44 protein-coding genes and 5 pseudogenes are annotated in these 44,122 nt (G+C 55.1%); 33 read left to right on the forward strand and 16 right to left on the reverse strand.

Going from position 1 to position 44,122, the window contains the following annotated elements; genetic code table 11:
• Positions 1–421: 421 nt before the first annotated feature.
• The gene (locus RBB44_RS24385; protein ID WP_306150260.1) at positions 422–676 is read right to left on the reverse strand and encodes a type II toxin-antitoxin system CcdA family antitoxin; all 255 of its coding nucleotides are present in this window, start codon (positions 674–676) and stop codon (positions 422–424) included.
• Positions 677–1,005: 329 nt separating this feature from the next.
• Between RBB44_RS24385 and RBB44_RS25575 the strand changes: the two are divergent.
• Positions 1,006–1,083: pseudogene (locus RBB44_RS25575) on the forward strand (hypothetical protein); the annotation flags it as partial.
• 14 nt (positions 1,084–1,097) lie between these two features.
• Here the strand turns inward: RBB44_RS25575 and RBB44_RS24390 are convergent.
• The gene (locus RBB44_RS24390) at positions 1,098–1,451 is read right to left on the reverse strand and encodes a type II toxin-antitoxin system YhaV family toxin (RefSeq protein ID WP_306150259.1); all 354 of its coding nucleotides are present in this window, start codon (positions 1,449–1,451) and stop codon (positions 1,098–1,100) included.
• Between the two features lie 433 nt (positions 1,452–1,884).
• Between RBB44_RS24390 and RBB44_RS24395 the strand changes: the two genes are divergently transcribed.
• The 4 genes and pseudogenes from RBB44_RS24395 to RBB44_RS24410 form a co-directional block, all read left to right on the forward strand.
• Positions 1,885–2,220 (forward strand): helix-turn-helix domain-containing protein, encoded by a 336-nt coding sequence (locus RBB44_RS24395; RefSeq protein WP_306150258.1) that lies wholly within the window; start codon positions 1,885–1,887, stop codon positions 2,218–2,220.
• Positions 2,213–3,460, forward strand: coding sequence for a type II toxin-antitoxin system HipA family toxin (locus RBB44_RS24400; RefSeq protein WP_306150257.1), 1,248 nt, complete (start codon positions 2,213–2,215; stop codon positions 3,458–3,460). The genes RBB44_RS24395 and RBB44_RS24400 overlap by 8 nt, the downstream gene beginning before the upstream one ends.
• A 17-nt stretch (positions 3,461–3,477) precedes the next feature.
• On the forward strand, positions 3,478–3,672 hold the full coding sequence (locus RBB44_RS24405; RefSeq protein ID WP_306150256.1) for an AAA family ATPase: 195 nt from the start codon (positions 3,478–3,480) through the stop codon (positions 3,670–3,672).
• A gap of 702 nt (positions 3,673–4,374) precedes the next feature.
• Positions 4,375–4,584 (forward strand): annotated as a pseudogene (locus RBB44_RS24410) (DDE-type integrase/transposase/recombinase); the annotation flags it as partial.
• 60 nt (positions 4,585–4,644) lie between these two features.
• Here the strand turns inward: RBB44_RS24410 and RBB44_RS24415 are convergent.
• The 5 genes from RBB44_RS24415 to RBB44_RS24435 form a co-directional block, all read right to left on the reverse strand.
• A complete protein-coding gene (locus RBB44_RS24415; protein WP_306150255.1) occupies positions 4,645–5,163 on the reverse strand; it encodes a type II toxin-antitoxin system YhaV family toxin in 519 nt (172 codons plus the stop codon).
• Positions 5,160–5,486, reverse strand: a complete 327-nt coding sequence (locus RBB44_RS24420; RefSeq protein WP_306150254.1) for a type II toxin-antitoxin system PrlF family antitoxin — start codon at positions 5,484–5,486, stop codon at positions 5,160–5,162. The genes RBB44_RS24415 and RBB44_RS24420 overlap by 4 nt, the downstream gene beginning before the upstream one ends.
• Before the next feature lie 429 nt (positions 5,487–5,915).
• Entirely contained in the window at positions 5,916–6,053 is a 138-nt protein-coding gene (locus RBB44_RS24425) for a type II toxin-antitoxin system CcdA family antitoxin (RefSeq protein ID WP_306150253.1), read from the reverse strand.
• 110 nt (positions 6,054–6,163) lie between these two features.
• Positions 6,164–6,463, reverse strand: a complete 300-nt coding sequence (locus RBB44_RS24430) for a CcdB family protein (protein WP_306150252.1) — start codon at positions 6,461–6,463, stop codon at positions 6,164–6,166.
• On the reverse strand, positions 6,463–6,696 hold the full coding sequence (locus RBB44_RS24435) for a type II toxin-antitoxin system CcdA family antitoxin (protein ID WP_306150251.1): 234 nt from the start codon (positions 6,694–6,696) through the stop codon (positions 6,463–6,465). Before RBB44_RS24435 ends, RBB44_RS24430 begins: the two co-directional genes overlap by 1 nt.
• 325 nt (positions 6,697–7,021) lie before the next feature.
• On the opposite strand from RBB44_RS24435, the gene pyrC reads away from it, so the two are divergent.
• From pyrC to trbI, 13 genes are all read left to right on the forward strand, one after another.
• Positions 7,022–8,089 (forward strand): dihydroorotase, encoded by a 1,068-nt coding sequence (gene pyrC / locus RBB44_RS24440; RefSeq protein ID WP_306150250.1) that lies wholly within the window; start codon positions 7,022–7,024, stop codon positions 8,087–8,089.
• Positions 8,090–8,337: 248 nt separating this feature from the next.
• Positions 8,338–9,351: a GDP-mannose 4,6-dehydratase gene (locus tag RBB44_RS24445; protein ID WP_306150249.1), complete on the forward strand. Its 1,014-nt coding sequence runs from the start codon at positions 8,338–8,340 to the stop codon at positions 9,349–9,351.
• A gap of 7 nt (positions 9,352–9,358) precedes the next feature.
• Positions 9,359–10,642, forward strand: a complete 1,284-nt coding sequence (tviB, locus tag RBB44_RS24450; RefSeq protein WP_306150248.1) for a Vi polysaccharide biosynthesis UDP-N-acetylglucosamine C-6 dehydrogenase TviB — start codon at positions 9,359–9,361, stop codon at positions 10,640–10,642.
• 407 nt (positions 10,643–11,049) lie between these two features.
• A complete protein-coding gene (gene trbB, locus RBB44_RS24455) occupies positions 11,050–12,054 on the forward strand; it encodes a P-type conjugative transfer ATPase TrbB (RefSeq protein WP_306150247.1) in 1,005 nt (334 codons plus the stop codon).
• Positions 12,044–12,403, forward strand: coding sequence for a TrbC/VirB2 family protein (locus tag RBB44_RS24460; RefSeq protein WP_306150246.1), 360 nt, complete (start codon positions 12,044–12,046; stop codon positions 12,401–12,403). The genes trbB and RBB44_RS24460 overlap by 11 nt, the downstream gene beginning before the upstream one ends.
• Positions 12,393–12,692: a conjugal transfer protein TrbD gene (locus RBB44_RS24465; RefSeq protein WP_306150245.1), complete on the forward strand. Its 300-nt coding sequence runs from the start codon at positions 12,393–12,395 to the stop codon at positions 12,690–12,692. The genes RBB44_RS24460 and RBB44_RS24465 overlap by 11 nt, the downstream gene beginning before the upstream one ends.
• A gap of 2 nt (positions 12,693–12,694) precedes the next feature.
• Complete coding sequence (locus RBB44_RS24470) at positions 12,695–15,136, forward strand: conjugal transfer protein TrbE (RefSeq protein WP_306150244.1); 2,442 nt, start codon at positions 12,695–12,697, stop codon at positions 15,134–15,136.
• Complete coding sequence (gene trbJ / locus RBB44_RS24475) at positions 15,114–15,908, forward strand: P-type conjugative transfer protein TrbJ (protein ID WP_306150243.1); 795 nt, start codon at positions 15,114–15,116, stop codon at positions 15,906–15,908. The genes RBB44_RS24470 and trbJ overlap by 23 nt, the downstream gene beginning before the upstream one ends.
• Before the next feature lie 187 nt (positions 15,909–16,095).
• Entirely contained in the window at positions 16,096–17,253 is a 1,158-nt protein-coding gene (gene trbL / locus RBB44_RS24480; RefSeq protein ID WP_306150242.1) for a P-type conjugative transfer protein TrbL, read from the forward strand.
• Between the two features lie 15 nt (positions 17,254–17,268).
• The gene (gene trbF, locus RBB44_RS24485) at positions 17,269–17,931 is read left to right on the forward strand and encodes a conjugal transfer protein TrbF (protein ID WP_306150241.1); all 663 of its coding nucleotides are present in this window, start codon (positions 17,269–17,271) and stop codon (positions 17,929–17,931) included.
• 29 nt (positions 17,932–17,960) lie between these two features.
• Positions 17,961–18,797, forward strand: coding sequence for a P-type conjugative transfer protein TrbG (gene trbG, locus RBB44_RS24490; protein ID WP_306150240.1), 837 nt, complete (start codon positions 17,961–17,963; stop codon positions 18,795–18,797).
• Positions 18,798–18,799: 2 nt separating this feature from the next.
• Positions 18,800–19,267, forward strand: coding sequence for a conjugal transfer protein TrbH (locus RBB44_RS24495; RefSeq protein ID WP_306150239.1), 468 nt, complete (start codon positions 18,800–18,802; stop codon positions 19,265–19,267).
• Between the two features lie 13 nt (positions 19,268–19,280).
• Positions 19,281–20,630 (forward strand): IncP-type conjugal transfer protein TrbI, encoded by a 1,350-nt coding sequence (gene trbI, locus RBB44_RS24500; protein ID WP_306150238.1) that lies wholly within the window; start codon positions 19,281–19,283, stop codon positions 20,628–20,630.
• Between the two features lie 215 nt (positions 20,631–20,845).
• Here the strand turns inward: trbI and RBB44_RS24505 are convergent, their stop codons facing one another.
• Positions 20,846–21,061: a GSU2403 family nucleotidyltransferase fold protein gene (locus RBB44_RS24505; RefSeq protein ID WP_371932344.1), complete on the reverse strand. Its 216-nt coding sequence runs from the start codon at positions 21,059–21,061 to the stop codon at positions 20,846–20,848.
• A gap of 596 nt (positions 21,062–21,657) precedes the next feature.
• On the opposite strand from RBB44_RS24505, the gene RBB44_RS24510 reads away from it, so the two are divergent.
• Complete coding sequence (locus RBB44_RS24510) at positions 21,658–24,174, forward strand: mechanosensitive ion channel family protein (protein ID WP_306150237.1); 2,517 nt, start codon at positions 21,658–21,660, stop codon at positions 24,172–24,174.
• 476 nt (positions 24,175–24,650) lie between these two features.
• On the opposite strand, the gene RBB44_RS24515 is transcribed toward RBB44_RS24510, so the two are convergent.
• On the reverse strand, positions 24,651–24,914 hold the full coding sequence (locus RBB44_RS24515) for a GSU2403 family nucleotidyltransferase fold protein (protein ID WP_306150236.1): 264 nt from the start codon (positions 24,912–24,914) through the stop codon (positions 24,651–24,653).
• A 400-nt stretch (positions 24,915–25,314) separates the two neighbouring features.
• Between RBB44_RS24515 and RBB44_RS24520 the strand changes: the two genes are divergently transcribed.
• A complete protein-coding gene (locus RBB44_RS24520; RefSeq protein ID WP_306150235.1) occupies positions 25,315–26,853 on the forward strand; it encodes a Fic family protein in 1,539 nt (512 codons plus the stop codon).
• A 16-nt stretch (positions 26,854–26,869) separates the two neighbouring features.
• Positions 26,870–27,025, forward strand: coding sequence for a DUF2813 domain-containing protein (locus tag RBB44_RS24525; RefSeq protein WP_306150234.1), 156 nt, complete (start codon positions 26,870–26,872; stop codon positions 27,023–27,025).
• A gap of 103 nt (positions 27,026–27,128) precedes the next feature.
• Here the strand turns inward: RBB44_RS24525 and RBB44_RS24530 are convergent, their stop codons facing one another.
• Positions 27,129–27,875: a GSU2403 family nucleotidyltransferase fold protein gene (locus RBB44_RS24530; RefSeq protein ID WP_306150266.1), complete on the reverse strand. Its 747-nt coding sequence runs from the start codon at positions 27,873–27,875 to the stop codon at positions 27,129–27,131.
• A gap of 508 nt (positions 27,876–28,383) precedes the next feature.
• On the opposite strand from RBB44_RS24530, the gene RBB44_RS24535 reads away from it, so the two are divergent.
• Positions 28,384–29,508 (forward strand): Fic family protein, encoded by a 1,125-nt coding sequence (locus RBB44_RS24535; protein WP_306150233.1) that lies wholly within the window; start codon positions 28,384–28,386, stop codon positions 29,506–29,508.
• Positions 29,509–29,609: 101 nt separating this feature from the next.
• Here the strand turns inward: RBB44_RS24535 and RBB44_RS24540 are convergent, their stop codons facing one another.
• The 5 genes from RBB44_RS24540 to traA form a co-directional block, all read right to left on the reverse strand.
• On the reverse strand, positions 29,610–30,626 hold the full coding sequence (locus tag RBB44_RS24540; protein ID WP_371932342.1) for a conjugal transfer protein TraB: 1,017 nt from the start codon (positions 30,624–30,626) through the stop codon (positions 29,610–29,612).
• Positions 30,627–30,869: 243 nt separating this feature from the next.
• Positions 30,870–31,196, reverse strand: coding sequence for a type II toxin-antitoxin system RelE/ParE family toxin (locus tag RBB44_RS24545; RefSeq protein ID WP_306150232.1), 327 nt, complete (start codon positions 31,194–31,196; stop codon positions 30,870–30,872).
• Positions 31,193–31,483 (reverse strand): type II toxin-antitoxin system ParD family antitoxin, encoded by a 291-nt coding sequence (locus RBB44_RS24550; RefSeq protein ID WP_209181270.1) that lies wholly within the window; start codon positions 31,481–31,483, stop codon positions 31,193–31,195. The genes RBB44_RS24545 and RBB44_RS24550 overlap by 4 nt, the downstream gene beginning before the upstream one ends.
• 64 nt (positions 31,484–31,547) lie before the next feature.
• Positions 31,548–32,108, reverse strand: coding sequence for a conjugative transfer signal peptidase TraF (gene traF / locus RBB44_RS24555; RefSeq protein ID WP_306150231.1), 561 nt, complete (start codon positions 32,106–32,108; stop codon positions 31,548–31,550).
• A complete protein-coding gene (traA, locus tag RBB44_RS24560) occupies positions 32,105–35,479 on the reverse strand; it encodes a Ti-type conjugative transfer relaxase TraA (protein WP_306150230.1) in 3,375 nt (1,124 codons plus the stop codon). The genes traF and traA overlap by 4 nt, the downstream gene beginning before the upstream one ends.
• Positions 35,480–36,087: 608 nt before the next feature.
• Here traA and RBB44_RS24565 point away from each other — a divergent pair.
• The 7 genes and pseudogenes from RBB44_RS24565 to RBB44_RS24590 all read left to right on the forward strand — a co-directional run bounded on the left by RBB44_RS24565 (position 36,088) and on the right by RBB44_RS24590 (position 41,246).
• Entirely contained in the window at positions 36,088–36,339 is a 252-nt protein-coding gene (locus tag RBB44_RS24565; protein WP_306150229.1) for a TraC family protein, read from the forward strand.
• A gap of 28 nt (positions 36,340–36,367) precedes the next feature.
• A pseudogene (locus RBB44_RS24570) lies at positions 36,368–36,565 on the forward strand (conjugal transfer protein TraD); the annotation flags it as partial.
• Positions 36,558–38,483 carry a Ti-type conjugative transfer system protein TraG gene (gene traG / locus RBB44_RS24575; protein WP_371932341.1) on the forward strand — a complete coding sequence of 642 codons (1,926 nt, stop codon included), beginning with the start codon at positions 36,558–36,560 and terminating at the stop codon, positions 38,481–38,483. The pseudogene RBB44_RS24570 and the gene traG, both read left to right, overlap by 8 nt.
• 124 nt (positions 38,484–38,607) lie before the next feature.
• The gene (locus tag RBB44_RS24580) at positions 38,608–38,958 is read left to right on the forward strand and encodes a hypothetical protein (RefSeq protein WP_306150228.1); all 351 of its coding nucleotides are present in this window, start codon (positions 38,608–38,610) and stop codon (positions 38,956–38,958) included.
• Positions 38,925–39,182 carry a hypothetical protein gene (locus RBB44_RS25580; RefSeq protein WP_371932340.1) on the forward strand — a complete coding sequence of 86 codons (258 nt, stop codon included), beginning with the start codon at positions 38,925–38,927 and terminating at the stop codon, positions 39,180–39,182. The genes RBB44_RS24580 and RBB44_RS25580 overlap by 34 nt, the downstream gene beginning before the upstream one ends.
• 242 nt (positions 39,183–39,424) lie before the next feature.
• Positions 39,425–40,021, forward strand: a complete 597-nt coding sequence (locus RBB44_RS24585; protein ID WP_306150227.1) for a helix-turn-helix domain-containing protein — start codon at positions 39,425–39,427, stop codon at positions 40,019–40,021.
• The gene (locus RBB44_RS24590; protein ID WP_306150226.1) at positions 40,014–41,246 is read left to right on the forward strand and encodes a type II toxin-antitoxin system HipA family toxin; all 1,233 of its coding nucleotides are present in this window, start codon (positions 40,014–40,016) and stop codon (positions 41,244–41,246) included. The genes RBB44_RS24585 and RBB44_RS24590 overlap by 8 nt, the downstream gene beginning before the upstream one ends.
• A 148-nt stretch (positions 41,247–41,394) precedes the next feature.
• Here RBB44_RS24590 and RBB44_RS24595 read toward each other — a convergent pair whose 3' ends face one another.
• Positions 41,395–41,559, reverse strand: coding sequence for a hypothetical protein (locus RBB44_RS24595; RefSeq protein WP_306150267.1), 165 nt, complete (start codon positions 41,557–41,559; stop codon positions 41,395–41,397).
• A 436-nt stretch (positions 41,560–41,995) separates the two neighbouring features.
• Between RBB44_RS24595 and RBB44_RS24600 the strand changes: the two genes are divergently transcribed.
• The 4 genes and pseudogenes from RBB44_RS24600 to RBB44_RS24615 form a co-directional block, all read left to right on the forward strand.
• The gene (locus RBB44_RS24600) at positions 41,996–42,541 is read left to right on the forward strand and encodes a tyrosine-type recombinase/integrase (RefSeq protein WP_306150225.1); all 546 of its coding nucleotides are present in this window, start codon (positions 41,996–41,998) and stop codon (positions 42,539–42,541) included.
• A gap of 63 nt (positions 42,542–42,604) precedes the next feature.
• Positions 42,605–42,883 (forward strand): transposase, encoded by a 279-nt coding sequence (locus RBB44_RS24605; RefSeq protein ID WP_306150224.1) that lies wholly within the window; start codon positions 42,605–42,607, stop codon positions 42,881–42,883.
• A 137-nt stretch (positions 42,884–43,020) separates the two neighbouring features.
• Positions 43,021–43,116 (forward strand): annotated as a pseudogene (locus RBB44_RS24610) (hypothetical protein); the annotation flags it as partial.
• 61 nt (positions 43,117–43,177) lie between these two features.
• A pseudogene (locus RBB44_RS24615) lies at positions 43,178–43,642 on the forward strand (IS3 family transposase); the annotation flags it as partial.
• Positions 43,643–44,122: the final 480 nt, after the last annotated feature.

A 44,122-nucleotide genomic window follows, 5' to 3' on the forward strand; every position in this document is an offset into this window, starting at 1 on the left:
CCAACATCCCAAAGAACACGGGGAGCGTGACATTTTTGAATTGCGAATGTGAGACATTTTAGCCCGGCGCCTACAAGCCTTCCACCGATAATCTATCTTATGGAATATTTTTGATCTATTCGCCAAAGAACCAAGCGTCAGAGTTAGATACCGGAGATGAGAACATCGGTCGTACGCGTGATCAGTTCACTTTGATCCTTGATGTTCCCGGCTCGTCGCAAATTCGACCGTCGCACGGCTGCAATCAGGCGGGTTGCAAGAACCAATTGCTTACTTTCATGCTCCAGGACTGGATTCAGATATTTTACTGCTGGATAGTTAGACGGCAAATGAGCAACGACCACGGCCGGGTCAGGCGGAGGATGGTCGCTTTCGATAACAACCACGAACACACAATTGTATTCCGCTGCACCAAAGCGGTTCAGCTCTTCCAGGCCGCACTAACTGGACCAGCGACAATGTCAGCCAACGGGTGTCCGTTTTGCTCATGCCACTCACGTTGTGCGTCAAACGCGTCTGAATTCTCTTCTAGCCATCTCTTATGTTTCATCGCTGAGACCGCTTTTTCCAGCGCATCTTCCGCGACTTCTGTCACGTTGATCCCAAGTTCCTTTGCCTGATCAAGCGTTTCGGGATACAGCGGTAAAGATGCGCTGCGCCTAGCCGCCGCTACCATAAAAAGCTCCATATTATACTGCAGAACCGTAGCACGGGTATGTAGTGCGCGAAATGCCTATCAAGGGCGGCTTCACTTTATTGGGATTATGGAATTTTATTTTTGACCTGAAGCCATCGAGAATAGGCATACTTGGCCAAGGAGGTCCGAGTTTACACATTTGGGCGTTTTCAGGAACAAACAAAGATCATTTTCTTCTGCGTGATGAAGCCAGATGCAATGCGACGATGTCTGAGGAGAATTTATGCTTTCGCCGGTCCTAAAGGCGCTCGATATTGACCGGATGTATTCAGATTCGAGGTGCAACACCTGCTATTTGAGCAGTTGGCATGGGAAGACAGTACAGACACCTTGATTTGGAAGAGCGCTGCCGGATTTTTTCGAAAAGAGGCCTTGGTCACAGTCTTGATGACATTGCAGGTCAGCTGGGCCAGTCCAAGTCCACGCTTAGCCGGGAGCTGAAACGCTTATTTGCCGCCGCAGCTTCTCCGAGGAGCGCGTCGAAATTGTCAGTTGGGTTGCCGTCTTCCAACATTCCTTTGAACGTCGCATAGACATCCTTCTTGCTTCCGTAGGTGCGCAGGGTCTTGTCGTTGTTAACCCATACCACCACGATAACCTTCGAGCCGCTATTGAAGCGGTAGAATAACAGATATTGTTGGAAGAACTTTGCCCGGAACCAGGTCTTGCGCCGGCAGGCACCGCGACCAAAACGGTCCGGCCATCCGCCACACGCGCTATATAGTCCTGTGAAGGGATCGGCGCCGGGCTCCATGCTATGAGTTACTTAGGCGTGTAGTCCCGCGCAGCGATGGCGTGGACGCCTTCATGCATACTCCCAGTAAGATCGGGCGCATCGGTCGTCTTGCAAGATCTGATAATCAACTATGCCTTCCCATTGCAGAGAGAGAGCGATACTCCGGTTTTCGGAGAATCCTGTATCAAGCATCCCCCCCTATCCGTTTTGTTTAGCGTCGCCGACTTCGACACAGAGCATGAGTGAAACCCCACCTTGGCGCCCTCTCATGGCCACATACGTGTTGCCCATTTCTTTCTGCCGTTCGAGTATCCGACGACGACGAAAAAGCCGAAAGGTCCGAAAGTAGAACAACAAGGGACCGAGGATGGGGAACGGGCCGGCGGTAATAGACATTTTGTAGCCTTCATGCTACATAATCTGCAAATCTGTAGCGCGAAGGCTTCAAATTATGCCGACTCCACACCATCCCTCTGTTGCCGTGCGACGCACGCTCCGCAAATTGGGGTCGGACATCCGCGACGCACGACGTCGACGCAAACTGCCCATGGCAGTCGTGGCAGAACGCGCCTTCACGTCCCGCTCGACCCTTCAGAAGATCGAGGCAGGCGACTGGAATGTCGGGATCGGGATTTACGCCTCTGTCCTGCAAGCTCTCGGCCTGCTGGATGACCTTGGCAGCATCGCTGACATAAGCCGTGATAAAGTAGGTCAGTCTCTCGCAAGCGCAAACCTACCCCGACGGGTTCACCTCAAAAGCAAGTCCGGGCGATCCTCCCGTGAGTGATATAGAAGTTCATATTGATCTTCATGGACAAACCCGACCGATCGGGATCGCCCACGCCAACCTGGTTCGCGGGAACGAAACCGTTGTGTTCGAATATTTCGAGGACTGGCTCAATGACCCTGAGTGCTTCTCAATCGAGCCCGCCCTCGCATTGACACGCGGCGGGTTTGCACCACCGCAAGGCCAAGCCATTTTCGGATCACTCGGGGACTCAGCCCCGGATACCTGGGGGCGTCGCTTGATGCAGCGTGCGGAGCGACGACTCGCTGACCGCGAAGGCAGGCAGGTCCAAACACTTACGGAAACCGATTACTTGCTTGGCGTAGCTGATGAGACCCGCCTGGGTGCACTGCGCTTTCGACGCGTGGGCGAAGAAGAGTTCCAAGCTCCCATTCAGGCGGGCGTTCCAGCCGTCATCGAACTCGGCCGCTTGCTACAAGTCACCGAACGCATCCTACGAGACGAGGAGACCGATGAGGACCTGCAACTAATCTTTGCGCCAGGATCTTCACTCGGCGGAGCGCGCCCCAAAGCATCGATCATCGACCAACATGGTCATCTATCCATCGCGAAGTTTCCGAAAGAGACGGATGAATACAGCATGGAGACCTGGGAGGAGATCGCGCTTCGGCTTGCCGAACGTGCCGGGATCAACACCCCCAGTCACGAACTTGTCGAGGTCACCGGTAAGGCCGTGCTTCTTTCGAAACGTTTTGACAGGGAGGGCAACAAACGAATTCCGTTCCTTTCCGCTATGTCTATGACCGGTTCGAGAGATGGGGAACGCGGAAGTTACCCTGAGATTGTCGACGCTTTGGGAGGGCAAGGCGCGCAGGCAAAGACAGATGCCGCTGAGCTCTACAGGCGCGTTGCTTTCAATGTTCTGATCTCCAACGTGGACGACCATCTCCGTAATCATGGGTTCCTATGGGCAGGAAGGGAAGGCTGGACACTCTCGCCGGCTTACGACTTGAATCCAACGCCAGTCGACCTCAAGGCCCGCGTCCTGACGACAAATATCGACCTCGATGAAGGTACGTGTTCGGTCGAGCTGCTCGAAGGTGCTTCAGAATATTTTGGCCTCGGGATTAAAGCTGCACGCCTGATTATCAAGGAAGTAGCTGCAGCGACTTCTACTTGGCGGGAAACGGCAAAAGAACTCGGCGCGCGACCTGCCGAGATCAATCGGATGGCTAGTGCTTTTGAACATGATGATCAAAATAAGGCCCTCAAGCTCTGAGGGGGAGAAGCCAACCGATGCAGCTCGATACAATTGCCATAAAGAATTTCCATTGTTTCGGACCTGATGGCGTCTCCATTGAACTGGCAGACCCCGTCACCGCGTTGATCGGCGCTAACGGGTCCGGCAAAGCAGTGCAGGTCCATCCTGAGCTCTATTTTGCAAAGCTCGTCGCGCTCGGCGAAGGCGACACCGAACAGATCATTCTTTAAGCATCATTGATGTTTAGGTTTGAACGGCAATTCAGTCTCTGCACGCTTCAGTGTATTGATCCTGTTTATTTAGAATAGATATTGACAATAATACTTAATTCTTATTGATCGAATAGCCTTGCCTGAAGGTCAATTACAGTCCGTTGATTTTTTACTCTTGACAACCGGAAGAACATAAATTCAACTAGAGGCTGTCTTATTGGCTAAGCAAGATTTTCTCACCGGCAATAATCTCTCCGCGTAGGAGACTGGGGTTTTGTTATGCTGGTATTTTTATGTGTTGCTGTAATATTTTGGATCGGTGCGTATTGGGAGCTTTCAGTCAACAACCAGAGCGCGCTTAGAAGAGCAACTATTCCTTTTCTCAATGCTATTTTTTGGCCAATAGTTTTAGTGTTACTGATCTATGCCGCATTCGAACACTCTAAACATAGATATCCTGCGCCATGATCCGGGCCGCAAAGAGACGCGAAAAGCTAATGGGGCGGTTCAAATCCCCGCGCCAGGCGCAGCGGTTTCTTGACACCCACGCCTAGATCTATATTGCTTTCTGCGCTCGCCGCTACCGCATGTCAGCTAACGCCTACCGCCAAACCAGATCCGACGCTTTCGATATGTGGCACGGATACACCCTCGAGATGACCGCCTAACGCCACCACCTCTGGCTAACTGCGTCCAGTATCAGACAACTTGGCAAGACCGCAACAGGGTATTGAGAGCGATCATTTCAGGGTGAAGAAGAACATGCCGAAGGTTGGCCGGTTCCGATCGTTCAACTCAGCCAGAAAATCCATCGCCGGTTTCGAAGCCATGCTGTGGTTCAGAAAGGGCTTCGGATTGACCGGTCAGTGGAGCCTCCGCGAACAAAACGATCTGCTTGCGATGCTCTTCGGTATTGAAAAGTTAACGAAACCTGAAAATCGCTCCCAAAACGGGAGAAATCTGTTCGTCAGCGAAAGGTGCGACAGGCCTTTACCGCTCAGGCGCCGCTTGGAAGGATTTCTTGAGCCGCTTGTCGGCCACCGCAGCTTCTTTTAAGAGCACGTCAAAATTGTCAGGCGGATTGCCATTGTCCAGCATCCCTTTGAATGTTGCATAGGCATCCGTCTTGCTGCCGTAAGCGCGCAGGGTTTTGTCGTCGTTCACCCAAGCCAGCACGATGACCTTAGCGTCGCTGTTGAACCGGTAGAACAGCCGATACTGCTGGAAGAATTTGGCCCGGAACCAGTGCTTGCGGTGATCGCCGAGTGTGCCGCCTTGCCGGAAGGCCGCGGCACCCGGGTCTGCCGGTATGGCCTCCGTCACCAGCTTATAGATGGCGGCGAGCCGCTTCGCGCAGTTCTTCTTTTGCCAGGTTTTGGGATCGCGTGCCTTACGCGTCTCAACCTCTTCGATCAGCCCTTCGAGCTGATCTAGAAAGAGCGGATGCGCATAAATCGACCATCCGTTTGAGACGAGTGGCGCTTGAGCGGGCTCGGGCTCGCCAGTCATTCATCCTCGAGCGACAGCGGCGTATCGAGATCGACGTCAACATCTGCTACTAGCGCCGCAAGGCGGGTATGCAAAGCCCCATCGAACGCACGAATGCGATCCGGATGCGCCTTGATATCGGCCTCGACAAAATCGAGAAAAGCGCCAAGCGCGGGATCTTCTTCTTCGCTGCGCACGGGCTCGATATAGACCCTACCACTCGGCTCGGTGCAGTAGCGAATCTGGTCGCCCTTGCCCAGCTTGAGCTGCTTGCGCACACCAGCCGGCACGGTCGTCTGATACCGATCCGTGAGCTTCGATACATCTTGTGCGAGCACTGTCATGGCAGTCTCCTGAAAGGAAGGGGTCTTTACTACCTACGTTAGGTAATGCATTTGCATTGCCATGTCAAGATAAGCCGCAGGATCTGTTCTCACCGGGCAGACCGATCAACCGTCTGGCGCAGCACCTATTCTGGGCGTGTCGCAACTTTTGCTGACGGACAGATTTTCCCGGCTCGCCGCAAATTCGACCGTCGCACGGCTGCAATCAGGTGCATTGCAAGAACCAATCGCTTACTTTCATGCTCCACTACCGGGTTCAGATATCTTACCGCTGGATAATCGGACAGCAAAGGAACAACGACCACAGCGGCTCAGCTGTTCCATGCCGCACCAACTGGACCAGCGATTATGTCAGCCAACGGGTGTCCGTTTTGCTCATGCCACTTATGTTGTGCGTCAAACGCGTCTGAATTCTATTCAAGCCATATTTTACGTTTCATCGCCGAGACCGCTTTTTTCTAGCGCATCTTCCGCGACCGCTGTCACGTTGATCCCCAGTTCCTTTGCCTGATCAAGCGTTTCAGCATTCAGCCTTAAAGATGTGCTACGTCGAGCCGACGTTCCCATATAACGAGCTCCATTTTGTACCGCAGAAGTGTATCACGGATGTGTAGTGCGGAAAAATCTCGTCCAGTGCTGACTGGTTCAATTCTGAGCATGGAATTTTATTACCAAGATCAAAAACCTTGAAAGAGCATATCCAGGGCTCTCGTGATTTCAGATTGCTGTACGTCCAGGCTTCCGATGGGTTCGCTCAATTCTTGCACCTGTACAGCCGACAAAAACTGCGTCACCATCACATGAACCGCGCCATTGATCATGAAAACCGGGTTTAGAAAGTGCGCTGGAGTTGGCGCTTCAGATTCCGGCATAAGTGGTACAACAACGCGCGTGTTCAGGTCATCAAGCAGGTCCGCCTGGACGTCCAGAACCAGGCCATCGCCGGATTTAAGCCTGTAGATTTTATTGCGCGCCATTAAAACAGCCGGGACTTGGCCAGCGGCAAGCCATGTTCCTCGACGAATTCATTGGAGCTTTTGAGAGCAGACTGGTTTTCATGCCGCCACTGATCCGCCATTGATCTAGAGACAGCTAACTGTATGCCTTCTTCGGCCGCCTTAGAGATGTTAATCCCAAGCTGTTTAGCAGACTGCACCAACACAGGGTCGATTGTAAGATTTGTCGGCTTGCGCGCAGGATGCGAGGCCATTCAGCGAACTCCATGATTGCGGATAAGCAAAACAATAGGCCTGGAAATGCGCCTAACTAATGCGCACTGTAATACGTATGATCATTTAGCGCATCAAAATTTGAGCGAGCTCGAAAGATGACAGACTCGGGCTATCCAGTCCAAACAGCGTGCGGCAGTTCCCCAACTTTACCGCAATGAGGAAATTTCGAACCGGAAACCTTGTGCCAGCACGCTGTTATGGTGTTTAGAAGACACAGCACCGCACAAGAGTCGGACCTTGATGCCGCAAAGGCATAGCTCTCGGCCGGACAGACAACAATAACGACCTCACGGAGGCGCTTCAGTGACCCAAACCGAGCTGACAATCCGCCAACCTGACGACTGGCATCTTCATCTGCGCGATGGCGCCATGCTGGAAGCGGTGTTGCCGCACACAAGCGCAAATTTTGCGCGCGCCATCATCATGCCGAACCTGGTGCCACCGGTCGTGCGCACCGAGCACGCGCAGGCTTACCGAGAGCGCATCTTGAACGTGCTGCCGGCCGGTCACAGCTTCGAGCCGCTGATGACGCTGTACCTTACCGAGGCCACCGATCCGGCCGATGTGCGCAAAGGCGCAGAAAGCAGTTTGATCACGGCGCTGAAGCTTTATCCGTCCGGCGCGACAACGAACTCTGAAAACGGCGTCCGGGATTTTGAAAAGATCTATCCAGTTCTGGAAACCATGAGCGAGGTAGATGTGCCCCTGCTGGTCCACGGCGAGGTCACCGACGCTGACATCGACATCTTCGACAGGGAAGCCGTTTTCCTGGAGCGTGTGTTGTCGCCAATCCGGGAGAAGTTTCCCGAACTTCGCATCGTTTTGGAACACGCCACAACGTCCCATGCGATTGACTTCGTGAAGGCCGCAAAAGCGCGCACCGCGGCGACCATCACCACCCACCACCTGATCATTAACCGCAACGCCATTCTGGCCGGCGGGATCAAGCCGCATTATTACTGCCTGCCAGTGGCAAAGCGCGAAAAACACCGCCTGGCCTTGCGCGAAGCGGCAACGTCCGGCGACGCGCGGTTCTTCCTTGGCACCGACTCCGCCCCGCACACCGACACGGCAAAAGAAAGCGCCTGCGGCTGCGCCGGCATTTTCTCGTCAATCAATACAATCAACTGCCTGGCGCATGTGTTTGAAGAAGACGGCGCACTCGACAAGCTGGAAGGGTTTGCCTCACTAAATGGTCCGGCGTTCTACAAGCTGCCGCCAAACGAGCGCCGCATCCGCCTTTTCAAAAGCGCAGATCCGGTCAGCTTCCCGGACAAGATCCAGTTTCCGGAAGGCACAGTCACCGTCTTTGATCCCGGCTACCCGCTTCACTGGCAGCATGAACCGATCGCCGCAGCGGCTGCCGCCTAAAGCCAAGATGCCCAAACATTCGGCGGGCTTCTGCTCACCGAAAAAGGAAGGATCTGGACAGACACTCCGGGTCCTTTTTCGTGTTTGGGTCCCTATCCTTTACCGGCCAGAAGGGGCAGCAGCCGAATTTCCACCGCAAGTACCCAGGAATGATCTGGACAGGGCTGCATCCGGTGAATACCTAAGGCGGGCACCCTTCTTTCCGCCCTCGGCCCTGCCCACCGGACGCAGATCAATAAAGAGACAGCATGCTTCAAAAGAAACGCGCCTTTATCACTGGGTCTGCCGGCTTTATCGGCTTTCATCTGGCCGAACTGTTGTTGCAGGAAGGTTGGGAGGTTGCCGGCTTTGACGGCCTGACAGATTACTACGATGTGCGGCTGAAGGAACGCCGCCACGAGATCCTCCATCAGCACGGCACGTTTTCCTCCACCATTGCGCAACTGGAAGACACAACGTCTGTTTCTAAGAGCATTGCGGATTTCAAACCGGATGTGATCGTTCACCTCGCGGCCCAGGCCGGGGTGCGATACAGCCTGGAAAACCCGCGCGCCTATGTCGATGCAAATGTAGTCGGCACACTCAACGTCATGGAGGCTGCGCGCGCTGCCAATGTTCAGCATTTGCTGATGGCCTCGACCAGCTCGGTTTATGGCGCGAACACTGAAATGCCGTTCGATGAGAACCAGAAGACCGATACGCCGCTGACAATTTACGCAGCGACAAAAAAGGCGAACGAGGCGATGGGGCATGCCTGGGCGCATATTCATCAAATCCCGATCACCATGTTCCGGTTCTTCACGGTTTACGGCCCCTGGGGGCGCCCGGATATGGCGCTTTTCAAGTTCACCAAGGGGATCCTGGAAGGCACACCGATCGACATCTACAATCACGGCGAGATGTACCGTGACTTCACTTATGTGGCCGACCTGGTGCGCGGCATTCGCGGCCTGATGGATGCGGTCCCGGGAAGCGAGGGTGCCGCCTCGGATACAGACAATTTGAGCCCGGTTGCGCCCTACCGAGTGGTGAACATCGGCAACTCGGACAAGGTCCGCCTGCTCGATTTCATTGAGGCGATCGAAGATGAACTCGGCAAGAAGGCCATTCGCAACCTAATGCCGATGCAAACCGGCGATGTGCCAGCGACCTGGGCCGATGCCACGCTGCTGCAGGACCTGACCGGCTACAAGCCCGAGACACCGTTCCGCGAAGGCGTTGCCAAGTTCGTGCAGTGGTACCGCGACTATTACGAGGTCTAAAGCAGAGATGAGGAACCGGACCCCGGCACAGGCGAAGATTGCTGTCATTGGCCTTGGTTATGTCGGCCTGCCGCTGGCCGCCGAATTCGGCAAGACCCACGCGGTCATGGGGTTTGACATCAATCCGGAGCGGATTGCCCAGCTGAGTGCGGGCACCGACACGACGCTCGAAGTCTCAAAGGACGACCTGACCGCTGCGACACACCTGCGCTTTACCTCCGATCGTCAGGAGCTGGCAGAGTGCGACACCTATATCGTCACGGTGCCGACGCCGATTGATGCCTATAAGCAGCCCAATCTCGGCCCCCTCCTCCGCGCCAGCGAAACCATCGGCAAGGTTCTAAAACCCGGCGATCTGGTGATCTACGAAAGCACGGTCTATCCCGGCGCAACTGAAGAAGACTGTGTGCCGGTGCTGGAGCGGGTGTCCGGTCTCACCTTCAACGAAGATTTTTTCGCAGGATACAGCCCGGAGCGGATCAATCCGGGCGACAAGTCCCACCGGCTGCCGCAGATCTGCAAGGTCACGTCCGGCTCAACACCGGAAGCCGCCGACTTCGTCAATGAGCTCTATGCCGGGATTGTCACGGCTGGCACGCACAAGGCCCCCTCGATCCGGGTGGCGGAGGCTGCCAAGGTCATCGAGAACACGCAGCGCGACCTCAACATCGCGCTCATCAACGAACTGGCGATTATCTTCAACCGGCTGGATATCGACACTGAGGCCGTGCTGAAAGCGGCTGGAACGAAGTGGAATTTCCTGCCCTTCCGCCCAGGCCTCGTTGGCGGGCATTGCATTGGCGTTGACCCCTATTACCTGACGCACAAAGCCCAGGCGACCGGCTATCACCCGGAAATCATTCTGGCCGGACGGCGGCTTAATGATGGCATGGGCGCCTATGTGGTGTCCGAGATGGTCAAGGCCATGACCCGCAAAGCCCTCCCCGTCACCGGTTCCAGAATTCTGGTCATGGGTCTCGCGTTCAAGGAAAACTGCCCGGATCTTCGCAACACCGGCGTTGCCGGAATTCTTGAAGAACTGAAAGACTACAATGTCAGCGTGGATGTCCATGACCCCTGGGTTGATGGAGCGGCTGCGCATGACGAATACGGCATCCAGCCCGTGGAACACCCGGCGGAAGGTTCCTACGACGCCATCATCGTTGCCGTCGCCCACCAGGCCTTCAAGGACATCGGCATCGACAAGATCCGCGCCTTCGGCAAACCCGGTGCGCTGGTCTACGACCTGAAATGCATGTTCCCAGCCGAAGAAACCGACCTGCGGCTTTGAATTGGCTAGCAATTAGAGAATTCCGATAGTTGACGACTTTCGGCGCCTAAAATGCATTTGGCGCACCCGTGCAGATTTGTTGCTGAAACCAACCGGTTGCCCTGTTTCCAAAAATTGCAATCAATTTGCGCTCCACCGCTCAGTGATTTTCTGCTCTCTACCAATAGGTGTGGATAAGAATTTTCTCCCCCTTGAGATGGCACCGCCTTCCATGTTGGGTTGCGCCTCTTCGCAACGCAATCTGAACCTGATTGCTGTAGCCATATCTCATTGATCTAAAATATAAAAGGACCTCCGAATGACCAACGGAGAACCTGGGCGCCTCCCTACGCCTGGACCGTCAAACTGTGCCCTGGCACAATACAACCATTGCGTCAAAGCCTCCCCAACCAGCATGGGAGGGGACGTTGAGGAACGTTGAAAGCCGCCGCCGGCTTATCGCCGGACTGGAAGACTCGTTGGGGTCAACGATCCTCTCGGCGCTGACAGACTCGGCTGTTGTCGAAATCATGCTCAACCCGGATGGGCAGCTCTTTATCGAGCGCATCGGCGTGGGCATGGAGTTCTCCGGCGACATGACGCCCCACGACGCTCAGATCATCATTGGTAAGGTCGCACACGCGCTCGGCACGGAAATCACCTCTGGCAAGCCAATCATTTCCGGCGAGTTGCCGATAGGCGGTCATCGTTTCGAAGGCCTTTTGCCCCCTGTCGTCTCCAAGCCATCCTTTACGATCCGCAAGAAAGCTTCGCTGCTCATCGCACTCTCGAAGTACGTCGAGGACAGCGTGATTACGGAGGCCCAGGCCACCGTCATCCGGGATGCAGTTGCTAGTCGGAAAAACATTCTGGTGTCCGGCGGTACTGGCACTGGCAAAACAACGCTGGCGAACGCGATCATCGCAGAAATGGTCTCTATCGCTCCAGACCATCGCCTTGTCATTCTGGAAGACACCGCAGAAATCCAGTGTGCGGCAAGGAATGCTGTAATCCTTCACACGTCCGACACCGTTGATATGCAGCGGCTTTTGAAATCGACTATGCGCTTGCGTCCCGACAGGATCATTGTCGGGGAAGTCCGCGACGGTGCAGCGCTGACACTGCTCAAGGCCTGGAACACGGGCCACCCGGGAGGCATTGCCACGGTTCATTCCGACAATGCCTACTCCGCACTAACGCGCCTTGAACAGTTGATCGCGGAAGTCTCGCAGCAGCCTATGCCGCACGTTATTGCCGATGCCGTCGACCTCATCGTCTCGATCGAGCGCTCTTCGGAGCACGGACGCATAGTTCGGGACATCGTTAGCGTCTCCGGATACCGGGACAGCGCCTATGAGCTTCACTTAGCCAGTTCACCTCAGTTGCTCAATAAAAATTCCAACGACAAGCAAGGAACTCTTCATGTCGCGTAACTCTATGATTTTTCTCGCCCTCGTAGGTGCAGGACTTTTATTGATCGAACCAGCCTTTGCCTCCGGCGGCGGATCACTTCCCTGGGAAGGACCACTTCAACAGATCCAGGCATCTATCAACGGTCCCGTTGCTGGCGCCGTTGGCATGATCGCGGTCGCTGTTGCCGGCGCGATGCTGATCTTCGGCGGCGAACTCAACGACTTTGCTCGCCGCCTCGCTTACGTCGTTCTTGTTCTGGGTGTCCTCCTCGGGGCAAGCACGATCGTTGGTTTGTTCGGGTCTTCGGGCGCGTCCATCGGTCTTGCTCCCGAAGAGAATGCAGCTTCGGTGGAACCGGATGGTGACTGATGTGCCGGGTCTCAACAAAGCGCGGATCCATCGCGCTCTTTCGCGCCCGACATTGTTGTTCGGGGCGGACCGGGAACTCGTGCTCGTGACCGGTCTTGCCTCGGTCATTCTGATCTTCGTGATCCTGAAGCCTTATGCGGCTGTGCTCGGCGTTGCGATCTGGATCGTGGTGGTTGGCATGCTGCGGATGATGGCCAAGGCGGACCCTCTGATGCGCGCTGTCTATCTGCGGCACGTCAAATACCGCGCTTACTACCGGCCGACATCAACGCCCTGGCGGAAGTACTGAACATGGTTGCTCTCAAAAATTTCCGGCATGTTGCGCCATCCTTTTCCGATCTTCTGCCTTATGCCGCACTGATCGACAACGGCATCGTGCTCCTGAAGGACGGGGGCTTGATGGCCGGCTGGTATTTTGCCGGGCCGGACAGCGAAAGCTCAACCGCGTTTGAGCGGAATGAAGTTTCCAGGCAGATCAACTCGGTTCTCGCTCGCCTCGGCAATGGCTGGATGATCCAAATGGAAGCCATGCGCATTCCCTCCATCGGATATCCGCACAAGGAAAGCTCGCATTTTCCGGATCCGATCACAGCGCTGATCGATGACGAGCGCCGGCAGCGTTTCAAAGCCGGTGAGGGGCATTTCGAAAGCCAGCATGCCCTCATTCTAACCTATCGGCCGCCGGAGAAAAACAAGTCCAAGCCGGTGAAATACATCTATTCGGACGACGCCAGCCGCAACACGTCTTTTGCCTCACGCACACTTGAATATTTCAAGACCACCATCCGCGAATTCGAGCAGTACATGGCAAATGTCGTCTCGATCCGGCGGATGGAAACGCACGAGGTACCAGAAGGGCAGACGGGGAAAAAGAGGCGTGGCCGCTATGATGATCTCTTCCAGTTCGCCCGCTTCGCGTTGACCGGCGAAAACCATCCTATCCGGTTGCCCGACATTGCCATGTATCTCGACCATCTGGTGACCGCTGAATTCCATCACGGTCTCAACCCCATTATCGACGGCCGCTATGTCGGTGTGGTGGCGATCGATGGGTTCCCCGCCGAAAGCTGGCCCGGGATCCTCAACGCCCTTGATCTGATGCCGATCACATATCGCTGGTCGAGCCGGTTCATCTTCCTGGATCCAGTGGAAGCGCGCTCTGTTCTGGAAAAGACGCGTAAGAAGTGGTTGCAGAAGGTGCGGCCGCTGATGGATCAGCTTTTTAAGACCAACTCCGGATCGCTGGATCAGGACGCCATGGTGATGGTCGGAGAAACCGAAGATGCGATTGCCGAAGCAAACTCGCAGCTTGTCGCCTTTGGCCACTATACCCCTGTCATCGTTCTCTTCGATACCGACCAGGCGCAGCTACAAGAGAAGTGCGAGGCAGTGCGTCGGCTTGTCCAAAACGAAGGATTTGGCGGGCGCATAGAAACCCTTAATACGACCGAAGCGTTCCTGGGGAGCCTGCCGGGTGTTTCCTATGCAAATGTTCGCGAACCGCTGGTGAGCACACGCAATCTTGCGGATCTCACTCCACTCAACTCCGTCTGGGCCGGCTCTTCGGAAGCGCCATGCCCGTTTTATCCCATTGGTTCCCCGCCACTCATGCAAGTGGCGTCAGGCTCCTCGCCGTTCCGGTTCAACCTCCATGTCGGGGACCTGGGGCATACACTGATTTTCGGGCCGACAGGTTCGGGAAAATCGACGTTACTGGCGCTGATCGCCGCTCAGTTCCGGCGCTATGAAAACGCTCAAGTCTTCGTCTTTGATAAGGGCAAGTCAATGTACCCGCTCACGCTGGCCGTTGGCGCGGATCACTATAACGTCGGCAAGTCGGACACGCTGGCTTTCGCCCCGCTCTCAGCGCTTGAGGACGATACAGACAAAGCATTTGCAGCCGGATGGCTGGAAACCCTGATCGAAATGCAGGGTGTGAAGGTGTTGCCGGAGCACCGCAACGCCGTCACCACGCAGATTGACTTGATGTCAAAGTCGCAGCGTCGGTCGCTGACTGACTTCGTGTCGGGTGTTCAGAACCGGGAGATCAAGGACGCGCTGCAATATTACACGGTGGACGGTCCCATGGGATCGCTCCTCGATGCGGAAACGGATGGTCTCTTGCTCTCCAGTTTCCAGACCTTTGAGATTGAAGAGTTGATGAATATGGGCGACCGGAACCTCATCCCGGTCCTGCTCTATCTTTTCCGCCGGATCGAAAAACGCCTGACCGGGACCCCAAGCCTGCTCATTCTGGATGAAGCCTGGCTAATGCTCGGCCATCCAGTGTTCCGCGACAAGGTCCGCGAATGGCTGAAGGTGTTACGGAAAGCCAATTGCGCGGTGGTTCTGGCAACGCAATCGATCTCGGATGCCGAACGATCCGGCATCATCGACGTTCTCAAAGAGAGCTGCCAGACAAAGGTTTGCCTGCCCAATGGCGAGGCCCGGGTTTCCGGAACGCGCGACTTTTACGAAAAGCTCGGCTTCAACGACCAGCAAATTGAAATCATCGCCTCGGCAATCCCGAAGCGCGACTACTACGTCACGTCCCCGGACGGGCGACGGCTCTTCGACATGGCACTCGGCCCGATCACGCTGTCCTTCGTTGGTGCCTCGGGAAAAGACGATCTGAAGCGGATCGATGAACTTCATCACCAACATGGCGACAAATGGCCGATCGAATGGCTCAAGCAAAGAGGGATCGACAATGCCGACCAACTCCTTGGCTAAGTCTCTTGCCAGCGTTTTTTGTGTGATCGCCCTGGCTCAGCCGGCTTTAGCCGGTGGCGGTGGCATTACAGGGGCAACCGAGTTCACCCAAATCCTCAACAACAGTGAGCTGATTGCCCTCGGCGGCCAGAACGCCGAGCAGATCGCCAATCAGGTGCAGCAGATCGGCAATCAGATCCAGATGATCGAAAACCAGATCTCAATCTACGAAAACATGCTGCAAAACACGCTCTCTCTGCCAGACCAGATTTGGGGCGAGGTCGAGCAGAACCTGACCCAACTCCAGAGCCTGGTTCAAAAGGGTCAGGGATTGGCGTTCTCAATGGGCAATTTGGACGACACGCTGAAGCAGCGGTTCCAGAGCTACGCGCAGTTCGGCAAGAACGGCCTACCGGACGGGCAGTCATTTTCTACACTGTATCAAGGCTGGTCTGAAACGAACCGGGACACGATCTCCTCGACCTTAAATGCGGCCGGTTACACGTCCGATCAGTTTGCGACCGAGGAGGAAATCATGCGTCAGCTGCGCGAGCACTCCCAATCGGCAGAAGGCCAAAAGCAGGCTCTCCAAGTAGGTCACGAGATTGCCGCTCAGCAAGTCGAGCAGATGCAAAAGCTTCGCGGCCTTGTCTCTCAGCAGATGACCATGATGGGGACCTGGTACCAATCCGAGCAGACGAAGAGCGATCTCGGTCAGGCCCGGAGGGAAGAGTTTTTTAACTCAACAATTTTGCCTGTCACTGGCGGGAAAGAAATGGAAGTGGATTTTTGATAATGAAACCAATGTATTTAGTAGTCTTGTCGGCAATTCTGATCATTTCCGCTTCGGCATTCATCTATGTCTCACTAGATCGATCATTGATCCAAGCCGCCTCTGACAAATCGTACTATGAAGCTCCAACCTTGCTACCCACAACCGGCGGCAAGGAAATGAGCGTCGATTTTAACTGAGGCGTGTGATGTGCAAGCAAAAAGCATTTATCGTGCCGACCGCGATCTTTGTCCTCGTGATCCTGCCAGGTGTCTCCCTTGCGCAGGACGGCACGATTCTTACACATTTAGAGGATCAGATAAAATCCGCTTCCAAAAGCTGGGAAACAACAATATCCAACGCCGCTCAGTCGCTGTTTTGGATCCTCGCAAGCATTGAATTTGGCATTGCAGCTGTTTGGCTTGCAGTTCAGGCGGCGGCCCTGGAAGCCTGGGTTAACGAGTTGGTCCGGCGGATCATGTTCGTCGGCTTGTTTGCGTTTATCTTAACGAATGGCCCTCAGTTCGCGCAGGCCGTTGTAGATAGCCTGTTCCAGATCGGTGCGGGCGGTGGCTCAGCCTCACCTGCCAATGTGTTCAACTCAGGCATCAACGTTGCAAGCATCATGTCAAGCAACGTTCAATTCAGTCTGTTGGCAGACAACGGCCTTGCGATTGCGTCAGTCATAGCAATGGTGGTCGTCGTAATCTGCTTTTCGCTTGTTGCCGCCATTTTCGTGGCGGTGATGGTTGAGATGTATATCGGAATCCTGGCGGGCATTATCATGCTCGGTTTGGGTGGCTCCTCCCACACCAAAGACTTCGCTATCCGGTACCTAGTTTATGCCTTCTCCGTAGGGATGAAGCTGATGGCTTTGGTAATGATCGCAAGGATTGGCTCCGAAACCCTTATCGGTTTGGCTCAGAACGTTACTCCTGATGACCAATTCCTTGCGACCCTAACGATCGCCGGGATTTCTGTGGTCGTCTTCATGATCTCAATGTACGTGCCTCAGATCCTGCAAAGCGTTGTCCAAGGCGTGTCGGTCAGCAACGGAATGGAAGTCATCCGGCACGGGACCCAGACCAGTACATTTGCAGCCGGAACAGCGATTGGCAGCGCTCAAATGGCGGCTGGCGCCCGGGCAGCTTATGAGACAGCAAGGAACGATGGTTCCTCAAGAGGACACGCTGCAGCTCAAGCCGCTATGGCACCCTTTGCCGCATTCTCATCAGCTGCCGCAGACAAACTCTCTGGTGCCCCTCATGCGGGCAATGCCTCGGCACTCGGCCTTGCCAATCACAAGCTGAAGCAATCCGTTCCAACCAAACCACAGGGCAGCGGCTCGTCGCCAAAGTCATACTAGACAGCAGGCAAACAGATGAAAAAACAGACCTCAGTAAACAATCCATACCTTGCCGCGCGGATGGAATGGAACGAGCGATACGGGTCTTACATCCGCACCGCCCGCATCTGGCAGGCCGTAGGTCTGATTTCCCTCACGATGGCAACAATTGGTTTTGGGTTCGCTCTCTATCAGAGCACACAAGTCAAACTGGTCCCGTACATCGTTGAAGTCGACAAGCTCGGAACGCCTGCGATCGGCGGGTTCCCGGCTCAGATTGAATATGCGGATGAGCGGGTTGTCCGATCAATGTTGGGCGCATGGATCGCAAGCTTGCGCTCGGTCACGCCTGATACTGTTGTTGCAAAGGGCTACATCGACCGCGTCTATGCGATGCTCCGGCAGGCTGATGTTGCCACCCAGAAGATCAACAATTTCTACCGAACCAATTCGCCATTTGACCGTGCCCAATCACGAACCGTGTCCGTTGAAGTCACCAGCATTTTGCCTCTGTCCGATGAGTCTTATCAGATCGACTGGACGGAAATTGAACGCGATCGCAAAGGCAAAGAGCTTCAGACAAAACGCTGGCGCGGCGTTGCAACCGTGACGCTTTCGCCTCCGCAAGACGAAGCCATCATCCGGCTTAATCCAATCGGTCTTTATCTCAAGGACTTTGACTGGACCGCTCAACTCTAATCAGTTCCTCCGCTTTCAGAGAAAGAAAAATGTTTCCAAACAAAAGACTGCGCGGCGCTGTCAGCACGATCGCAGCCACGGGCCTTATTGCCACCGCCTTGCCCCTTCAAGCTTTGGCTGCCGATTACAGCGCGAAAGAACTGCGCGCGCTCGGTCTATCGAGCGACTGGCGCGATGGTCGCAGCGTTATCACCAAAGGTCCGGACGGCAAGGTGATCTATCTCTATGGCCAGGTTCAGCCGACTGTCGTCTGCGCCCCCCTTCAGGTTTGCGATATTGAACTCCAGCCTGGTGAAGTCGTGCGCAATGTGATGGTTGGAGACACAGTGCGCTGGAAGGTGGACCCGGCAACATCCGGTGGCCCTAACGGCAACACCGTTCATTTGATCATCAAACCAACGGAACCCGGGCTTGTCACCTCCATGGTGGTGACAACATCGCGGCGCACTTATCAGATCAAACTGCGAAGTGACGATCACCGCTACATGGCACGGGTCGGGTTCGATTACCCGGAAGACATCCAGGCCAAGTTCGAAGCAGCCAATCGTCAACTTGAGGCGAACATCATCCCCGGCGCTGGTGTCCCTGCGGAAAATCTGGACTTTAATTTCCATCTACAAGGCCAAGCCAGATGGCGTCCAACCCGTGTCTATTCCGATGGCACCAAAACATACATTCAGTTCCCATCAGGGATGGCGGCCGGTGATGCCCCGGTCCTCTATGTCACCTCTGGCGGAGAGAATCAGATCGTAAACTACCGCCTCAAAGGTCATCTGATGATTGTGGACTACATGATCGATAAGGCCGTGCTAATGTCAGGTGTTGGCAGCCGCCAACGAAAAGTTCGCATTGCGAAGGGAGGCTGACCATGGCGCTTTCCCGTCGCTTATTTCTAAAAGCCCTTGCCTGTTCGGCCCTTGCTGCATCCCTCTCAGGGTGCAAGACGACCCAGACCGGTTGGTTTAATCCGGCAACCAGCATGGACGCAGCAGAACTTTCCACTGAGACAGCAATCGCCATTGCCGAGGACATGGTTGCGCCCCTCTCCGAACATCTGGACGTTGGCACAACCACGATTGCCCTTCGAAGAGACGCATCAGATTTTGGCCGCGCGCTAGAAAAGTCTCTCCGGGCCTCAGGCTACGCCGTTATCGAAGCCGACCAGGAGGTTGTCGCCGGCAAAGTGGTTCCCTTGGCCTACACCATCCAATCTGACGCAGCTCAGATACTCGTGCGCATAACAACACCGACTGTCGAACTGTCACGGAGCTACCAAACCACAATGACCGGGGCAGCTTCTCTTAGTCCCATCTCCATTCTGACACGTTCGACTTGAGGCCGCGGCATTCATGAACACTTCGAATTCAGCGTCCTTTGAACCTGTTCAAGATGGTCAAACTCAATTTGATGAGGACCATCCTAAAATCCGCCGCCTGAACAAGCTGCCTATCGTCGTGTTCGTTGCGCTCGTGATCTTGTTCGGCATCGTGATCATCTATGGTCTTGCGAACCGCAGCTCCAGCATAAACAGCAACGAAGCGAATGATGGAGGCGGTGTGCCGGCAAGTGGGTTTGCAGACCAACTCAAAGCCGGCATCAGCAATGGTGTTATTGATCCGCCCAGTCAGATAATTGCCGCGGTTCAGCCAGAGCCGGTAAGAGAGGCAATTCCAGAAAAGGTGCAACACCGACGCCCCTTCGGGAATCCGTTCCAACCGCAGCCAGCAGCAACTGCGGAGACTGCCCGGCCGCAAGATAAAAAACCAGATTGGCGGGACAGTTTGGACCGACAGTTTGAAGAACAACAACTCCAGGAGATGCATCGCCAGCGCATGAAGCGGCTTCAGTCCATTGATGCAGCCAACGACAGCCCAACCGTGGTGAACATTGAGGACCTCCAGAAGAGCGCGCTTCACATTCAAACAGAGCAAAACCAGCTACACGGCAATTCGAGCTTCAGACGGACTTCTTCTTCTCCCGATCTCCTGTCTGCAGCGCTTCAGGCGGCTCAAGCCGGAACGCCCAACTCCGATCCGAATGGGCAAATCGGGAAGCAAGCATTCCTCAATCAGGACATAGCGAATGCCGGATACCTGGCGAACCGGGTTGTCCCTCAACAATCGGCATACGAACTGAAGCGCGGGTCCGTGATCCCGGCAACGTTGATCACCGGCATAAACTCCGACCTTCCAGGCCGAATCACAGCGCAAGTCAGACAAAACGTCTACGACAGCGCCACAGGCCATCTTCTTCTGATCCCGCAGGGAAGCAAACTCTTTGGTCGATACGATTCAGATGTTTCCTTCGGCCAAAACCGGGTTTTGGTCGTTTGGACGGATCTCATTTTCCCCAACGGCGCCACCCTAAATATCGGCGCCATGGCCGGTGTGGATACGCAAGGCTACGGGGGCTTAAAGGACAAAGTGAAAAACCATTATCTTCGAACCTTTGGATCCGCCGCGCTCCTTGCGGTAATTGGGGCTGGCATCGACATGGCAGTTCCAGAAAGTTCAACACTGTCCAATCAAAGCACAGCCTCCGATGCCGCCCGCCGCAATTTCGCAGAAGTGTTCGGAAGGGTTGCAGAGCGGACAATCAGCAAAAACCTGGATGTCCAACCGACACTGCAGATCCGGCCCGGCTACAAGTTCAACATTCTCGTCGATCAGGATATTATTTTTCCAGGGTCGAGCGGATAAGGAATCTCGATCCTGGTAGTACCGCCTGTTCTTAAGAGCGATCTTCGCCCGATGTCGTTGCCAGTCGTTATGTTTCGGGAAACAAGCATCGATGAGGAGAAAGTGCCGCAAACCGGAAGAATTTCAGACCAAGCTGAGGCTTATGTCGGACAGGAAATGACGTTGGGCGATTTAATCCTAGAATTTCCTGTAAACGGCTCAGTACATCGGGAAAATCAACTTTGAAGCAATTCAGCCGTCGCAGGCATGCGTCGCAGACTTGATAAAATTCTCTTTCGCCAGGCCGGACCAGGGTCCAATGCCGCTTGTGCGCGGTCCTTATGTGCTTTGAGTGCATCCGGTCCGTGCTGTCTTCTGTCTGCAACAATCAGCTTGTGAATTGCAAAGCGTTCCGGCCGGGGAACTTGCACCAACACGCCCGATCTATACATAATATGAACGCGAATTGGATCAGCAATCTCAGTTCGACTGGTCCGAAGACTGGGCAATCATCGGCGGCGAGCGGGCCCAATTGCAGGTCACCCACTTCTAGCTCAGTAACAGCCGGGGCCTTCGTCGTCTGTGCCTATCTCCTGCAAAACCACGAACGGAAGGTTAACCATCTCAAAGCGAGCCACATAACCACCAAGTTTTGCCCACTCCCCAACATCGTCGGTCGATTACCGGAGATCGATTTATGATCTGACATACCCAGCTTGCTGCGCAAAGAGGATCGTTTTTCACAAAAACACCTGCCCAAGAACAGTTTTCATGTATTAGGATCGGAAATCGTGGAGGCACAGCTTTCCAGCAAAAATTCATGCCAAGGAAACGGAATTCATGCCATCGGACCAACAGGTACTTTTTTCGGGTTCGAGGATCGTTTTTCAGGAACGTCGCCTTCCGGAGACCGCCACCTTGGCAGGCTACAGCCTGGACCTCTGACCCAAACGCTCGCCCTGCGGCTATCTCGTCTCTAAACCTTTTTTAATCAGATCTATCCGATAGTGCCCTGTAATATTTGCCGTTGGCCGAAGCGGGCACTTTCATGATTTCTATCGTTCAGCGCATGCTAGCTCTTCTGCCGGTGACTTTTGTCGTCTTCACGACGGCGGCTTTCTTCACAGCTGCTGCGATCCCGGTGTGTGCGCAAGACACTCTGACATCACACGTGGTTTCCGCGCCTTCACCGCTCAGCCCTGCAGACAATGCAAGTCCGCGCGCCTCCTTCCAAAATTTCATCCGCAATACCGATGCTCTCATTGCGCTTTGGCGGGCAAATGCGCCTATCCGCGAGCAGAAACTCTACCTGCGGGCTGCGGTTGAAAGTTTTGACTTCGAAACAACGCCTTATGCGCCCTCGACGTCAGAACAAATTGAACGGGTCTTGCTGGCGCGTGAGATTACCGCACGAACTTCTCTGCCGGATCCCAACACGATTCCGGACCTGGCTGAAGTAGAGGCCAAAGGCTTGACGAGCTGGACAGTGCCTGGAACCGATCTGCGCATGGTGCGCACGGCGAGTGGTCGGGACTCAGGCGACTTCAAGTTCGATCCGATCACCATTGAAGAGCTTGAACTCGATTACCGCCGAGCCCAGGACCTGCCGCGGCTTGACGGCGCAGAAGACGCCTATCAGCTGTACATGGCACGGGAGGAAAGGTTCGGCGTCACCGAAGACATCATCGCAACGCGGCTGCGCGGTGTTCGTACAACGAGCCCACGTGATACTCTCGAGGCTTTTATGTTCAACATGAATGCCGCCTTTGAAATCGCCATTAAAACGGAAGCTGCACTCGATGCGGTCCCACCGAAAATGAGCATCAAAGATGCGCTCACCCAGCAGATGATCGCCGATGATCATTTGTTCCAAGCCGTTGACGTTTTTGATTTATCACAGGTTCCCAGCGTTATCCGCCACGACAGCGGTGTAGAGGCTGCCTTCCTGTTAAAAGAAATCCTAGATCGAATGCCCCTGCCCCGGCTTGATGCCGTCCCAGATGCGGCCGATCTCGCCGGTCTGGCACCGGGTGAAACCTACCGCTGGCGATTGCCGGGAACACGGATTGAGATCGAGCGCATGCAGTCTGGCCCAAATGCCGGTAATTTCTTATTTGACAGCAACTCCGTTTCCATACTCTTGACGAGTTATAAAGCTCTAAAAGATTTACCATATCGGAGTGAAACTGCTCTGAACTTGTCGGATTTCCGGTCGGCCAAAATCACCCCAGGTTTCTATGAGTTCTACATATCGACACCCGGCTATCTTGTACCAAGCACGCACATATTAGGACGGATTGTCGAGCTGCTTCCGAAATGGAGCCTCGCTATGATATCCGGGCAGACAATGTGGCAATGGGCCGGGCTAATTTTGACACTCGGCGTTCTGGCCGGTGTCTGCTGGTTGACGTTCAAGTTGGTCGACCGGATTTCGAAAGGCCACGAAAATCCTTTCTTTGCGTGGTTTGCAGTTTCAGCGCCGCTGCTTGCCGCCTTTTATGTGCGCATGGCGACGGACTTTGTCGACAATGACATCAATTTTACTGGGGCTGAACTCGGCTATCTACTGTTTGGGTCAGGTTTCGTGGAACTCAGCCTGTACGTTTGGGCAGTATGGCGGCTCTTCAACGCCATCGGCAGCACGATCTTGGCGTCGTCTTTCATGTCAGGGCGGGGCTTTGATGCAAGCCTAGTGCGGCTGCTTTCTGGGATCCTGGCGGTCATGGCCAGCGTTGGCGTCGCGGCTTACGGACTGGAAAGACTCGGCGTTGATATCGTTCCGCTGCTGGCCGGTCTTGGTGTTGGCGGTCTGGCGGTCGCACTTGCAATCCGTCCGACCCTGGAGAACCTAATCGGCGGTCTGATCCTGTTCAGCGACAAACCCGTACGCGTCGGGGATTTCTGCACTTTCGGGGATATGAGCGGAACCGTGGAAGATGTCGGCATCCGTTCGACACAAATCCGGGCGACCGACCGCACATTAATCTCAGTGCCAAACGCCAAGTTCGTCGACATGGAAATTATCAACTGGGCACGCTGCGACAAGATGTTGATTAGCGGCGTCATAGGCCTACGCTACGAGACAAATGAAGATCAGCTGCGCTTCGTTCTTGTGAAGGTCCGGGAAATGCTTCACGCGCACCCGAAAATTGATGGCGAAACGATCCGCGTTCGTTTCACGGATTATGGACCGTCGTCTCTCGATATCGCGATGCGGGTATATGCTTATACCCGAGATTGGAACGAGTTTTATGCCATCAAAGAAGATGTGTTCCTGAGGATCAAAGAGATTGTAGAGGGCTCTGGCACCGGTTTCGCCTTCCCATCGCAAACACTCTATATGGCGAAAGACGATGGGCTTAACGATGAATTGACCTCTCAGGCGAATACCGAGGTTGCCGGGTGGCGCGATGAGGGCAGACTGCCATTCCCGCGCCTGTCTCCTGAGCGTGTAGGTGCTTTGCGGGACACACTCGATTATCCGCCAAAAGGATCTTCAGAATGGGCTCAAGCAAGGGCCAAGGCGGATCAGACCGCAGAACCTCTGTCAGGCTCGCAAAAATAAATAGACAGGTTCTCATGGTTACAAAAGAGTCAGAATTTCAACCTGCCGTAACTTCCGCACAATCTCCTCAAGCCTAGGCCGTTTGTTGGCCAGATATTTCCGTCGTTTTCCTAAAAGATAGCAGAGGATCCCTTCATTGGTGGAGAATCAGCCTGCAAAAACAGAAGTTAAGCGGCAACAGCCGGCACTGCAGATCCGGCCCGGCTACAAGTTCAACATTCTCGTCGATCAGGATATTTTTTTTCCAGGGTAGAGCGGATAAGGAATCTTAATCCTGGTAGTGCCGCCTGTTTTTAGAGCGATCTTCGCTCGATGGCCTTGCCGATCGTTATGCGTCGGGAAATAAGCATCGATGAGTAGAAAGTGCCGCAAACCGGAAGAATTTCAGACCAAGCTGAGGCTTATGTCGGACAGGAAATGACGTTGGGCGATTTATTCCTAGAAGTTCCTGCAAACGGCTCAGTACATCGGGAAAATCAACTTTGAAGCAATTCGGCTGTCGCAGGCATGCGCTGCAGACTTGCTAAAATTCTCTTTCGCCAAGCCGGACCAGAGCCCAATGCCGTGTTGTAGGCTGCAATCAGGTCGTCGGGCCTGGTTTCGCTCAAAGCTTCAATCAAAAATGCTGCTTGCGCTCGATCCTTGTGTGCCTTGAGTGGATCCGGTCCGCCTTGTCTTCTGTCTGCAACAATCAGCTTGTGAACTGCAAAGTGTGCCGGCCGCGGAATTTGCACCAGCACACCTGATCTCTAGAGAAAAGGAACGCGAATTGCATCGGCAATCTCAGTTCGACTGATCCGAAGACTGGGCGATCATCGGCGGCTAGCGGACCCAATTGCAGGTCGCCCACTTCTAGCTCAGTTACAGCCAGGGCCTTCGTCTGTGCCTATCTCCTGCAAATCTACGAACGGCAGGCTAACCATTTCAAAGCGGGCCGCATAACAACCAAGTTTTGCCCACTCCCCAACATCGTCGGTCGATCACCGGAGATCGACTTATGATCTGACATACCCAGATTGCTGCGCGAAGTTAAACGTTTTTCACAAAAATACTTATCCAAGAACAGTTTTCATGTGATAGGAACGGAAATCATGGAGGCAAAGCTTTCAAGCAAAAATTCATGCCAAGGAAACGGAATTCATGCCATCGGACCAACAGGTACTTTTTTCGGGTCCGAGGATCGTTTTTCAGGAACGTCGCCTACCGGAGACTGCCACCTTGGCAGGCTACAGCGCACTAATTGACGCATACGGATTGCATGTGCCCCTGCCCCGCAAACTTTCGGCAACCGGGAACCATCACCGGGTCGTTGAGGATGAGGTTTGGCGCATCCTCACGCCGCGCCACGCCCCGCGTGCAGACCTAGATGGCCACCTCACCTTCGCACTCAAGTACGAAGGGCTTGATCTCGCTGTCCTCACGAAGCTGTTCGAGGCCACCGGGCCTGACGACATTGTTGACATCGTGCGCAACAAGCCGACCGGCAGCTATGCGAGACGCATCTGGTTTCTGTATGAATGGCTAACGGGCAGCCGACTAAATCTGCCAGATGCAGAGGGCGGTCGCTACGTACCTGTCGTTGATCCCGACCAACAGTTCGCGAGGGAAGGGGAAAACGCTCCCCGATATCGCGTTAAAAATAATCTGCCAGGAACCAGAGACTTCTGCCCGCTGGTCTTTCGCACACAAAAGCTAGACGAATTCGTCGCAATGGACCTGGCCAGTCGAGCCCGCGCGGTCATCGCCGACGTCCCCCGCGACTTGCTCGCGCGCACGGCTGCTTTCCTTCTACTCAAAGACTCACGTTCCAGCTATGCGATCGAAGGCGAGCGTCCACCACAAGACCGAATTCAGCGATGGGGCCGTGCAATCGGCGAGGCCGGTCGCCAGCCGCTCGACCGCGATGAGCTGCTACGTCTGCAACGGATCGTCATAGGTGATGCCCGGTTCATCAAGTTGGGTTTCCGCGACGAGGGCGGTTTTGTTGGCGAGCATGACCGCGAAACAAGGATGCCGTTGCCCGACCACATAAGTGCCCGGCATGAAGATCTTCCGGCCCTGACTGACGGGATGATCGCGTTTGATCACGGTGCATCTCGGCACTCTGACCCGATCGTGTCCGCTGCAATCCTTGCATTCGGTTTTGTCTACATACACCCATTTGAAGACGGTAATGGCCGACTGCACCGTTACCTGATCCACCATGTTCTGGCGGAACGGGGCTTCAACCCGCCAGGGGTAGTCTTTCCGGTGTCCGCCGCGATCCTCGAACGTATCGACGAATACAGAACGGTCCTTGAGAGCTATTCAGCGCGGCTTCTACCGGTGATTGAGTGGGAGCCGACGGAGAAATTCAACGTTCGGATCTTAAATGACACAGGCGATTTCTACCGCTTCTTCGACGCGACCCCACACGCAGAATACCTCTATTCATGCGTCCAAAAGACAATCGAAGAAGACCTGCCGTCCGAGACAGCATTCCTTCGAAATTACGATGCATTCCGCAGCCAAGTCGAAGCCATTGTTGATATGCCTGACCGCACCATCGATCTGTTGTTTCGCTTCCTTCAGCAGAACGGAGGTAACCTGTCGCGGCGCGCCCGAACCGATGAGTTCAAGGCATTGACCGACGATGAAACGGCGCGGATTGAGCACGTCTTTGCTGAGACAATGATTTAGATCGAGGCGTCCTTGCATGCACTTGTCACGGATTTTGATTGAGAATTTCCGGAACTTTTCGAAACTGAACGTGGCCCATGATGGGAACGTAGTTGTGGTTGGCGAAAACAAGGTCGGCAGAAGCAACCTGATGTACGCCCTCCGGGTTTCTGTCGCTTTTAAAGTAGCATGATAGCGCAATGCAGCGGACACAATTATGCTGCCGGAGCTGCGAAGGTCTGGAAGGCCGATTTAATCCTAGACACTCCTGTAAACGGCTCAGCTCATCGGCCAAATCAACTTTGCAGAAATTCAGCTGTCGCAGGCATGTACTGCAGACTTGCTAAGATTCTCTTTCTCCAGGCCGGACCAGAGCCCAATGCCGTGTTGTAGGCTTCAATCAAGTCGTCGGGCCTGGTTTCGCTCAAGACTTCGATTAAAAATGCCGCTTGTGCGCGATCCTTGTGTGCTTTGAGTGCATCCGGTCCGCCCTGTCTTCTGTCTGCAACAATCAGCTTGTGAATTGCAAAGCGTTCCGGCCGGGGAATCTGCACCAACACGCCCGATCTATACATAAAAGGAACGCGAATTGGATCAGCAATCAGGTAATTGAGAAAATGCAGACTTTGGGCGTTGATGCCAAGCTCTGGAAGATCACGGATTACTTCGTCCTCTTCAAATGAAGGCGTCAGGAATTCGACCGGCGTCTGGCGGTTCGACCGCTGCCAACGCCAGGTTTTTCCACTTTCAACCGTTAGCAGCGGTTCGAATTGAAGTTCGGTGAAGACCTCTGTCAAAGGTGGTTCAACTGTATCCGCGAGAGCGAGGGACAATCGCTCAAAGCTCGCGATATCGACATCGTCCGTTGTTGCCGATTGATCGAAACCGATCCGGGCGCCTAGCTCGCCCTCATAGCAGCGAAAGGCGTGCGTGCCGACGATCGTTCCCCCGAGACGAAAGACGTCGGCTTTCGCCATCGCCGTGACGACCTGACCGGAACCGACGTCCGCAAACAGGTACCCTTCGGCTCGCAGCACGCGCATCAACCTGGCGCGCTCGCGATCTGCCTGTTTGGCTGCCGCCGCGATTTCAGTTTGCCGGTCCAACCAGTTGCGTAATTCAGGTGTGTCTTCGCCGATATACCGGTCTATAGTTTTGTTACCGACGCGGAAGTGATCATACCAGTAGGTCTTGGTACCGGCCCTTTTGGACCGCGGCACTCCGCGGAGCTCCGATACGGCACCATCGATCAAGGACCGCCGCAAGTCCGTCCAGGCAGAGACCCCGATTGGGCTGTGGTAGCTTATTGGCATTCCTACCCCACATTGTTTTATCTGTGGCGTAAGAATAGCACACTTTATACCCCGCAAACTATTTTTTGTGGGGTAAATCTAAAAAGGCAGTCCAAAACGGGTGAATAGCCCATCATTTTGAAGGCGTTTCATCACCGAGCCATTTCAATGTGCCCAGCGGTTTCATTGAGCGATAAAGTTGACTTCTATACCTCAATTGTGATCGATAATTGAGGTATAGCGAGGATACCTATAACTCATGGCTTGGAATTGGACACTGCCCGGCTGGCCGGATTTCCGGTATGACGCCTCCGCTCTCGAGCCGTTCGAGCAGAAGTTTCTGTTGTCGTCCGGAGAAATCCTCGGCGCGGTCCATCATGTCAGCCTGCCGGAGCGCGAGCAACTCCGCATCGAACTGCTCAGCGAGGAAGCGATTCAGACAAGCGCCATCGAGGGTGAAATCCTCGACCGGCTCAGTGTCCAGTCTTCGCTGCGCCGCCAACTGGGCCTCGATCCGGACAGATACCCTGCCAAACCGCGTGAACAGGGCGTCGCAGAAATGATGGTCGACGTCTATTCCGGCTTTGCGGACACGCTGACACACCAGACGCTGTACAGTTGGCATCGGATGCTCTTGTCCCATGACCGCCGGCTGGAAACCATTGGGGCCTACCGACGCCACGCCGAGGCGATGCAAATTGTTTCTGGCCGCCTCGACCGGCCGACGATCCATTTCGAAGCGCCTCCCTCAACGCAGCTCATGCTGGAGATGGAGCGATACGTGGATTGGTTCAATGTGACCGGGCCGAGGGGAGCAGAGCCGCTTCCTGCCCTAACGCGCGCGGGGCTGAGCCACCTCTACTTTGAAAGCATCCATCCATTCGAAGACGGCAACGGCCGCTTGGGCCGCGCACTTGCTGAAAAGTCGCTGGCACAGAACATTGGCCAGCCGACCCTCATCTCGCTCGCCTTCACCATCGAGAAGGAGCGCAAGAATTTCTACGACCAGCTCGAGCAGCATCAAAAAACGCTCGATGTGACCGAGTGGCTCCACTGGTTTGCGGAAGTTGTCTTGAAGTCCCAACAGGTCACTCTCGACCGCGTTGGCTTCTTCATCAGCAAGGCACACTTTTACGATCGTCACAGAGACCACTTGAACCAACGCCAAACCAAGGCCATCGCTCGAATGTTTCGGGAAGGCCCCGGCGGTTTTAAAGGCGGTCTCAGCGCAGAGAACTACCTCAAGATCACTGGAACCTCGCGGGCAACCGCGACCCGCGATCTACAGGACCTTGTTGAGAAAGGCGCGCTCAATCGAACCGGAGAGCGGCGCCATACGAGGTACTGGTTGAACCTCGACAAGAGGGGCGAAAATAAACGGTGACCCAAGGGTTGTTGCGACAAACCGAGATCAACAAACCAATGATGGCAACCGCCAAGAAGAGATTGGCACACTGTTCTATCAAGGCGGCATCAATCCTGACTTCACTCATTCATCGCCATCACCAGCGGCACATCGAACAGCTTCGCCCATGCCGTAACGCTGGCGCCTTGAATGTCGGTGATATTGCTGTCCCCCGTCCACCAAACGTTGCTGATCGCAACAATCATTTCTGACCCCATGGCCATGGATTGCAGCACTGGCCAAATGATTAGCTGCTCATAACAAATCAGCGGCGCAACGCGCGCGCCGCCAACCAGCGCGACGGGATTGTCAAAGAAGTATGCATTTGCACCACCGCCCTCGCTTGTAAGCCGCCGCCAAGGCTGCCACATCGAGACCGGAACTGGCATCCGCTCGCGGTAAAGGGTCCGCGTCTCCTTGCTTGAGATCTCCACCATCACGGTGTCGTAGCCGTTTCTTTGGATGATTGTAGCTCCCCCAATCACCGTCAGCGGTAAAGCGGACAAGGCGTTCGTCCAAAGCCTCTCGGTCGTTGGGGTCCAGAGGCCAAGTGCGCTCTCAGGCAGGACCATGACGCCCGCGCTGTGCCCGGCCGCCTTGCGAACCATGGCAATGGTTTCCTGCTGCTGTTCGTAACCGGCGTGCTGCCCACCCCCTTCATAGCGGAAAGTGGTGTTGATTCCGGTCCAGCCCTTAATGACCTTCGGCTCGGTCCACACTGCCGCGGACCAAGCAGCACAACCGGCTACCACCGGAACCGCGATCCGCCAAAGGCTTGTGGTCATCATAAGCAACAGGATCGCGGTCGCTGCCAGTCCGGACCAGCTCCACCCCGGAAACAGCACACCGGCCGCCGTGATCGGACTGGCCCAACCCATGATTCCGAACGGCGGAAGGCTCATCAGAACGCTTGCGATCAGGTACCGCAGCATTCGAGGCCATCCGGATCTGCCCGACCATAGCGTGGAATAGATAGCGACAAAGACGAGGGACGCCGCGAACCAAAATCCGATCCCGATAGCATATTGGGAGCCGAAAAATAAGCTTGCGCCCTGCGGCAAGCCTCGTGACGCTCCCAGAAAATGCGCGGCGGCCACCAGCGCCGCAACGGATCAGGACGGGGCATAGGCCCAGAAAGCCGGAAACAGCATTCCGGCCGGCAGCAGAAGCACGTTGCCCGACCAGCCGATTGTGCCGGTCGCTATGCCTCCCAGGACGCAAAACAGACCTCGCGCAGATTTAAGGCTGGAAGGCGAGCACTTCTCGCGCCAGGTCGAGAACACCGCCCGCCGGGGTGGGCGCGACATAGAAAGAAAACTCAAAATGAAAATCCTAGCCGATCAAAACCCCAGATCGCGCAAATGCCCGTCAATATTCATGCGCTCGTGGAAGATTTCAACGACCTCCAAGACATCCGGCTTGTCCCTCAAAATAAGATAATGACCGCCTTCGCGAATGTAGGTCAAACCGCCATCGTCCCGTAAACCCCTCATCAGCAGATCACAGGATCGCGGTTTTGAACCTATCCCGTTGGCCACGGCTTCTAGCCGCTCCGACAGTTTCCTCAAATAGGTCTCTGCCTGGATTTCAACAAATTGGTCCCACGTATAGCTGGCAATATCCGCCAAACAATCTAGCGCGGCAGGCGAATAAACTATCTGCTTCACGCTGAAGCTGGGCGATTTTGCCGGGCCTTTGCCATCACGCCGGAGACAAGCTCTTCAGAACCGAGTGTGATCCCCTCGCCGCGATCAAGCTGCTCCAACCCGACGGCGACGCGCATGCGGAGTTCCGCAAGTTCCACATCCCGGAGCTCCCGGCGCTCCTTCAAAACACGCAGACCTTCGCGCAAGACTTCGCTTGCATTGGCATATTCGCCGGACGCAACAAGTTCGTCGACAAAAGACGAAAGCTGCGCGGTCAAAGCGACATTACGGGCGTGAGCCGCAGGCATGTGAACCATCTCCTAAAATCCGGATTTGGACGATTTTAACACCGGGTGGCCAACTTAGCCATCCTCATTTAACATCGAAGATAAAAACCGGCGTCGCCAGTCCAAGAACACCGCTCGCCGGGATGGGTCCAAAATATCTTGAGTCAAAAGAAGCTACATAATCTGAATGAACAAAGAGTGTGCCGGCGGGAACAAGGCCCCCAGCGCTCACCGGCAAGGCCCGCCCCTGCCCGTCTGTTGCTTGGATGGTGGAATGTGTGAGGTTTACCCCGTCGATCACCACCTGGGCCCCTTCGATCGTGATGGTTTGCCCGGGCAGGGCCACAACGGTTTTGATGAGCGGTGCTATCCCGCCATCACAGAGACCCGCGGGAAGATAGAGGCGTTCGCGAGCCAGTTCGATCGCAGGCGAACTCGCCGGCGGACAGATGAACAGAGTGTCGCCCAGGCGAGCTTCCCTGGACAGTTCCTCGATTCGCCAAAGTCCGAGTGGGAAGCTCGGCGTGGAATTGATCCGGTAGCCGCCGAGGAAACCGGCGGCGGCAATGCCGCCGATTGTTAATCCGGCAAGCGACAGGATTGCCAAGGCTTCCCGCCTGCCCCGCCGCCGCGCGCTCTCTTTCACCGGGTCATGCCCTGATCTTTGGAAAGATCCTTTTTCAAGGCCTGCGCCTGAGCTTGCTCCTGAGATTGCCTTTTGGCGTTGATCTTCTGGATGGCATTGAACTTCGGCCATGCGTCGGCAAGCTTAACCCTATCGTCGCCGGCAACCCGGGCCGCTGCCTTCTCAAAGGCAACTCCCTCCGGCTTGGCAGTGCCCATGAACGCGCGCGCTCCGAACCGATGGTTTAACTTGGCAGCAACTTCGCCAAGCTCGGCCTCGACCTGTTTGTCCGCCAGAAGGAACGACAGGCCGCTCTTCAGATCGTTTTGGTCCATGGCATCGCGGATCCGCGACAGGGTTTCTTCGGTGGCCGGTGACAACGCCGGAATATCAACACGAGACACCTCACGCGCGCGCTCCAGCTCCACCGTACTTGAGGCAGTAAACTCGGCCCTCAGGCGGAGATATGTTTTCACATCATCACAGAACTGCGGAATGTTGCTCAATGCCTGTTCGCGGGACTTGCGTGCGCCCTTACCCACCAATATGCCGGTTTTGCCGCGCAGTACACCAAACCGCTCTGGCGCAGTTGCCAGATCGTCTGCAAGCTTGTTGCAAGCCGCGGTTTGTGCTTCGCCACCCAACTTCGCGATGTCCTCGATCCGCATCGCCTTGACGGCCTGTTCCGGCTGCTCGAACACAAACCGGGCGCGGTTCTGGATTTCGGCAAAGTGGGCTGTCAACGTGGCATCCGATTGCAATTTAGCCTCCACAGTTTCTGGAATAGTCATGGCCCATATCTTCACGCCCGCAATCCAGGGCTGTTTTGACGCGTCATGCTCGCGCCCACCGGTTTGAACGGTGTTCGTGCTCCCGACAAGACCGCGCTCAACACCGGCCAGCCCAATCCCCAGCTTTTCCCCGAAGGACACAAGCCGGGTGCCAAGACGTGTCAGCTTTGCCCGTTGTTCAACCAGCCAACGGCGCTGGTTCTGAACCATGGCCTTGGCAACCCGCAGCCCATAAAGCCCGCGGCTATTGGCGTAGCTCAGCGCCTGGGCATAGAGGTCCGAGCCCGCGTAATCGAGCGTTGTGTCTTTCGCGCCTTTCTTGGATAGGACGTCTGTCAATCCGCCGTTTTGGGCGAAGGACAGGCCGCCATGATAGAGTTTCACGTCCTCCCGGTGCCGGGTCATTGCCACATAAGTTAGATGCCGGTCCAAGGACAGCGTTGCCAGCACCTTCACCTGATCAACGGTCGCCCCTTGGGATTTGTGGATCGTCGTTGCATAGCCATGATCGACATTGCGGTAAGTTTTCTGATTGACCTCGATGCGCCGGGTCTGGACGGAGTCTTCAACCTCCGCGACGAAGCGCCCTTCTGATGCTTCAACCACGCGCCCGATCATGCCGTTCTTCACATTGAGATCACGATCGTTTCTCAGGAACACAATCTGATCCCCGGCGGCAAAGAACCGGTCCCCCTCTTCGGTGCGGAATTTTTCTCCCGTTTCGATCACACCACGAGCAATCAGGACGTCTCTAGCCATCTGGTTCAGCCGATGCACATCTTTGCGCAAATGCGCCAGCATCAACATCGACTTCGACGGATCATAATCCCGGGACCAGTCATCTATCATGGCCCCGAAGACTTGATCCTTGAGCGGCAAGCTGACGACATGGCCATTTGCTTCATAGGCATGAAGGGCCTTGCCGACATTGCCCCGCGCAAGATCCATGGACGCGTCGCGCATCCACTCAGCGCGCTGGCGATAGATCGTGCCAAGTTCCGCATATCCGGTCCGATCGCTTAAAGAGCGGAAGGCAGCACCGGCTTCAATCGGCTGTAACTGGTCTGCGTCGCCGATCAACACAAGCTTTCCACCTGACTTGGCGATCGTCTCGACAAAGACGCTCATCTGACGGCTGTCGACCATGCCGGCTTCATCAATCACGAAGACAGTCTTTTTGCCCGGAAGATCCTCGCCCCGCCCCCAAGACAATTGCCAGGATGCCAGGGTGCGGGAGGCAATCCCGGCTTCCTTATCCAAACCTTCCGCAGCTTTTCCTGCAAGCGCGGCACCAAAAACCTGATAGCCGTTTGCCTCCCAAACCTCACGCGCTGCTTTCATCATCGTTGTCTTGCCGGCCCCTGCCCGGCCGACGACTGATGCCATACGCCCCGCACCCGTAATGCGCTCAATCGCAACACGCTGCTCATCAGAGAGTTTTAGGGTTTTTTTTGTCAGAACGCGCGCGCGTGCATCTTGATCAACGCTATGGGAGGAGACAGAGACAAGATGATCTGCCCGCCGTGCCATCTCCGCTTCAAGGCGCACCATCTCCCGGCTGGTAAACTTCGCCGGTATTAAGTCACCGGTTTCCGGATCAACCGTTTCCACGGCAAGCGTCACAACGTCCGGAGAGGCCAAAACACGCGCAAGCAGATCCTGGAATCTTTTTGGATCGTCCACGTAGCGATGAATGTATTTCGCGATGTCCTGGGTCTCAAAAACGCTTTTCTCGCGCGTAATCGCATCAAGGACGATTTCCGGCCGGCGCGTGATCCGCTTCACATTCTCAAGACGGCTTTGCGCATGCCATGCCGCGCGTTCCAAACCCGCATCACGTCCTTGCGCTTGTGCTTGGGTCAGAATATTGCGCGCCTGCACACCGATCTTCGAGGTCGGCTGCAGGTCAATCCCTTGCGCCTCGTAACTGCGATGATCAATCCGCGCCTGATGCCCAGCAAGCTCCAGGCTCTTGTTTGCATGGGAAGCCCAAAGCGCACGCCATATTTTAAGTGTTTCTTTATCACCCGCCCAGGCCCGATACTGAAGCTTTCCATTTTTCTGACCGCCTTTGCGAACCGGCTCACCCTTCTCATCGAGAAGCGGTTCCCACTTCGACCCAAACCCTTTTTCCGTGAACGGCGCCATCGTCAGCATGACATGGACATGCGGATTCTTGTCTTTCTCGTGATAGACCCAATCCGCAACCATGCCTCGAGAAGTAAAAGCTTCACGCACATAGCCCTGCACCAGGGCGATGTTGTCTTCACGGCTGAGTTCAACCGGCAGTGCCAACACAATCTCGCGGGCAAGCTGAGCGTTGACGCGGGTCTCATGGGCCTCGACCGCATTCCAAAGGGCTTCGCTGGCACCCGTTACACTCTGCCCATCAATCAGCGTCCGGAACCAGTCCGGCGTTTGATCGGGCAGAGCCAGTTCTTCATGAACCAGATCGCCGTCCTTATGCACATAATCAAAACTCCTGTGATCGCTGTCGTTCGACACTGTCATTTGGGCACGGTGCCGGTAAGCGGCCGCTGCAACACTCGACCGGCCCTCACTCCTGGAGATCACCTGGGCATGGAAATGGTAGATGGCCATAGGTGCGGGGAATCCGGGTGTGAAGAGACTAAAAGAGACGAACAAAGGGCAGAGCGGAAGGACGAAGCGCCAGAACGGCTAGGGAAGGAGCTGCACGCAATTGAGTTGCAGCAATCGATGAGTACCTGCACAGGATTGTATTTGCAATCCTATAAGTGCGCTCTGCACACAACGATTAAAAATCGTTTCCGCTTGAGAGCTATCGCCGCATACGGCGATAGGGCGCCAGAAGCGCCATCCAGATATCAGCAAAAAAACCTGTTCTTTGCCGGCCTACCGTGCGGGCGATGTGGCAAGTCCTCGACCGCCCAGACCCGGTTTACCACAGGCTGCGGCTTTCTCTTCAGCGCTTTATGGGGAGCGCGTTCAAGCCTTCGCCCACTTCGTCCGGTTTCCCTCAAAACCGGACTGCGGCCCTAACGGGCTGGAAAACCGGATCCTCAAAGAGGCCTTCTGTTGGTTGAGAGGGCGCTGCACTTCTCTCAGTGAAGGCCCGCTTGGTTGTATCCACTGCAAGTTTTGCAACCGAACTCGACTTGCGGTGCACAACACGCTATGAGCGAGCCCCACAACTTTAAACAACCCATCTCAATTTCAAGGATAGTCTTATGGCACCGCGCCCGTCCAAATCCGCTTCCGAGCAGATCGATGACATCGAAGCACAGATCGCCAAGCTCCAGCAAAAGAAAAGACAGGTTCTCAAAAAGCAGTCCGAGCGCGTTGCCAAACTCGTTATGGAAAGCGGCCTCGCCGAACTCGACATCGATGAGGCCGAACTCGCCAAAGCCTTGAACGACCTCGCCGCCCGATTTCAAAAGCCGGCCGCGGCACAAGCTCACCCGGCAAGCCCGCAGACTTGAAGGGCAATTCAAGACATTCCAGAACCGGATAAGGCGAACGCGATTGCTCTCCCGCAAAAAAGACACCCGCGAGAAGATCCAGCTTGGCGGCCTCATCGTCAAAGCGGGCTTGCGCGAGACAGACAAGGCCATCCTTCTCGGCATTCTCATGGATGCTGCAAGCCGCCTTGGCGACAAAAAGGAGCGCGACAGATGGCGCGCGATCGGAAAGGCCGAATTTGAAGAGTACACCCAAAAAGGCATTGCTGGCCCTGATCCCGATCACCCTGATGCTCACAGCGCTCTGGGGGCTTACCGGGATTGAGAATAGCCTCGCCTCTTTCGCGACGACACAGAAGGCCTATTTGTTGCTCGGCCGGATCGGGCTCACCCTGCCCTGTCTCATCTCCGCAGGCTTAGGCCTCATCGTTCTTTTTTCTGCGCGCGGCAGTCTCGACATCAAATGGGCCGGCTTTGGTGTCTTCTGCGGGGGGCTGTTGGTCTTTGCCTTTGCAGCGGTCCAGGAGGCGCTTCGGCTCAATGGTCTTGTAAGCCAAGTCCAGTTTGGGTCGGTTCTGCAGTTTGCCGATCTCTATTCGATCAGTAGCGCGGTTGGAGCGCTCTTTATCGGTCTGTTCGGTTTGAAGGTTGGCCTCATAGGCAACAGGGCCTTTGGTGACACCCGGCCAAAACGGGTCTCCGGGCGCAGAAGCATTCACGGCGACAGCGATTGGATGGACACTCGAACCGCTGCGAAGGTGTTTCCCGAAGACGGCGGTATCGTCATCGGTGAGCGCTACCGCGTCGATCAGGACAGCGTTGCGGATATAAATTTCGATCCACGCCACACTGAGACCTGGGGCAAGGGCGGCAAGGCGCCCCTCCTCGCGTTTGATCAAGGCTTTGGATCAACCCATGGCATCGTCTTTGCCGGCTCAGGCGGATACAAGACAACATCCGTGGTCATTCCCACCTGTCTCCACTATCCAGGGTCAATGATCGTTCTCGATCCCTCGACCGAGATCGCGCCGATGGTCGCAAGCAGCCGCAACGCGATGGGCCAGAAGGTCATTTGCCTCGACCCTAAAAATCCGGAAGTGGGGTTCAATGTCCTTGACTGGATCGGACAGTTTGGATCCTCCATGGAAGAGGACATGGCAACGGTTGCCGCCTGGCTGATGTCAGAAAGGCCGCGGATTGCCTCCGGCGCCGACGACTTCTTCCGCACAAATGCCGAACAACTGATTACCAGCGTGATCGCCCATGTGGTCTTTTCCGATTTGGCCAATACTGCCGGAAAGCGATCGCTGCGCACAGTGCGCAGCATTCTCACCAAACCAGAAGAAAGCCTCAAAGAGTTCCTGGCGGACATTCACGACACGGCGCCGAACGAATTCGTCAAAGAACTGGTTGGACCCTTCATCAACATGACACCGCAAACCTTTTCCGGTGTCTATGCGACCGCTGCAAAAGAGACCCATTGGCTCTCCTATGACACCTATGCCGCGCTCGTCTCCGGCAATGCCTTCAAAACCGACATCATCGCCAACGGCCGGACAACAGTCTTCCTCAACATCGATCTTTCCACCCTGGAAAATCATCCCGGTATGGCCCGGGTGATCATCGGCGCTTTTTTGAAAGCGGTCTATAACCGCGACGGCGAAATCCAGGGTCGAGTTCTTTTCCTGCTCGATGAGGCTGCGCGTCTCGGCTACATGCGCATCTTGGAGACGGCGCGCGATGCCGGCCGCAAATATGGCATCTCGCTTCTGATGCTGTTCCAGTCGCTTGGACAAATGCGGGAGGCCTTTGGTGGGCGCGATGCCACATCAAAATGGTTCGAATCCGCTTCCTGGGTGTCTTTCGCGGCGATCAACGATCCGGACACGGCGCGGTATATTTCCGAGCGCTGTGGCATGACGACCATCGAGGTTGACCAGGTCAGCCGCTCTTCACGCGGCGGGCAAGTTTCTCAGAACCGCTCCCGCCAACTCTCCCAGCGCCCTCTCATTCAGCCGCATGAAATTCTGCAGATGCGGTCCGATGAGCAAATCATCTTTACCAGTGGCAACGAGCCGCTCCGATGCGGGCGGGCGATGTTCTTTCGACGGAAGGAAATGACCGGGAAAGTGGAAAAGTCGCGGTTTGGAACAGAGCCACGATAAGGATTGAACTACGCCGGGTTTGCCGGTGTCACTAGCTTGTGAGAATTAGGGGCTATGACAAGCAAGACAGCGAACAAATTCTCCCCTGAAGTGCGTGCCCGTGCCGTTCGGATGGTGACGGATCATGAAGCCTAGCATCCGTGGCGATGGGCTTGCAGCGCATTTGCTGAATGACCGTGACAACAATCATGTCACCGTGATCGAACTCCGGGGCTTTGCCTCGGATGATTTAGAAGACGCCCTGCAAGCGGCGTTCGCGGTCTCGAAGGCAACACGCTGCAAACAGTTTCTGTTTTCGTTGAGCCTGCATCCACCAAAGGAAACGGTAGCGTCGGAAGAGGGTTTGCCCCCGGCAGCGGATTGGGCCGAACAAGCACTTGGGCTTGAGGGCAGCCCCGTGCGGTCATTTTTCATGAGAAGAATGCGCGTCGTCATGCCCATGTGGTTTGGTCCCGCATCAACAGCGAATCTCTGACCGCCATCAACCTCCCCCACTTCGAACGAAAGCTAACGGAATTATCCCATGAGCTGTATCGCGATCATGGCTGGAATTTGCCGGACAGTCTTCGCCGCGATGGCGGGAAGAAGCCCTTCAATTTCACGCTTGAAGAATGGCAACAGGCAAAACGGAAAGGGGTTGATCCACGTAAGATCAAACAGGTCTTCAAGGAAGCATGGAGCCGTTTGTATAATGCATAGGTATTCGGAAAGGCCTTGGCGGAGCATTTTCGAAGAAGCTTACAAAGAGGTAGTCAAGGGCAACCCCTCTATTCCAGAGAAAGATTTCTAGCTTTGACTCATGACACGCTCCATAACTTGATGCTGATTAAGACATCAAGAAAGAAATTTGATAACTTATAAAACATCACCTTGAGAAAGGAGTCATAGTTTGATATCGCAAAAGATATCAAGAAAGAAAGTTGATGCAGTAATATATATCAATGAAATATGAAACCCAAGAGATCGCGGACCGCCTACGCGAAACCAGAGAAGCCAAACAACTCAGCCAACGCGAGTTGAGCCGGATGGCTGGCGTACCGCAAGCCCAGATTTCGCGGATCGAATCCAACAGCGTTGATCTACGCCTGTCGAGCCTCGTCGCGATCGCCAGTGCACTAGATCTGGAGATCGCCCTGGTACCACGCAAGGCGGTGCCTGCTGTCAAATCGATTACGCGTCAGACCACGAATAAAACCGTGGTCCAACCGCCTGCGATCGGCAAGGAAATGCAGCAGCTGAAAAAGGCGATTCGCGCCCTTCAGATCGAAGCTCCGACGTTACCGGAGCTAGATGAGCTGCGCAAAGTCACAGAATCACTCCAGCGCATACAAATCGACGCGCGGTTTTTGAACCATCTCCGCTCACTGCGCCAAAAGATTGACCACACTAAACTGACGGAGCACAGGAAGGGCATATTGGATGCGACCAACAGCATGAAAGCGCTCCGTAACCAGATCGCCCATTTCGAGCCAACGAGCGAACAACGCAGCGCCAACCGTCCAGCCTACTCATTAGATGAGGAGGACGACGATGCCTAATGTATCTGTTCTGAGTTTGCACCTTTATGGCGAAGAAATCGGCACGATCACCTATGTAGGAACCGAAAAGACGCTGTTCGCGTTCAATGACGCTTATGTCGAAAACCGTGAGAGACCGACGCTCGGCCTGCAGTTCAAGGATAGCCTCGGCGACCTGATCACGGATTTCCGGCCATACAAAATCAAGCTGATGCCCTACTTCTCGAACCTCCTGCCAGAGGGGCATCTGCGCCGATACCTGGCTGAGAAGGCAGACATTCATATCGACCGTGAGTTCTATCTCTTATGGGTGCTCGGGCAGGACCTGCCCGGCGCAATCACCGTCGTCCCAGCGACCGGCGAAGAATGGCCGGACGAAGCACATAACGTGCTTGAAGGGGAAGCCGCGAAAAAAGCTGCCGAAGATGCCATGCGGTTTTCATTGGCGGGTGTGCAGTTAAAATTCTCGGCGGTCCAGAGCGCCGGCGGCGGCTTGACCATTCCGACAAGCGGCGTCGGCGGCAATTGGATTGTCAAACTCCCTTCGCGCGAGTTTGCCAACGTCCCGGAGAACGAATTCTCGATGATGAGCCTTGCCAGAATGGTCGGGATCAACGTGCCAGCAATCGGGCTGATCGATGTGCGATCGATTGGCAATTTGCCAGACGGGTTCGAGAAGATCAGGCAACAGGCCTTCGTCATAGAACGCTTTGATCGCAATGACGATGGCAGCGTCACGCATATCGAAGATTTCGCCCAGGTCTTTAACGTCTACCCTGAGAACAAGTACAAGAAGGCAAGTTACCGCAATCTGGTATCGGTAATCGCATCGGAATCCGATCAGGATGATGTGGCCGAATTCATCCGCCGCCTGACATTTACTGTCCTAATCGGTAATGGCGACATGCACCTGAAAAACTGGTCACTGATCTATCCTGATCGTCGCAACGCCCGCCTCGCTCCGGCCTATGATTTCGTGTCCACGATCCCGTATATCGCGAATGACAAGTCCGCACTGACGTTCAGCCGGACGAAGGAGTTCACCGAGTTCACAACGGACGAGCTTGCGCACCTATCTGCAAAAGCCAACCTGCCGCGTAAGCTCGTCCTCGACACAGCCAAAGAAACCGTCGCGCTATTCATGGAGCGATGGGAGACAGAAAAGGCCAACCTTCCCATGCACCAACATGTTGCCGAGACCATCGACAAGCATCTTGCGACTTTGCCGATTGTCACCGGCAATTAGGAACTCGAATGCGAATGCTCGTGAGAACCGTTTTCACAGGGGGGGCATACCAGCGAATCCGGAGAGGCAATGTGCGGGTCGTCAAAGAAACCTGGGCCCAGTCGATCCGGGTCAGGCCTTTCAATAACGAACACGGGAAACGGCTGCCTTATAAGGGTGGCGCGCTTTCGATTGTATCGTCCTGATCCGCTGCAATGACCGCAAGCTCTGCTCTCAAGACCTCCAGCTCTGCCTTTATGTGGCGGCGCCCACTGGCGTCGACAGCACTACGGAGCTCTGCGCGAAGTTCTTCAATCTGGATTTCAAGGTGCATCGTCATCTCCTCTTGAGTGTTTTCGAAAGACGACGACCGAAAGTGTGGCGGTGAGGCTGGGTCAAGGATCGCACAATCGACCGGCGGCGGCGGCGCGCGGAGGTGCCGATTTTCTGGTGCCGCCGGGAAATTGGGGGACCGGGCGTCCTATGGGCAAACTTGCTGCGCACTACACTGGGGGTGAAGGGGTCGTCGGTTCAAATCCGGCCTGCCCGACCATTCTAGGCAGTTGATTTAATTGTCTAATTTAGTCTCTTCAAGTCATAGAATTCCGTTTGGACAAGCTGCTGGTCACACTATGGTCACAGCGGGTTCAATCATGGCTACTATCAGAAAGCACAGAGACAAATACCAAGTTCAGGTTCGACGGAAGGGTCATAGACCGATATCAAAAACGTTCCATCACCTGAAGGATGCACAGGAATGGGCAAGGTGGATGGAGGTCCAAGCTGACAGGGGAGAGTTGCCAGAACGAGAGCCCCCTACTCCGGAAATCAAACTGGCGGATCTGATCAAGAAATACATCAGTGAGATTGTTCCGACCAAAAAGTCAGCTGACAACGAAGTCATATTTCTGGGCGCATTCCTAAGGCACAAGATCTGTTCAAAACGTGTCGATCGATTACGAGTTGCGGATTTCGCTCCATACCGAGATGAACGCCTTAAGACGATCACGCCAAGCAGCATAAAGCGCCAACTGGCCCCTATTTCTCATGCCTTTGAGATTGCCAGAACCGAGTGGGGTATCCCGATCAAGGAAAACCCGGTTGAAGGCCTGAGACTGAAGGCACGGGACAACAGACGAGAACGACGCCTCCGGGATGGAGAATACGAAAAGCTCCTCGAAGCAGCTAGGACACGACAAAGCCCGTACATTGAGTGGATCGTCATATTCGCTATAGAAACAGCCATGAGACGAGGGGAAATCCTTGGGCTACACTGGGATCAAGTGGACTTCAAACGGCGCTCAGTGATCATCTGAAGTGGTCCCGGAAAACTGGACAGTCGGCTAAGGTGTATCCCAAACCTTTGAAGGGATGCGAGAATGGCGAAGCGCCGGAAATTTACAGAACAGTTTAAGGCGAAGGTGGCGCTGGAAGCGCTGCGTGGCGACAAGACGATCCAGGAGATCGCGGCGAAACACCAGGTGCATCCGAACCAGGTCAGCACGTGGAAACGCCAAGCCGTCGAGGGGATGGCTGATGTATTTGCCCGTGGCGGCAAGCCAGAGGGGCCGACCGAAGCGGAAATCAAGGAACTGCACGCCAAGATCGGAAGGCTCGCGGTCGAGAACGATTTTTTGTCCGAAGGGCTGAAGCGGTGAGCCCCGAGAAGAAACGCGCGATGATCAAACGGGACCACCCGCAGCTCAGTATCAGCCAGCAATGCAAGCTGGTGCGGCTCAGCCGATCCGCGTTCTACTACGCGCCGGTCGGTATCGGCGCGGACACGTTGGCGATGATGAAAGAGATTGACCGGGTGTTCACCAAGTATCCGTTCTTCGGCAGCCGCCAGATCGCAGCCTATCTGCGCCGGGAGGGCGTTGTCATAGGCCGTCATCGCGTCAGGCGATTGATGGCGCAGATGGGGCTGGAGGCAATCTACAAACGTCCCAGAACCAGTCAGCCGCACCGACATCACCTTCGTGCCGGTCCGGAATGGCTTCCTGTATCTCGTGGCTATCATGGATTGGGCGTCGCGCAAGGTCCTGAGCTGGCGGCTATCGAATACGATGCATGCCGACTTCTGCGTCGATGCCCTGAACGAAGCCATCGCCAAATATGGCCCGCCGGAGATCATGAACACAGATCAAGGATCTCAGTTTACGGGATCGGCCTGGATCACGACGCTGACCGAGGCAGGCGTGCGCATCTCAATGGATGGGCGTGGCCGCTATCTGGACAACATTTTTATCGAACGGCTGTGGCGGAGCCTGAAGCAGGAGGCGATCTATCTCGAAGAGATCACTGACGGCTTCCAAGCCCGAAGGGTCGTCAAAAACTGGATGGCATTCTATAACACCAAGCGGCCTCATTCCTCCCTTGAACGCAGAACGCCAAGGGAAGCATACTGGCTCGGTTGAGATCAGAATTTGGCGGCATGAAAACCAACCCGGATACACCTTAGATCCGCCGCTCAGCTGTCCGAAAAGGTCGGACCACTTCCCATGAAGGCACCAGCCACGTATGGGACGAACAGCTCCAATCAGACAAGGAAGCACTAAAGGCGGCCACGACGGCAATCGAAAGTGAAGGAACGGTTGCCTTTATAAGAGGCGATAACATGATCCAATTCGGCCCCTTTGATCCTACGCCATTGCATCTCACTGGAGACTGAGCCGCTGGATAGGGCCCAGGATTCACATAATTGGCCACTGAGAGCTTTTTAGAAACCTTGAGCCACAACAAAAGAGAATACCATCTCTCACAAACTAGGGTCAAAACTCATTGATGGCATTGATTTGAATTGGCAAATCAGATTCAAGTTTCCAAATCAGTGATTTGGAGGCTTGTATGGGACGCCTGTTTTGGCTGTCGGATGAGCAATGGGCGGCGATCGAGCC

It is taken from the genome of Roseibium sp. MMSF_3247, assembly GCF_030733765.1.
Classification (GTDB): domain Bacteria; phylum Pseudomonadota; class Alphaproteobacteria; order Rhizobiales; family Stappiaceae; genus Roseibium.

What these genes read in the sequence shown, in the direction of transcription:
- RBB44_RS24385 (WP_306150260.1), bottom strand. Translation starts at nt 676, where the DNA reads ATGGTAGCGGCGGCTAGGCGCAGCGCATCTTTACCGCTGTATCCCGAA.
- RBB44_RS24390 (WP_306150259.1), bottom strand. Translation starts at nt 1,451, where the DNA reads ATGGAGCCCGGCGCCGATCCCTTCACAGGACTATATAGCGCGTGTGGC.
- RBB44_RS24395 (WP_306150258.1), top strand. Translation starts at nt 1,885, where the DNA reads ATGCCGACTCCACACCATCCCTCTGTTGCCGTGCGACGCACGCTCCGC.
- RBB44_RS24405 (WP_306150256.1), top strand. Translation starts at nt 3,478, where the DNA reads ATGCAGCTCGATACAATTGCCATAAAGAATTTCCATTGTTTCGGACCT.
- RBB44_RS24415 (WP_306150255.1), bottom strand. Translation starts at nt 5,163, where the DNA reads ATGACTGGCGAGCCCGAGCCCGCTCAAGCGCCACTCGTCTCAAACGGA.
- RBB44_RS24420 (WP_306150254.1), bottom strand. Translation starts at nt 5,486, where the DNA reads ATGACAGTGCTCGCACAAGATGTATCGAAGCTCACGGATCGGTATCAG.
- RBB44_RS24425 (WP_306150253.1), bottom strand. Translation starts at nt 6,053, where the DNA reads ATGGGAACGTCGGCTCGACGTAGCACATCTTTAAGGCTGAATGCTGAA.
- RBB44_RS24430 (WP_306150252.1), bottom strand. Translation starts at nt 6,463, where the DNA reads ATGGCGCGCAATAAAATCTACAGGCTTAAATCCGGCGATGGCCTGGTT.
- RBB44_RS24435 (WP_306150251.1), bottom strand. Translation starts at nt 6,696, where the DNA reads ATGGCCTCGCATCCTGCGCGCAAGCCGACAAATCTTACAATCGACCCT.
- RBB44_RS24445 (WP_306150249.1), top strand. Translation starts at nt 8,338, where the DNA reads ATGCTTCAAAAGAAACGCGCCTTTATCACTGGGTCTGCCGGCTTTATC.
- tviB (WP_306150248.1), top strand. Translation starts at nt 9,359, where the DNA reads ATGAGGAACCGGACCCCGGCACAGGCGAAGATTGCTGTCATTGGCCTT.
- RBB44_RS24460 (WP_306150246.1), top strand. Translation starts at nt 12,044, where the DNA reads ATGTCGCGTAACTCTATGATTTTTCTCGCCCTCGTAGGTGCAGGACTT.
- RBB44_RS24465 (WP_306150245.1), top strand. Translation starts at nt 12,393, where the DNA reads ATGGTGACTGATGTGCCGGGTCTCAACAAAGCGCGGATCCATCGCGCT.
- RBB44_RS24470 (WP_306150244.1), top strand. Translation starts at nt 12,695, where the DNA reads ATGGTTGCTCTCAAAAATTTCCGGCATGTTGCGCCATCCTTTTCCGAT.
- trbJ (WP_306150243.1), top strand. Translation starts at nt 15,114, where the DNA reads ATGCCGACCAACTCCTTGGCTAAGTCTCTTGCCAGCGTTTTTTGTGTG.
- trbL (WP_306150242.1), top strand. Translation starts at nt 16,096, where the DNA reads ATGTGCAAGCAAAAAGCATTTATCGTGCCGACCGCGATCTTTGTCCTC.
- trbF (WP_306150241.1), top strand. Translation starts at nt 17,269, where the DNA reads ATGAAAAAACAGACCTCAGTAAACAATCCATACCTTGCCGCGCGGATG.
- trbG (WP_306150240.1), top strand. Translation starts at nt 17,961, where the DNA reads ATGTTTCCAAACAAAAGACTGCGCGGCGCTGTCAGCACGATCGCAGCC.
- RBB44_RS24495 (WP_306150239.1), top strand. Translation starts at nt 18,800, where the DNA reads ATGGCGCTTTCCCGTCGCTTATTTCTAAAAGCCCTTGCCTGTTCGGCC.
- trbI (WP_306150238.1), top strand. Translation starts at nt 19,281, where the DNA reads ATGAACACTTCGAATTCAGCGTCCTTTGAACCTGTTCAAGATGGTCAA.
- RBB44_RS24505 (WP_371932344.1), bottom strand. Translation starts at nt 21,061, where the DNA reads ATGTATAGATCGGGCGTGTTGGTGCAAGTTCCCCGGCCGGAACGCTTT.
- RBB44_RS24510 (WP_306150237.1), top strand. Translation starts at nt 21,658, where the DNA reads ATGATTTCTATCGTTCAGCGCATGCTAGCTCTTCTGCCGGTGACTTTT.
- RBB44_RS24520 (WP_306150235.1), top strand. Translation starts at nt 25,315, where the DNA reads ATGCCATCGGACCAACAGGTACTTTTTTCGGGTCCGAGGATCGTTTTT.
- RBB44_RS24525 (WP_306150234.1), top strand. Translation starts at nt 26,870, where the DNA reads ATGCACTTGTCACGGATTTTGATTGAGAATTTCCGGAACTTTTCGAAA.
- RBB44_RS24530 (WP_306150266.1), bottom strand. Translation starts at nt 27,875, where the DNA reads ATGCGCGTGCTGCGAGCCGAAGGGTACCTGTTTGCGGACGTCGGTTCC.
- RBB44_RS24535 (WP_306150233.1), top strand. Translation starts at nt 28,384, where the DNA reads ATGGCTTGGAATTGGACACTGCCCGGCTGGCCGGATTTCCGGTATGAC.
- RBB44_RS24550 (WP_209181270.1), bottom strand. Translation starts at nt 31,483, where the DNA reads ATGCCTGCGGCTCACGCCCGTAATGTCGCTTTGACCGCGCAGCTTTCG.
- traA (WP_306150230.1), bottom strand. Translation starts at nt 35,479, where the DNA reads ATGGCCATCTACCATTTCCATGCCCAGGTGATCTCCAGGAGTGAGGGC.
- RBB44_RS24565 (WP_306150229.1), top strand. Translation starts at nt 36,088, where the DNA reads ATGGCACCGCGCCCGTCCAAATCCGCTTCCGAGCAGATCGATGACATC.
- RBB44_RS24580 (WP_306150228.1), top strand. Translation starts at nt 38,608, where the DNA reads ATGAAGCCTAGCATCCGTGGCGATGGGCTTGCAGCGCATTTGCTGAAT.
- RBB44_RS24585 (WP_306150227.1), top strand. Translation starts at nt 39,425, where the DNA reads ATGAAATATGAAACCCAAGAGATCGCGGACCGCCTACGCGAAACCAGA.
- RBB44_RS24590 (WP_306150226.1), top strand. Translation starts at nt 40,014, where the DNA reads ATGCCTAATGTATCTGTTCTGAGTTTGCACCTTTATGGCGAAGAAATC.
- RBB44_RS24595 (WP_306150267.1), bottom strand. Translation starts at nt 41,559, where the DNA reads ATGCACCTTGAAATCCAGATTGAAGAACTTCGCGCAGAGCTCCGTAGT.
- RBB44_RS24600 (WP_306150225.1), top strand. Translation starts at nt 41,996, where the DNA reads ATGGAGGTCCAAGCTGACAGGGGAGAGTTGCCAGAACGAGAGCCCCCT.
- RBB44_RS24605 (WP_306150224.1), top strand. Translation starts at nt 42,605, where the DNA reads ATGGCGAAGCGCCGGAAATTTACAGAACAGTTTAAGGCGAAGGTGGCG.